Consider the following 56,492-nt stretch of genomic DNA (forward strand, 5'->3'; position numbering starts at 1 on the left):
CGCGGACCCCGGCCCGCCGGCCGGCCCCGGGGCGTCCACCGGGTGCAGCAGCGCCGAGACCTGGCCGACCTCGGCCACCGCGCGCCGCAGCGCGACCCGGCGGTCGAAGTGCGCCCCGAACCCGAGCATCGGCCGCGACGGCCGGTCCCCGGCCGCCGCCGACACCGCGGCCACCACCGACACCGGAAGGTCGGCGGTGAGGTCCAGGGCCCACAGCTCCCGCCCGCCGCGCGCGCAGACCTCGCGCGCCCGGCCGATCAGCGGGTCGTCGCAGACCTCGAGGTCGACACCGGCCTGCCGGGTGCGGTTGTACCACCACAGCGCCACCGCGTCCCGTTCCACGACCTCCAGGAACCCGGCGACGATCGCGTCCTCCAGGCTGGCCCCGGCGGCGTTCCCGGTGCTGTCGGCCCAGACCTGGCGGCAGGCCCCGGGACGGCCGTGGTGGAAGTACAGCAGCGCCGTGGGCAGCAGCCGCGTCCGCTGCCCGGTCAGCGACCACACCGGCGTCCACTCCCGGATCCGCTCCTCGTCGAAGGGCTCGCAGATCCAGTGCGAGGCGCCGTGCGCCCGGTTCCAGCGGTCCCGGTCGGCGAACTGCCGCGGGTCCTGGAGCTGGACGGTGTCCGGGTGCACGGCCGCCGGCGCCAGGTCGCGGTAGCTGCCCAGGACGACCGCCTCGTCCCCCTGGCGCACCGCGCAGTGCCGCTCGACCGCCTCACCCAGCGCGCCGACGCGGGCGGCGAGCACGCTGCCGCCCTTGCCGGCGCTCACCATCCGGATCAGCGCTCCCCGGCCGTGGGGCCCGGGGGGAACCGCCACGTTGGTCGAGGCGCCGCAGCGGTAGACGAAGCCGTCGGCGCGCTCCTGGTCGACCAGCTCCCGGACCACGCCGCTGATCGGGTCGACCAGGTGACGGTAGCGGTCGTAGAGGTCCTGGGCGTCCAGGGCCCGGTCGCAGGAGGCGTCGGCCCGGGGCCGCGCGGTGGGCACCACGGGCCGCCGGGCCAGGCTCGCGACCAGGGTGGCGTCCCCGCACTCCGGGCACTGCGGGCGGCGGGTGACCGGATGGTGGCGTCCGGTCAGGGTCAGCGTGTCGAGCGTGTAGACCGCGTCCTGGCCCGCCTCGCGGACGCCGGCCAGCCATTTGGCCGCCTCCAGGACGGCGAGCTGGGCGGCCACGGCGCGGGCCGCGGCGATCGAGGCCTCCGGCAGGCGCACGCCGGTCGCGTCGCGCGCCCGCAGGTCGGCCTGCCGGAGTTCGGCCAGGCGCCGGGCCAGGCAGTGCCAGCACGGCCCGGCGCCGGGACGGAAGACCGGGCCGATCCACAGATCGGGCCCGGTGGTCTTGGCCAGCAGCCAGGGCCGGCCGTCGCGGCGCCGGCGGCGGTCGACGTCGGCCAGCCGCGGCGCCAGGTAGTCGTCGCAGAGCACGACGCACAGCGGCGCCGGCTCCGCCGGGTCCGGGCCCTGCACGTGCAGGCCCGAACCGGCCAGCGCGGCCTCGACCGACTCCCGGTCCACCGCGCCGACCTCGATCAGCTCCACCGGGGTGGTGGCCACGGCCCGGACGGCGGTGGCGCCGTCCAGGCCGGCCAGCTCCCAGTACGCCAGCGCCGGCCGCTCGGCCGGGTCGGCGCGGTTCCCGTCCCCGTCCCCGTCCTCGGCGTCGGCGTCGGCGAAAGTCAGGAAGTCCGCTTCGGCGAGCCGGGCGAGCAGCGCGCCGACCTGGTCGGCGCGCAGCTCCGGCGCGGCGTCGCGGACGATGGCGGCGACCGTGCGGCTGCCGTCCAACAGCGGGGCCAGCACCTCGATGGCGCGGCCCCGCAGAGCGGTCACCCCCCGCGCCGAGACGAGGTACGCGGCCTCCCCGGGCACCACCGCGGCCTCGAGATGCCGCTTGAAGCCCAGCCGGCGCTCCCCCTGCGCGATCATCAGCTCGCCCAGACCACCGGGAGGCCGTCGAGCGGCCGCGGGGCGGCGTCCCCGGACCAGTCCGGGGTCAGGTCCTTGATACAGGGTGGCGAGTAGGAGAAGTCGGTCTCGTCGAGGCCGTCGATCTCCAGCTCCACCATGGGGATCGTCTCCAGGCGCGGCGCGTCGGCGGCGCTGGCGACGGTCAGGCCGAATTCGGCCAGGACCGGTACCGGATCGGTCCGGTACCGGGACGCGAGGTCGGGCTCCATCCACGTGCGGGCCACCAGCTCGGCGAACCGCCAGTCCATCTCGATGGGGGTCTCCGCCTCGGCGAACATGGTCATCATGCCTCCCTTGCACGAATGTCCGCCAGCCTTCGAACTCTGGCATTGTCCGAAATTGTGCGGCCGCGGGAGGCGCGGGCCTAGTGTCTGCCTCACCTGCCCGGCGTGAGATTTTCACGCCGGGCCCGATGGACACGGCGCCGCCTGGTCAGGGCACGATGACGGCGCGCCGAGTATCCCACAGCGCGCCCGTGTCGATCGCGAATACCCCGAAACGTTATTTCAGCAGCCGCCGCCTTCCACGAACGCCTTGGCCGTGCGCAGTGTCGTCAGGCTGTTGGTGCCCAGGGCGTGCCGCACCCGGGCCCGGGCCTCGGCCGCGGTGGCCTCCGGGCCGAGCGCGGCGCGGATCCCGTCCGGGTCCAGCGTGACGGTGTGCCAGGAGCGGGCGAAGACGGTGGCGCCGTCCTGCTCGAACTGCCAGCGGCCGGTGTGCCCGGCCATCACCTCGGCCAGGCGCAGCTGCTTGTAGACGATGGTCCGGCGGTCCGGGAAGCACAGCCGCACCGAGGTGGTGGTGTGGGTGGTGCCGTCCGGGGCCACGGTGTCCATGGTCAGCCGCTGCACACCCCCGGCCTCCTCCTCCAGTTCCACGTGCGCGACGTGGGGCAGCCGCTGCGGCCACAGGTCGGCGCGGCGCACGAACTCGAAGACCGCGGCCGCCGAGCCCTCGATCACCTCGGCGTCGTTGAACGAGAAGTGCAGCTCCCCGCGGCCGGCGCCGAGTTCGCCGGCCCGCTTCAGGGCGCCCAGCTCGACCGTGCTGTTGCGGTCGATGGCCTCGTCGATCCAGGCCACGGCGCCCGGGTCGTCGGCGATCGCCTCGAAGCGGTGGGTGAGCACCACGTGGCAGGCGCCGGGGGCGGCGGGGGCCACGATCCACTCGCCGCTCATCGAGGCGACCGGGGGTTTGGAGACGATCTGCTGGAAGGACACCCGGCGGGCCTCGGGGTCCAGGGTGCGCCGGGAGGTCCAGTCGTGGACCCCGCCCTGCGCGGTGGCCCAGATCCGCAGCAGCTGCGAATCGCCTTCGTCCAGGAGCAGGTCCACGTGCACGGTGGGGCCGAACACGTGGGGCCAGCCGGAGACGTCCTGGATGAGCCCGAAGACGGTGTCCGGTTCGGCGTCGATCCGGACCTCGTGCTTGGTGTCGTGGATGGCCACGATGGTGCGCCTCTCTCATCAGTCCCGGACCGCGGTGCCTGGGCGCGGGAGCCGGGAGGGTGGTGCGTGGTGCGTGGGGTGGTCGGATGAGCGCTCTTACATTCCGGTATTGTCAGGGTGTTTCAGTAGTTGCCGAGCCCTCCGCAGACGTTGAGGGCCTGGGCGGTGACCGCCGCGGCGGCCGGGCCGGCGAGGTAGGCCACCATGGCCGCCACTTCCCGGGGAGAGGCGTAACGGCCGAGCGGGATCTTGGCCTGGAACCGGGCCAGGACGTCTTCGGTGGTGGTGCCCCAGTGGGCGGCGTAGCCCTGGCGCACGCGTTCGGCCATCGGGGTCTCGACGTAGCCCGGGCACACCGCGTTGACGGTGACCCCGGACTGCGCCAGCTCCAGGCCGAGGGCTTTGGTGAAGCCGATGACGCCGTGTTTGGAGGCCGAGTAGGGCGCGGCGAAGACCACGCCCTGCTTGCCGCCGGTGGAGGCGATGTTGATGACGCGGCCGGCGCCGCGCTCGAGCATCCCGCCGCGCGCCAGGACTTCCCGGGTCACGCGGAAGACGCTGGTCAGGTTGGTGGCGATGACGTCGTCCCACAGCTCGTCGGTGAGCTCGGCGGTGATCCCGCCGCCGCCCCGGCCGGCGTTGTTCACCAGGACCGCGATCGGCCCGAAGGCGGCGACGCAGGCCTGGACGAGGGCGGTGACGTCGGCGCGGTCGGTGACGTCGGCGCGGACGCCGTCGGCCTGGACGCCGCGGCCGCGCAGCTTGTCCACGACGGTGCGCACCTCGTCCTCGTGGCGGGAGCAGAGGAAGACGCGGTGGCCCAGCTCGCCGAGGGTCTCGGCGACCGCCAGGCCGATGCCGCTGGTGCCGCCGGTGATCAGGGCGGTGCCGGGGGCCTCGGCCTCGGGGAGGGTGGCGGTGTGGGTGTGCGGGTGGGTGCCGGTGGTGTGCCCGGCGATGCCGGTACGGGTGTCGGCGTGCTGGGGGGTGCCGGTGTCGGCGGTCATGTCCGGACCTCCTCTCTCCGCGCGGCGTGCTCGTCCTCGAAGATGGCCACGGCCCGCGTCCATCCCGCTCCGGCGCCGGTGAGCTTCACCGGCAGGCAGCTGACCGTGAACCCGTGGGGACGGGGGAGCGCCCCGAGGTTCGCCAGCCGCTCGATCTGGCAGTACTCCCGCCGGCGTCCGGCGAAGTGCGCCGGCCACAGCAGACTGCGGTCTCCGGTGGCCCGATACTCGGAGATGATGTGCGAGAACGGCGCGTCCAAACTGAACCCGTCGGTGCCGATCACCTTGACGCCGAGGTCCAGGAGGAAGTCCGTGGCCGGGCCGTCGAGCCCGGTGAACTGGGTGAAGTACTCCGGAGTCCCGGCCCGGACCCACGAACCGGTGTTGAGCATCGCTATATCAAAAGCTTGAGGTTCGTAGGCGATCTCGGCCAGGGCCTTCTCGAGATCCTCGCGCCGGGCCACCGGCGAGTCCAGGCCGGTGAGGTCCAGGACGAACCCGGGCCGGAAGAACCAGTCCAGCGGCAGCTGGTCGATGGTGCGCGGGGTGCCGTACTCGGTGTTCGTGCCGTAGTGCGCGGGCGCGTCGACGTGCGTGCCGGTGTGCGCGGTCAGCGTGAACGTGTCGTTGTTGAGGAACTCGCCGTCCGGCAGCTCGTCCGGGGACAGCTCCAGCCCGAAGTGCTCGTGCATGGCCGAGGTCATGTGCTCGGCGCCCTGCCGCGGCGACATCGGGACGTGCTGGACCGGTTCGGGTTCCCACAGGGCGGCGTCCACCGCCGTGGACAGGTCGACGATCTTCATGTTCTCACTCCTCCGGCAGCGGCCCGGGACGCGGACGGCGCGAAGCGCCCGGAAGGCCGGCTTCGCCCTCCCGTCTCCCACCACCACCGGTCGGGGAGACGCTTCGCGCCGCAGTCTTGAAGGGGTCGCTCGAATATCGCTGGCGGATCACCAGACCATGCCCTCGGCCTGCCGCGCGTTCTGCAGACTGGCCAGCAGCGAACCCAGCGTCGCGGAGTCGTTGATGGCGGTGTCCGGGACCAGCAGGCCGAACTCGGCCTCGATCCGGCCGACCACCTGGAGCAGCGCCAGCGAGTCGTATCCGAGCTCCAGCAGCGGGGTGTCGGCGTCGTCTCCCTGCAGGTCGGCGTCCTCCTCCAGCCCGATGGCCTCGAGCAGGAGTCGGGTCAGCGTTTCGCGGTCGATGCCGCGGGTCGCTCCGGCGGGCATGGGTTCCTCCTGGGGGTGAGGGGGTGAAGCGGGTGCGTGATAAGGGATTCGACGGTCGGACGGGGATCGGGGTTGCTTTCGCCACGATGCGCCAGGGCCCGCGGCCCCGTCAGGACCGCACCACCAGCGCCGAGTTGAAACCCCCGTACCCGCGGGCCAGGACCAGGGCCGTGTGCAGCGGCCGGGTCCGGGCCTCGGTGACGAGGTCGAGCCGGTACTCGGCGGCCGGCTCGGCGACGTTGACCGTGGGCGGGATCACGCCGTCGCGCAGCGCCAGCAGCGCCGTGGCCACGTCCAGCGCGGCCCCGCCGCCGATCAGCCGGCCGGTCATGGTCTTGGGCGCGGTCACCGGGACGCCGTACGGGCCGAACAGCTCGCCCAGCACCTCGGCCTCGATCCGGTCCAGCTCCGGGACCCCGGCGGCGTCGGCGAAGACCACGTCGACCTGCTCCGGGCGCAGGCCGGCGTCGCAGAGCGCGAGGTCGGCGGCGCGGCGCAGGCCGGGCACCGGGGCCGGGCGGCCGGCCGGCCGGGCGCGCCGGGCCGACTTCGGGCTCGGGTCGAAGGTCGCGGCGTAACCGGCGATCTCGCCGTACCCGCGGCCGAGCCCGCGGGCCGCGGCCGACTCGGCGTCCTCGACCACGATCATCGCCCCGCCCTCGCCGGGCACGTAGCCGTCGGCGTCGGCGGCGAAGGGACGGAAGGCCCGCGTCGGATCGACCGCGGTGGACAGGCGGCCGGTCGCCATCTGCCCCATCCAGCCCCACGGGCACAGACCGCCGTCCACACTGCCGGAGATGACGACCGGCGTGCCCTTGCGGACCACCCGGCGGGCCTGGCCGAGGGCGTCGATGCCGCCGGACTGCTCGGTCACCAGCACGCCGGACGGGCCGCGGGTGGCGTGCCGGATCGAGACCTGGCCGGCCGTCGCGGCGAAGAACCAGGCGAAGGACTGGTAGGCGCTGACGAACTGCTTGCCCTTGCTCCACAGGTGGCCCAGCTCGCGCTGGCCGAACTCGATGCCGCCGGCCGAGGCCGCGGTGACGACGCCGACGTCGTAGTCCGGCAGGCGGTCCGGGTCCAGGCCGGCGTCGGCGAGCGCCTCGCCGGTGGCGACCAGGCCGAGCTGGGTCGCGCGGTCGGTCTGGCGGATCAGCCGGCCGGGGACGCGCTCGCGGGCCACGAAGCCGGGGATCTCGGCGGCGAGTTTGTTCGGGTAGCGCGAGACGTCGAAGCGGGACGGGATGCCGACGGCGCACCGGCCCTCGAGGGTGGCCTGCCAGTACTCCTCGACGCCGAGGCCGGTCGGGGCGGCGATGCCGAGCCCTGACACCACGGCGCGGGCGACGTCCAGCTCGTCGGCGAAGTCGGCGGGGAAGGCGAGGGACTCGGGCTCGTCCAGGCCGGCCGGGTCGAGGGCACCGGTGTCGAAGTCCTCCAGGGCTCCGCCGCCGACGAGGGCGACGTCGTCGAGGTCCACCATGCGGCTCATGACCGGCTCCTCCCGGTGGCCGCGGCGAGGACCATGGCGCTCTGGAAGCCGCCGAACCCGCTGCCGACGCTGAGGACCACGTCCGTGCGCTGGTCGCGGGCGGTGATCGGGATGTAGTCGAGGTCCAGCTCCGGATCCGGCTCGAAGAGGTTCGCGGTCGGTGGGAGGACGTCGTACTCGATGGCCAGGGCGCAGGCGGCGATCTCCAGCGCGCCGACGGCCCCGAGGGAGTGGCCGATCATCGACTTGATGGAGCTGACCGGCGTGCGGTGCGCGTGGTGGCCGAGCGCGAGCTTGAAGGCCGCGGTCTCGTGGCGGTCGTTCATCTGCGTGGCCGAGCCGTGGGCGTTGACGTAGTCCACGGCGGAGGGGTCCAGCCGGGCCTCCCGCAGCGCGGCGCGGATCGCCTCGGCCATCTCCCGGCCGTCCGGCTTCAGGCCGGTCATGTGGTAGCCGTTGCAGCGGGCGCCGTAGCCCTTGATCTCGGCGTAGACGCGGGCGCCGCGGCGGCGGGCGGACTCGGCCTCCTCCAGGATCAGCACCGCCGCGCCCTCGCCGAGGACGAAGCCGTTGCGGCCGCGGTCGAAGGGCCGGCTGGCGTGCTCGGGGTCGTCGTTGCGGGGCGTGGTGGCGTGGATCGCGTCGAAGCAGGCCGCGGTGATGGGCGCGATCGGCGCCTCGGTGCCGCCGGCGATCATGAGGTCGGCGCTGCCCTCGCGGATCAGGTCGACGGCGTACCCGATGGCGTCCAGACCGGAGGTGCAGCCGGTGGAGACCACGGCGGCGGGACCCTCGGCGCCGAGGTCCCCCGCGACTTCGGCGGCCATGGAGCTGGGCACGAAGTGGCGGTAGAGCTCGGGGACGACGTACTCGTGGTCGAGGTCCCACTTGCGGCCGGCGTCGCTGCAGACGACGTACTCGCGCTCCAGGCTCGTGGTGCAGCCGACGGCGGTGGCGATGGACGTGCCGATGCGGGTCGGGTCCAGGCCGTCCGGGTCCAGGCCGCTGTCCTGCCAGGCCTCGCGGGCGCTGACGACGGCGAACTGCGTCGCGCGGTCCATGCGCCGGATCTCCTGCTGGGACAGACCGCTGCGGGAGGCGTCGAAGTCGACCTCGGCGGCGACGCGGGAGCGGTACGGCGAGGCGTCGAAGTGGGTGATGGTGCGGGTCGCGGAGCGTCCGGCGATCAGCATGTTCCAGTACGCCTTGACGCCCACGCCGCCCGGGGCGACGGCGCCGATGCCGGTGATGGCCACTCCGCGGTTCATCGCCGGGTCCCGGTCGGGGTGGGCGGGAGGGAGACGGCGGTGCGCGGTGCGGGTTGCGTCGTGGTCACGTGGGATCCCCTTCGATGGTGGCGCTGGTTTCTTCCGATCGCCGGTGTCAGGGCCGTGGGCATGCTCGGCCGGACCGCTCGACGCGGGCTGGAGGGGCGGTGGAGAGCGGGTCGAGCCGGAACGCGAAGGCGCCGGTCGGCGACCGTCCGAGGGACGATCGCCGACCGGCGCCTTCCGGCGTCCTGCTACCGCCGTGGGGTGCGGTCCAGGCCGCTCACGTCACACCGGCAGCCGCTTGGCCGCGACGTCCGGCGCGAGGTCCAGTCCCGGGTCCCCGCACAGGATCGCCTGCTGCATCCGCTGCACCCGCGCCGAGGGCTCGATGCCGAGTTCCTCGGTCAGCGTCTTGCGCAGCGTGTGGAAGACCTCCAGCGCGCGCGATCCGTTCCCGGACCGGTACAGCGCCAGCATCAGCTGCATGCACAGGTTCTCCTGCATCGGATGCCGCGCGGTGAGGACCCGCAGCTCCCCGATCAGCTCGCTGTGCCGGCCCAGGCGCAGGTCCGCCTCGATGCGCAGCTCCAGGGCGCTCATCCGGGTCTCCTCCAGGCCCAGCACCTCGAGCTCCAGCAGCCGTCCCAGCTGGATGTCCACGAGGGCCGCCCCGCGCCACAGCTCCAGCGCGCGGCCCATCAGGTGCGAGGCCGAGCGGTCGTCGCCGAGCTCGAAGGCCCGGCGGCCGGCTTCGACCAGCCGGTTGAACTCCATCACGTCGCTCCAGCCCGGCTGGACCTCGAGCAGGTAGCCGCCGTGATGGGTGACGAGCACGTCCTTCGCCTGACGGTCGGGGTCGCTGTGCAGAGCGGCCTCGATCATCCGGCGGACCTGGAGGATGTAGGTCTGCAGAGTGGTGGCCGCGCTGCGCGGTGCGGAGTCCCCCCAGACCTCCTCCATCAGCATGGGAACGGTGACGATGCGGTCCGCGTGCAGGGCGAGCAGGGCGAGCACCTTGCGCGGTTTGTGCGCGCTCGGCACGACGGACATCCCCTGTTCCTCGACTACCAGCGGGCCGAGCAGTCCGACTTCCACTGTCTTCCCCCTTTCGGACGTTCGCGGTTTCCGATCGATCGGCGATCCGTTGACGCCGGCACGAGTTTGGCTAGAGCATGCCCCGACAAGGTGCGGGTGCCTAGTGACCTCGTCACGAGGTCGGTTGTGAAGAACTCATCCGGTGCGGGTGAGCCCGGCACGACGGCCCCCCGTTCATGGCCCTTGACATCAGGGCCTTGCACGTCTTCTGTCAATGTCACGCCGCCCTCTCTCATGTCGCGCCGCTGAGCGCCTCGAAGAGCGCCTCGTCGAGCATCGTGTCGGCGGCGATGTCCACGGTCTGGCCGAAGCCGGAGTCGCACAGCGCCACGCTGATCGTGTACTGCCGGTTCACCAGCCAGGTGCCGAACCGCCACTCGTCGCCGGTGCCCGGGGAGCCGTCGGGCCGGAGCACCCGGGCCCGCGGGTCGCCGAGGCGGAACCCGAACTCGGTGAAGCGGAAGCGGAGCCCCTGGCCGATCGCCTTGCTGTAGGCCTCCTTCAGGGTCCACAGCCGGACCATGGCGCCGTTGCGGCGGGCCTGGGCGATGGTCTCCAGCATGGCCAGCTCGTGCGGGGTGCAGACCTGGGCCTCGATGCCCAGGCCGAGCATCGGGCGGTCGGCGGTCTCGACGTCGACGCCGATCCGGCCGTTCCGGGTCACGCCGACCACCAGCATGTCGTCGGTGTGGCTGAGGCTGATGTCCACCTGGTCGCAGCCGCGCAGGTAGGGCCGGCCGCCGGGCCGGTAGGCCAGGTCGATCAGCTCCGGGCGGCTGGAGATCACCGCGGCGGCCACGTGTTTCAGCAGCAGCCGGCTGGCCACGAAGCGGGAGCGGGCCATCGCGTGCTTGAACTTGGTGTAGCGCTCCCAGTCGTGGCCGATCAGGGCCCGCAGCCGCTTGTCGTCCCCGTCCTTGGGCTCCCAGTCCGGCAGGAGTCCGTACGTCACCACCGCGCCGTGCTCGGCGAGCGTTCCGAGCACCGCGTCCCACGGGCCGTCGGGCCCGGGCACCTCGACCGGCCGGCCGGCCAGGGCGCCGGTCGCCGCGGTCCCGCGGGCGATCATGGGACGGCGGGCGCCGCGGCCAGCTGCAGACGCAGGAAGTCGGCGACGACGCCCGGCGTCACCAAGTACTCCAGCATGTCCCGCAGCGCGATCCGGCCCACCTCGGGGATCTGCTGCTCCAGTCGGAACTTCAGGCGCATCAGCATGACCGAGTCGAAGCCCAGGTCGTTGCGCAGCGCGGCGTCCAGGCCGATCGGCGCGCCGGGTTCGGCGAGCACCTCGGCGACCGCGTCGAGCACGATCCGGGTGATCGGGTCGTCGGCCCGGCGGCCCAGGCCCACCCGCTCCAGCACCTCGTACAACGCCGAGGCCGGGGCGTCCAGCGAGCGGCACACCGGCAGGCACACCGCGCGGCCGTCGCCCATCGCCTCCACCAGCCCGCTGAGCACCGGCCGCGGCCCGATCTCGACCACCGTCCCCGGCTCCTCCAGCAGCAGCAGATCGGCCAGCGCCGGCTCGAACCGCTCCGGCCCGGTGCGCAGCTCCACCCAGTAGTCGCCGTCCAGCACCTCGCCGGACAGCCGCCGGCCGCGGGCGCTGGAGTAGTACGGGGTCCGGGGCACCGCGGTCGGGGTGCGGTCCGCCAGTTCGGCGAACCGCTCGTCGGTGGCGGTGCCGTAGCCGGCCACCAGCGGGGCGGCCCGGCCCAGCGGCAGCGCCCCGGCCGAGACCGCGGCGGCGAACTCGCCGAGCCCGTGGCCCAGCACCGCGCACGGCGCCAGGCCGAACTCCTGCAGGGTGCGGGCCAGCGCGTACTGCACGGCGAACAGGGCCGGCTCGGCCAGCCCCGGCTCGTCGATCCGGTCGTCGCCGGCCACGATCAGGTCCAGCAGCTCGATCCCGGTGTGCGGCTGCAGCGCGGCCGAGGCGGCCTGCAGGTGCGCGCCGTAGCGCTGGCTCTCCAGGACCAGACGGGCGGTCATCGCGGGGTACTGCGCCCCGTCGCCCGGGAAGACGAAGGCGGCCGAAGGGGGCGCGCCGGATGGCGTGGTGCCGGTCACGGGCGGTTCCTTTCGTCGAACAGCGGATCGTCGTCGGCGCCGTACCGCGCGCCGGCTCCGGGGCCGGCCGCCTCCAGCCGGTCCGCCAGGTACGCGGCCAGGTCGCCGATGGTGGGGTGGTCGAAGGCCACGGTGGCCGCGACCGGCAGCCCGAACCGCGCCTCGATGTCCCCACACAGGCCGAGCGCGGCCACCGAGTCCAGGCCGAGCTCGAAGAGCACCGCGTCGTGGGCGATGCCCGGATGCCGCAGGTGCCGGCCCAGCCGGGTGCCCAGCCAGGACCGCAGCGCCGCCTCGCGCCGCTCGCGCGGGACGGCGGGGGCCAGGACGCCGTCCGGTGAGCGGTGCGCCGGCGGGCGCATCGCCGAGCCCCGGCGCGGGCCCCGGGCCCGGGCCCGGACCAGGGCCTGCACCGGGGGGTCGACGAGTTCGTAGAGCGCCTCGATGCGGCCGCCGAGGAACAGGTTGCGCACCGCGATCCGTTCCAGCTTGCCGCTGGTGGTGCGGCGCACGGTGCCCGGCCGCACCAGCACGACGCCGCCGGTGCGGACCGCGAAGTCCTCGGCGACCCGCTCGCGGACCGCGACGGCCAGCTGCGCGAAGTTCGGCGAGGCCTCGCCGCGGCGCCGGCCGGCCGCCCGCACCTCCTGCACCACCACGATCTGCTCCGGCTCCTCGTCCGGTTCGACGCTGAACGCCACCCCGGCGCCGAAGGCGGCGCTGACGTGCTGCACCGAGCGCTCGACGTCCAGCGGGTGCAGGTTGCGGCCGGCCACGATGATCAGCTCGCTGAGCCGGCCGGTGACGTAGAGCTGGCCGTCGGCGAGCAGGCCGAGGTCGCCGGTGCGCAGCCAGTCGGCGGCCCCGGTGTCGACGCTGCCGTGGAAGGTGTGGGTGGTGCCCGGCGGGCGGCGCCAGTAGTCGGCCCCGATGCTGGGGCCGCGCAGCCAGACCTCCCCGACCCGGCCGGCGTCCACCGGCTGCGCCGAGTCCGGGTCGACGATCCGGACCTCCAGGTCCCGGACCGCGCCGACGCTGGACAGGCTGCGTCCGGCCTTGCCCTCGGCCGCCGGCCGCACCCGGCCGCGCTCCAGATCGCCGCGGTCCACGTCCAGCGTGGTCGCGGCGGTGCCGGGGCCGGTGACCGAGACCATGAGCGTGGCCTCGGCCAGGCCGTACGCCGCGCGCAGGGCGCCGGGCCGCAGGCCGGCCCGCCCGAAGCGGTCCTGGAAGGCCCGCATCGTCGCGGCCCGCACCGGCTCGCCGCCGTTGACCGCGATCTCCCAGCAGCTCAGGTCGAGCCCGGCGAGGTCCCGGTCGCGGACCCGGTCCACGGCCAGCTGGTACCCGAAGTTGGGCGCGCCCGAGACCCGCACCCGGTGCTCGGCGATCATCCGCAGCCAGCGCGCCGGATCGCGGACGAACGCCTCCGGCGTCATCACCACGGCCGTGGCACCCAGGTACAGCGGGTGCAGCAGCTGGCCGACCAGGCCCATGTCGTGGTGCAGCGGCAGCCAGCCGCCGAACACGGAATCAGGGCCCGTGTTCAGGGCGCGCTGGATCGCGGCCTGGTTCGCCAGCAGGTGCCGGTGCTGGATCACCACGCCGCGCGGGACCTGCGTCGAGCCGGAGGTGTACTGCAGCAGCGCGATGTCGTGGCCGTCGCGGGCGGGCATCCGCCAGTCCGCGGCGTCCGGGGTCTTGTCCTGTTCCAGCAGCGTGTCGACGGCGACGCAGTCGACGTGGCCGTAGCCGCCCATGGCCAGCACCCTGCTGGCCGCGCCGGCGTCCTCGGCGCCGGTGAGCACCGCGCAGACCGCGGCGTCCCGGCCCAGGGCCAGCACCCGGCGCTCGACGTTCGCCGCACCGCCCAGCGCCGGCGCCGGGACCGCGGTGAGACCGGCGTAAAGACAGCCCAGCACCGACACCGCGAAGAGCCGCGCGTCCCGCTGCTGGACGAGTATTCGCTCCCCCGCCCCGTATCTGTCCCCGAGCCAGCCGGCCATCCGGCGGGCGTCCCGGTCCAGTTCGCCGTACCCGACCCGCCGCGCCCCCTCGCCGTTCACCACCATCAACGCGCAACGGTCCGCTCGCTCCGCTCCCCAACGTGCGATGACCTCGGTAAGGTTTCCGTATCCAGGCATGTCAATTCCCCTCGAGCCCCGCCGACCGCTCATCCGTGAACAATTCGGGGAACTACTTGATCCGCAGTCTGCTCGCGGCGGCTCGAACGCGCCTCGAACGGATCTTGGGGGGAAGACGAGCGCGGGTGGACGGCGCCGGGCGGCGCTTCCGGGCGCTCCCCTGGCCAGGCCGGGTTTCGCCCCGGGCCTGATATCAAGGGGCCGTTATGAGGTTTTCACGACTTCGATCGTGCCCTTCTTCCCTCTGATACGGATCAGTAAGATGGCCGGTCCTGCCCATGATCGCCGGTTTTCCGGAGGCCGGTCGACCGTGTATACCGTGGCCCGGCTCGGCCCCAGCTCGGGCGCCGGTCAGGAAGCGGTGTGACGGCGGTCAGGCGGCCCGGGCCCGCTGGGTGACGACGATGCAGCCCAGCACCACCACGGCCGTCACCGGCACCGCGGCGGTCATGCGCTCGCCGAGCAGCAGCACCGCCCAGACCAGCGTCAGGAGCGGCTGCGCCAACTGCAGCTGACTGGCGCGGGCCACCCCGATCAGGCCCATCCCGCGATACCAGACCACGAATCCGCCGAACTGCGAGACGCCGGCGAGGTACGCCATCCCGGCCACCGCCTCGGCCGACAGGTGCACGGGTTCGCGCGGCAGCGCGAGGGCGCACACCGCGAGGCTGACCGGCGCGGCGAGCACCACGCCCCAGGCGATGACCTGCCAGCCGGGCAGGCGCGCGGACAGACGGCCGCCCTCGGCGTAGCCGGCGGCGCAGGTCAGCAGGCCGCCGAAGAGGGAGAGGTCCGCGACGGTCGGGCGGCCGTGGTTCTGCGAGACGGTGAAGGCGATCACGGCGGCCGCACCGGTGGCGGCCGCGGCCCAGAACGCCCGGGACGGATGGCGCCGGGTGCGCAGCGCCCCGATCGTCGCGGTGGCCATCGGCAGCACGCCGATCACGACCGCGGAGTGCGCCGTCGACGAGGTCTGCAAAGCGAGCGTGGTGAGCAGCGGGAAGCCGATCACGCAGCCGGCGGCGACCACCGCGAGGCCCGGCCAGTCCGCCCGGCGCGGCAGCGGGGCGCCACTGAACCAGAGGGCTGACAAGGCGATGACGGCGGCGAGCGTGCCGCGGACGCCGGTGACGCTCCACGGTCCGAAGCCGGCGAGCGCCGCGTGCGTGGCGGGGAAGCTGAAGGAGAAGGCGAGGACTCCGAGGGCGGCGAGGAGGGTGCCATCGGCGCGGTCGGCGCCCCGGCTGGTGGGCAGTGGCGATATCCGCGCTGGGACGATAGCGCTACGCTGGGCTTCCATGAAGAACGATAGCAGTTGGCGCGATCTGGCCGAGGTGCTCGCTCGGGAGATAGCACCGCTGCCGGACGGCACGCGGATCGCCACGCACCGGGAGCTGGTGCGGCGCTTCAACGCCAGCGGCACGACGGTGTCGCAGGCGCTGGCCCTGTTGACGCAGCGCGGTCTGATCAGCTCGCGTCCGGGCGCGGGGACGTTCCGGACCGATATACGCCCTCTGCCATCCGAGCGCGACACGTCGTGGCAGGAGCCGGCGCTGGAACTGTCGGCCCAGGACGCGTCGGCCGCCGGCGTGGTCCGCGGCTTCAAGGCGTCGGCGCTGATGGGGATGCTGTCCCCGGCCGGACCGGACGTCGTCGACCTCAACGGCGGCTACCTGCACCCGGAGCTGCAGCCGCTGGCCGCCCTGGCCGGAGCCTTGTCGCGGGCGGCCAAGCACCCCGAGGCCTGGGCCCGCCCGCCGGTGGGCGGCGTCCCGGAACTGCGGGACTGGTTCGCGGCCGACATCGGCGGGGGCCTGAGCCGCCACGACATCCTGATCTGCGGCGCCGGACAGAGCGCCCTGGCCACCGCGATGCGGGCACTCGCCCAGCCCGGCGACCGGGTCCTGATCGAGTCGCCGACCTACCCCGGCACGATCGCCGCCGCCCACGCCGCGGGCCTGCGCGCCGTCCCGGTCCCGGTGGACCACGAGGGAATGCGCTCGGACTATCTGGAGCAGGCCCTGCAGCGGACCGGCGCCCGCCTGGTGGTCGTCCAGCCGCTGTTCCAGAACCCCACCGGCGCCTGCATGTCACCCACCCGCCGGCGCGAAGTCCGCGACGCGGCCCACCGGCACCAGGCGTTCGTGGTGGAGGACGACTTCGTCCGCCTCCTGGCCCACGCCGACGCCGGCCCCGTGCCACCACCGATGATCGCCGACGACCCGCACGGCACGATCGTCCACATCAGATCCCTGACGAAGGCCACGTCACCGAACCTCCGCGTCGGCGCCCTGGCAGCGCGCGGCCCGGTCCTGGCCCGCCTCCGCTCAGCCCAGGTCGTCGACACCCTGCTGGTCCCCGCACCCCTCCAGCTGACAGCCCTGGAAGTGGTGACCGCACCCAGTTGGCGCCGCGGACTCCGCACCCTGAGCACGGCACTCCGCCACCGCCGCGAAGTGGCCCTGTCAGCAGCCGAGGCAGCCTTCGGAGCCCACGCCCTCGCCCTCCGCCCCCACGGCGGTTACCACCTGTGGGTCGCCCTCCCCGCGCACCTCGACGACGAGCAGTTCGCCGCCACGGCCCTGTCCTCCGGCGTCCTGGTCACTCCCGGCACGAACTACTACGCCGGCGACAACGGCGCCCCGCACGTGCGGATCAGCTACGTGGCGGCGCCTTCGGCGACGGACGTCGATGAGGCGGTGCGGCGGTTGGGGCCGTTGGTGCGCTCAACAACGGAGCCTTAGGGAGCTCCGCCGGACCACGTCCGATAGAGCCGTCGCCCCGTGTCATCCAAGCCTGAGCCCCGGATGGTCCGGCGAGTCCGGATACGTGTCCCGCGCCGCGGCCGTCAGCGCCCGCAGTGCTCGCACCAGGCCGGCGCGGTCGGCCTCGGGCAGGTGGCGGACCAGTTCGGCGATCTCGGCGTGGCGGCGGTCCATCACGGTGCGGACCAGGTCGTGGCCGGCGGGGGTGAGGCGGACGAGTTGTTCGCGGCGGCTGTCGGGGTTGGGCTGGCGGGCCAGGAGGCCGGCGGTGGCGAGGCGGTCGGCCATGCGCAGGGCGGTGGAGGGGTTCACGCCGAGTTCGGTGGCCAGGTCGGAGAGTTTGAGGGGGGCGCGGTCGGCGAGGACCACCAGGGTGCGAAGCTGGGGGAGGGTCAGGGTCTCGTCGACATCGGCCAGGGCGCGGACGGACAGGGCCACGATCAGACGGGACGCCGCGAGGAGGGAGGTCGTCACTTCCTGGGCGGCGGCGTCCTCCGTCTGGCGAAGGTCTCGATCGGGTATGCCGTCCGCGCGCACGGGGCGAACGTACCGTATCGGGGGGCGGATTGCCGCCGGGGGGCGAACCATTGCATAATGCAAGGGTTGGATCTCAACGCATCATGGGGAGGCGTCGGCGTGCCGGACTCACCGATCGAGCAGGCCTATTCCTTTCTGTGCCGGAGCTGCGCCCACGCCTGGAGCGGCGTCTACGAGATCCGGCGGGTGTACGACAGCCGGGGCCTGATCCAGTCCGCCTTCTTCCTGGACGGCCGGCGGACCCCCTCTCCCCTCACCCAGGGCCGCTGCGTCCGGTGCGGAAGCGCGCACCTCCAGGTCACGGCGCACACGCGGGGGCGCCGACCGCGAGGCGGCGCGATGATGGAGTTGACTCCTTAGTCGCGAGGAAAGGGAGTATCGAGATGATGGCTTCGGACGTCCTCACCGCAGGCCGCTACGGCTACGCCGACCGGCGCATCCACCGCGACGACTTCGCCGCCCAACTGGCCGTGCTGCTCCCGGCCGAGGACGCCGAGCGGGTGGCTCCGGCCGCCCCGGTCGCTGCCGAGGACCTGGCCGCCGCCGCCAAGACGTGCCGCCATCTGGCCGACCGCTATCCGGGGGAGCCGCTGGGCCGGGTGGCTGAACAGGTCGCCTATCGGCTGGAGCATCCGATGACCCGTCCGGGGGCCCTGGTGCTCTACGCGGCCTGCCTGCTGTGCCGGGAGCAGGAGGCGCTGGCCCGTCTGGAGAGCGCGAGCACCGTGGCCGCGACGCTGGAGTACCGCGCCGCCGGGCACGCGGCGGACTCGTTGGAGGGCACCGCGTCCCAGACGCTGCGCTACACCGTCAAGACGGCCATCGACGGCGACTTCGTGCGCGACGCGCGCCAGCTGAACGCCGCGGCGCAACGGGCGCAGCAGCCGGCGATCTGAAGCCGGACGGCCCGGCGGCGGCCGGGCGGAACCCCGGGCCCCGCGCCCGGGGTTCCAGCGGCCCGCGCACCGGGCGGCGGGCCGGCCGGCGCGGTACGGTCGCCGGCCGGCCGAAGCCGCCCGACGCGGTGAGCGCGGCGCCGGAGATGAATCGTTCGCGACCCGGACGCCGCTCCCCGTTCCCCACCGCGCGGGACGCGCCGCCGGCGGTCGGCCCCCTGACCGACGGGCCGCGACGCCGCTCCCCCAGACCGGGACGGCCTGGAGGCCCGCTTCCCGGAATTCCCGATCATGCGTCCGGGGCGCCGGTACTGTCACTGGTTTGCGGGCCCCGCACAAAGGATTGACAGGGACCGGCCCGTGTGCACGACTTGGGCGGGCGGCGGCGACGTGGAGGACGACGGTGGAGACCATCGACTACAGCCCGGGCGACCTGTCCGGGGCCCGGTTCGTCGTGTCCCCGCTCGGCCATCTGATCCACGGCGTGCACGACGGCCCGTGCAGCCGCCACTCGCCGTGGCGGCAGCGCTGGTGGACCAGGGCCCGCCGCCAGGTCAGCACTTCCTCCGGCCGGCTGGTCCCGCTGATCAACCGGGCGCACCCGGACGCGCCGGCGTTCCTGCCGCTGGCCATCGCCGGCGACGACCCCGCCCCGTCCTTCGAGCAGGAGCTGGACCAGCTGCGGGCCACGCCGCCGCATCTGCTCGGCTTCCGCCTGGCCACCGCGGCGGCCCGGACCGACGACGCCGACCGGCTGATCCGGGGCCTGCGCAACCAGGAGGACGCCGCCCTGCGGACCGTGGTCGACGGCCTGCTGACCCTCTACCGGGCCACGCTCATGGCGGACTGGCCGGAGATCTCGCAGCGGCTGCGGGGGGACATCGCGCTGCGCGACCGCCAGAGCCGGCGCAACGGCACACTGGCGATGCTCACGAATCTGCACCCTGACATCATGTGGCGGCCGATCGCGGACGAGGTTCGCGACGCCGACGCCGCCGACGACGACCCCGACGACGCCGCGAGCGGCACCGGCGGCCTGATCCTCGCGCCCTGCCTGTTCGGCCAGCAGCGCGCCCACGCCGGACCAGGCGGCGACGGCACCCTCGTGGTGATCTATCCCGCCGCCGAGCCGGACGACGGCGCGCCCGCCGCCGACGACCACCTCGCCGCGCTGCTCGGCCCCGGCCGGGCCGCCGCCCTGCGGTCGTTACAGGTCCCGGCTTCGACCTCGGACCTGGCACGGCGCCTCGCCGTCTCGGTGCCGACGGCCTCCACGCACGCCGCCCTGCTGCGCAACGCCGGCCTGGTGGCGACCACCCGGGACGGCAAGAGCGTGCGGCACGAGCTCACCCCGGTCGGGCGGCAGCTGGTCGAGCTGAACCCCGGCCGGCCGCGCTGAACCCGGCCTCAGGGCTTGATCCCGATCCCGGCCAGCCCCCAGATCTCCTTCCAGTCCGGCCGCACCTCGCCGTCCGGCCGCCACAACGGCCGCGGCACCAGCCCCGGCTCGACGACGTCGAGCCCGTCGAACAGGGCCCTGATCTCCTCGTCGCTCCGGACGTACAACTGCGACGTCGCCCGGTCCCACGCCTGGCGCGCGGCCTCGGCCTGGTCCGGGTGGCCGCCGTCGGTCAGGTGCGTGACGACCAGTGCGCTGCCGGACGGCACCGCCGCCAGGAACTCGCGCACGATGCGGTGCGGCTCCTCCTCCGGCGCGATGAAGTGCAGAAGCGCGGCCATCAGCACCGCCACCGGACGGTCCAGGTCCAGCACCCGGCGCAGTTCCGGGTCGGCCAGCACCTCCGCGGGGCGGCGGACGTCGGCCATCACGACGGCGGTGTGCGCCGGGTCGGCGCCGGCCACCAGGGCCCGGCCGTGGACGGCGACCATCGGGTCGTAGTCGACGAAGACGATGCGGGCCTCCGGCAGCACGGAGCGGGCCACGGCGCCGATGTTGCCGGTGCCGGGCAGGCCGCTGCCGAGGTCCAGGAACTGGGTCAGGCCGCGCTCGGCCAGGAAGCGCACCGCGCGGGCCAGGAAGGCCCGGTTCTCCTGCACCATGGCGCGGCCCTGCGGGACGTGGCGCAGGGCGGTCTCGGCGGCCTCGCGGTCCACGTCGAAGTAGTGCATGCCGCCGAGTAAGTACTCGTAGATGCGGGCCGGGTGGGCCCGGGTGGTGTCGAGCTCCGGCGGGGGCACCCAGCCGGGGGCCAGCGGGTCGGGGTCGGCGGCCGGGTCGGCGACCGTCCCGTCGGCCGCCGCGCCGGCCTTCCCGCCGGTCGTCCCGCCGGCCGCCGCCCGAGTCGGGTCGTTCGAGGGCTGATGAAGCTGATCCGCCACGCCGGGTAGCGTAGCGGACACGGCTCTGAATGAGCGCCGATCACTCGAACCTTTGTCGGACACGGCCCTGACGTGCGGCGTAAACCCGTTCGTCACCTCGGCGGGGGCTAGCTGTCATCGTCCTGATGCGTCCTGGACCGAACGTGTACGTCGTCTTGTCGCCCGACAGCTGGTAGAAAGTTTGGTCATGCCGAAGAATGCCAGGGCCCGACGAGTCCGCCGCCGTCTGATAGCCGGGGTCGCGCTGACCACCGTCGTCAGTGCCGGATCGGCGACCGCCGCGGTCGCGGACGCCGGGACGCCGACCACCCCGGCCTCCCCCGGCGGACCGAAGAACCCGATCACCTCGCCGTGGACCGCGCCGATCCCGACGCCGCCGCCCGCGTCCTCCACTCCCAGCCCGTCGCCGTCACCCTCGCCGTCACCCTCGCCGACGCCCAAGCCGACCCCGCCGCCGTCGCACCCCAAGGCCGGCGCGGGCAAGTTCGACAACGCGCTGATCGCCTCCACCGCCCTGGTCTACGTGGGCCGCTGGGGCGGGCAGGCCTGCCTGGACGCGCACCAGTACGCCACCGGCCAGTGCCGCGAGTTCGTGGACTGCGTCGTGTACCTGGCCACCGGCGGCAAGATCTGGCCGGTCGACGGCGGCGGCAGCTACCAGGCCTCGTTCGCCGCGGCCGGGGCGGTCCCGGTGGCCGCCGCCGACGCCGTCGAGGGCGACATCATCCAGGTCGGCGACCACGACGACTCCTCGCCCCTGCACACCGCGATCGTGCTGGACAACAAGGGCGACGGGACGTTCACGGTCGTGGACTCCAACTTCGTCGGCTGGCCGAGCACGCCCGAACTCGTCGGCGTGCACGACTGGACGCCGCCGGCGGGCGCCCAGATCTGGCGCCTGGGGGCGGTGACGGCCCACACCGCCGACGGGCGCAAGAACCCCGCCACGGGCTCCCAGAAGGGCTCCGCGGCCGCCGGCGGCTCCCAGATCCAGGACGCGGCCACCGCGGCCCTCCTGGCGCCCCCTGCGGCCCCGAGCCTGAGCACCACGACCGTGAACGGACTCGCCTCGGGCGTGATCCCGGTGCGCGCGGCCGACGCCGACCCGAAGCACCCCTCGACGCACATGCGGTACTGGATCGACGGCAAGCCCGCGGACGCCGCCATCACCACCGCCGGCGCCGCGGAGCTCCAGCTGGACACCACGAAGCTGCCGGACGGCCCGCACCAGATCAGCGCGCAGGCGATCACCGCGGCCGGCGCCATCTCGGTGCTGTCCGCGCCGGCCTCGATCACCGTGACCAACCACCAGCTCACGGTCGCGGTGGCCGCGCCGAACGCCCCGCTGCTGACCGGCACGGTGGCGCTCTCGGTCGGCGCCGCGCCGGCCACGGACCTGGACAAGACCACGCTGACCGTCGACGGGGTGGCCGCGCCGAGCCAGCCGGCCGCCGCGAGCGCCACGCTGACCCTGGACACCACGACGCTGACCCCCGGTCCGCACGTGGTGAGCGTCGCGGTCACCACCAAGCAGGGCCAGACCGCGACCTGGGGCCCGGTCACCATCATGGTCACCGGGGCCGCGACCGGGATGCGGGCCGTGCTGCCCTCGGCCGTCGCCGGGCACCAGGACCTGGTCGCCGTCGACGCCGCCGGCAAGCTGGTGCGCTACGCGTGGCGCGCGGACGCGACGTTCGGCACGCCGGAGCCGCTCGCCGACGGGTTCGGCGACGTCACCGCGCTGGTGGCCGGGCACTTCACCGGGACCGGCGACGCGCCGCAGCTGCTGGCGGTGCACAAGGACGGCAGCGCGCACGTCCACGGGTTCGACGCCACGGGCAGGTTCGTGGATCAGGGCACGATCACCGGCCCGGCCTGGGGCACGTTCACGCGGCTGGCCGCCGGCCGGTTCGCCGAGGACGGGCAGCCGTGGCTGGTCGGCATCGACAAGGACGGGCACGCACAACTGATCACGGTGGCCGCCGACGGCAAGACCGCCCAGGCCGAGGGTCTGTCGGTGGATCCGGAGCTCGGCGCCGCGCCGACGGTCCTCACCGAGGCCGAGCCGGGCGCCGCCGACCGCCTGCTGGCGGTGGGCCCCACGGGCGCGGTCTCGGCGTTCGTGTTCGACACGAAGCACGGGTTCGTGAAGGTCGAGGAGACCAAGGACCCGAAGGCCGCCGAGGACGCGAAGGGCACCGCGCCGCGGACCGCCGCGGCCGCCGAGCCGGAGCCGCTGCTGCAGCTCCCGGCCCCGGCCGCGGTGCCGGTCTTCGGCTCGTTCGCCGGGAGCGGGCCGCAGGTGCTGGTCACCACCGCCGACGGCCAGACCTTCGTGCTCTCGACCACACAGCCGGACCGGCCGTCGCAGGGCACTGTCTTCAACGAGCACGACGCCGCGCCGGATCAGGCTCCGGCCGCGCCGGTGAAGCAGGGGCAGCGGCGGATCAGCGTGGCGCCGAACTAGCCGCGCGCCGCTTGCGCACTACGCCGCCCGGGGACTCCCAGTCCCCGGGCGGTTGTGTCTTCCCGGCGCGGTTGTGTCTTCCCGGCGCGGTGGGGGCGGCGGCCGTCAGGCGGCGTCGAAGAACCCGACGGCGGTGCCGGGGGTCCGGTCGGCCTCGGACAGCGGGGTGCCGTCGACCGTGGTGGTCTGGAAGGCGCCGACGTGCTCGCCGAGGTCCGGCAAGGGTTCCGGGCCAGGGCGGCTGAGGTGGTCGAGGCGCTGGTCGTGCTCGGTCACTCGGCGGGTCAGGCCCAGGGCGAGCAGCAGATTCGCGAGGCCCAGCACACCGACGAGCGTGGTGAGCCCGGTCGAGAAGGACATGGTTCCCCTCCTGCGAGAGGTCGTCGGACCGGGCGCTTGAGAGCCGCGGCCATAGACGCGTACAGCAGGGCGACCTCCCCGAGCCGACTCCGCTTTCAGAACGCTGATCATCGCGGATGCTAGCAAAGGGATCCGGACGCGTTAAGGGACCGCGAACCACGTGGCCAGTCCGCCACGCTGCACGACGCGGCGCTGACGACGATCGGGGATCTGTCCGGCGCCGTGGTGCCGACGGTCGAGGAGCTGGTCACAGCCCCAGGTCGATGACCGGCTGCGGTGTGTCGTCGCCCAGCAGGCCCTTGAAGACGAGACGCAGACCCTTGGCGTCCTTGGGGATCGCGAAGATCACCTCGCCGGTCTCCACCTCGCCGGCCTTCAGGTCGACCAGGCTCAGGTTCCGCTCCTTGGGGATGTCGTAGGACGCCACGATCGACGGCACGAAGCTCTCGTTCGCGGCGTCCCGGACCTCCAGGTCCTCCATCGAGAACGCCCGGCCCGCCTCGCCGACATTGGTCACTTCGAGATGGATGTCGAGCCACGGCTGGTCGTCCGTCGGCTGGTAGGGCGAGCTGGCCGCCGGCCGGTAGGGCATCGTCCGCGTGTCGATCTTCATCTTGAAGCCGCTGTGCGTCACGGTGTCGGTCAGCTTGTTCGTCACGGGAGGCGGAGTGGCGGTGCTGTCCGGGCTGCAGCTGGCCGACGGCGACGCGGACGCGGAAGGAGCTGAGGAGGGGGTGGCCGAGGCCGAGGCCGAGGAGGAAGCGGAAGCGGAAGCGGAAGCGGAAGCGGAAGACGACGTGGTGCCGACCGCCGCGGCAACCTTGCTCTTGCTTGACGAGCACGCGGTCGCGGCCAGCGCGACAGCACTCGCCGCGACGATCGCACGCACCGTCAGATCAGACTTCGTAGAACGCGTTGACATGGTTTCGAACCCTGTCAACCGCCCGCTCGTGGAGGCAAGGATGCCGTACAAGTCCGTACAGCTCGCCGCAGGCCTTCCCAGTCCTGCGGCGAGCCTTCCCGGATCCCGTTCCTAGTAGCGGTAGTGATCAGCCTTGTAAGGGCCCTCAACCGGCACGCCGAGATACTCGGCCTGCTCCGCCGTCAACTCGGTCAGATGCACGTCGAGTGCGTCGAGATGCAGCCGCGCCACCTTCTCGTCGAGGTGCTTCGGCAGCCGGTGCACGTCCTCCGTGTACTGGTCCCGGCGCGTGTAGAGCTCGATCTGCGCGAGCACCTGGTTGGCGAACGACGCCGACATCACGAAGCTCGGGTGCCCGGTGGCGTTGCCCAGGTTGAACAGGCGGCCCTCGGACAGCACCAGCACCGCGTGGCCGTCCGGGAACATCCACTCGTGGACCTGCGGCTTGATCTCGGTCTTCACCACGCCGGGGACGGCCGCCAGGCCGGCCAGGTCGATCTCGGTGTCGAAGTGGCCGACGTTGCCGACGATCGCGTTGTGCTTCATGGCCGCCAGGTGGTCGGCGCGGACGGCCCCGGTGCCGCCGGTGGCGGTGACGAAGACGTCGGCGGTGGCGACGACCTCCTCCAGCCGCACCACCGGGAAGCCGGACATCGCCGCCTGCAGGGCGTTGATCGGGTCGACCTCGGTCACGGCGACGCGGGCGCCCTGGCCGCGCAGCGCCTCGGCCGCGCCCTTGCCGACGTCGCCATAGCCGCACACGACAGCGAGCTTGCCGCCGAGCATCACGTCGGTGGCGCGGTTGAGGCCGTCCAGCAGGGAGTGGCGGATGCCGTACTTGTTGTCGAACTTGGACTTGGTGACCGAGTCGTTGACGTTGATCGCCGGGAACAGCAGCCGGCCTTCACGGGCCAGCTTGTACAGGCGCGCGACGCCGTTGGTGGTCTCCTCGGAGACGCCGCGGATACCCGCCGCGATCCTGGTGAAGCGGCGGTCGTCCTCCGCCATGCTCTCAGCCAGGGTCCGCAGGATGAGGCGGTGCTCCTCGTGGTCGCCGGCGGCCGGCTCGGGCACGCGGCCGGCGGTCTCGTACTCGGCGCCGAGATGGACCAGCAAGGTGGCGTCGCCGCCGTCGTCGACCAGGAGGTCGGGGCCTTGGCCGTCCCCGAAGTCGAACAGGCGGCGGGTGCACCACCAGTACTCCTCCAGCGTCTCGCCCTTCCAGGCGAACACCGCGGAGCCGGTGGGCTTGTCCGGGGTGCCGTCCGGTCCGACGACCACCGCGGCCGCGGCCTCGTCCTGGGTGGAGAAGATGTTGCAGGACACCCACCGGACCTCGGCGCCGAGGGCGGCGAGGGTCTCGATGAGGACCGCGGTCTGCACGGTCATGTGCAGGGAGCCGGCCACGCGGGCGCCGGCCAGCGGCCGGGTCGCGGCGTACTCGGCGCGGATCGCCATCAGGCCGGGCATCTCGTGCTCGGCGAGGCGGATCTGGCGGCGGCCGTACTCGGCCAGCTCCAGGTCGGCGACGGCGAACTGCAGGCCGTCGACCTCTTGCAGGGTGTGCTTCATGCTCGCTTTCCCGTCTTCGCATGAGGTGGTGGAACCCCCGGGGAAGCACGAAGGGCGCCTCCACGAGGGAGGCGCCCTTGGGAAAGACATCGAGGCCGAGCGTGGCGGATCCCGGGGATCCGTTGCAGCGCCTCTCGGCATCGGCGGCGCCACGGAGGGCGCACCGCCAACGGTAGCACCGGGCGGGCGGGCTGGGTGCGGTCACCGTCGGCCGGCGTGCCGTCCGGCCCGGCCTCGACGATCAGGGGATCAGGCGGTCAGGGGGTCATGCCCGTCATGCCTGTCACGGCCGTCGGAGGGTCCGTGCTGTCAGTACGCGAAGTTCCACAGCTGCTCGCGGGCGACGCGGTCGCATTCGGTCTGGATCACAGGAGCTCCCATAGACGTGCCGGCGACGGCGAGGCAGTCGCGGCTGGTGACGTTGGCGCACAAAATGGTCGATCAGCGCCCTACCGTCGGGCTACTCTCTTGCATCAGGGCGCAAAGGCCCTGGGACGGGGGGATACACCGGTGATCCGCATACGCCTGTCGAGCGAGGACGTCGCCCGGGTCCGGATCGCCTCGACGCCCGACTTCGGCCTGGAGCTGATGGTCGGCGGCGCGCTGGCCACCGACGGCGACCGCCTCGCCGCCCCGCGGCTGTCGCGGTGGCAGGAGGAGGTGCGACGACGCCAGGCCCCTGACGTCCTGGCCGCGGTCACCGGCCTCTACACCGCCTGCAGCCTGCCGGGCCTGCTCGGCCGCCCGGGTCGGCTGAACACCGCCGACGTCGTCGACTACCTGGAGCACATCGCCCGCGAAGGACGGCAGTTCACCCGCTTCCACCGGGCGCTGGTCGAGGGCCACGAGCCCGCGCACGAGCGGCTGAACGCGGCCGTGGCGGACTTCCGCGCGACCGCGATCGAGCCCTATCGCCGCCGCATCTCCTCCGCGGTGGCCCGCACCGCCACCCGGGCCACCGCCCACGCCGCCGCCCTGGGCATCGGCGCGGCCCTGTCGACCATCCACCCCAAGATCCGCTGGAACGGCTCGCTGCTCACCTTGGACACGCTCTCGGACATGGACTTCGAGCTGGCGGACCGCACCCTGGTGCTGCGGCCGCTGACCCTGGTCTCCGGCGTCGTCCTGGTCGACGACAGCGATCCGGCGGTGGTGACGATCGGCTACCCGACCCCGTTCGCGCTCACCACCCCCGACGCGGCGCTGCGGGCCCCGAGCCCCGCCCTGGCCGCGCTGCTGGGCTCCTCGCGCGCCGCCGCCCTGGCCACCGTGGCCTGGTCCCCGGCGATCACGACGAACGATCTCGCCGACTCACTGGGCCTGTCCCCCGCGACGGCGTCCCGGCACGCGACCGTGCTGCGCGGCGCCGGGCTGATCGACACCGTGCGGGACGGGCAGGCCGTGCGGCATCGCCTCACGCGGTTGGGACGGGATCTGATCATGGATTCCGACCACGCGTGAGCCGGCGACGGCGCTCCTACCCGCCCAGCGGGGGCAGGCGGCCGACCGCTCGCCCGGCGACGGCCACGTGCACGAGGGTGGCATCAGGGTAGTGATCACCGTCCTCGTCCTTGCCGGCGGTCATCGTGGCCCGCAGCCAGGTGTCGCCGGGGTGGTCGTTGGCCGTCACCAGCACGTCGTAGCGCTTTCCGGGTGACAGGGACAGGGCGTCGGCGGTCCTGACGGCGACGAGCGGAGCGCCGTCTTCGGCGACCACGGTGAAGCGGTAGCCGTCCAGGCGCAGCTGGTAGGAGGCGTCCATGCCGGCGTTGACCAGGCGCCAGAGCTGGGTCTCGTTGGGGCGCATCGCCAGGACCGGACGGAACTGGCCGTTGACGAGGCAGTCGGCGGAGGTCTCCTGGAGGACGAACGTGTGCGTCGCGACGGTCCGGTACGCGACGGGCAGCGACGCGCGGTCGTCGCCCACGATCAGTGCGCCGGAGAGGCCGGCGTAGCCCGGTGCCGGGCCTGTTTCGGAGCCGGGTGGCGATGCCGGGGGCGGGCGCCCTGTCGAGCCCGGAGCGGGGCCCGGTGTCGCCCCCGCGGTCGAACCCGGGTCGGTGGTACTCGGACACGCGGTGGCCAGGACGTGGGAGTGGTACCAGTACGTGCCCTGAGGATGGCCGGCGGGAATCGCCAGATGGTAGGTCCGGCTGGTGCCCGGCGCCACGCACACGACTTCGCCTTCGGAACGCGCAGCCATGTGCAGGCCGTGAAAGTGCACCTTCGTCGCCACCGGCAGATGGTTCACCAGCCGGACGTTCACCTGCGCCCCGGGCAGGAACCGGAGCGTGGGCACGGTCGACGACCCGTCGTAGGCCTGCCCCCAGGCCCACGTTCCGCCGCCGAGTTCGTAGCGCATGTCGGCGGCGTCGAGCGTGATGGTCAGGCCGCCGCCGGCGGCGTCCAGGTCCGCGTCCGGCGGGTCCTGGAACGCGAGGCCGGAGGCCAGGTAAGGGTCCGAGTCCTCGGAGGGCGTCGCGTTCAGTGTCCCTGTCGAGGACGCCAACGCGACCGCGCCGAAGGCGGCGGACACCATGGCCAGCACGGTGACCAGGAGCACGGCGCGCCGGGCGAGCTGGGCGAGCAGCGGCTCGCCGCGGCTGCTGGGCGCGCGGGGGCGTGGCGGGGGGTCAGCGGTCACGGAGCTTTCCTTTCCTGGCGAACAGGGACGGGAGGTGGCGGAGCCGAGTGACGCTGTTCCGGGGCGGAGCACTGAAGCGCTACAGCGCTCAAGTGTGTCCGTGGACGAATCTAGGACCGGGACGACCGGTGCGCCAGGGACATCAGGGACAATGCCGATGACCTGCCGACATCCGGACCCCCCGCGAGGGGCGAAGCCCTGTCGCAGAACCGATTCTCAGCGACCACTTCCTCGACGCTCGGCCGTCGCCGGCCCGCGCCCTCCCTACCGTCGGCGCATGACCTCCCTCTCCGTGCGGGACCAGATCTGGCCGGCCACCGCGACGTGGGCCGACGGCGAGCTGCACCTCGGTGGACTGAGCGTGCGCGACCTGGCGGCCGCGTACGGGACCGCGCTCTACGTGCTCGACGAGGCCGACTTCCGGGAACGGTGCCGGGCCTGGCTCGCCGCGTTCCCCGACGGCGACGTCCACTACGGCGGCAAGGCGTTCCTCGCCCCGGCGGTGGTGCGCTGGCTGGCCGACCTCGGTCTGTGCCTGGACGTGTGCAGCGGCGGCGAACTGGCCGTGGCCCGCGTCGGCGGGATGGCGCCGGAACGCGTCGTCTTCCACGGGAACAACAAGTCGGTCGCCGAGATCGGGCAGGCGGTGGAATGGGGCGTCGGCTGCATCGTCCTGGACTCGTTGCAGGAGCTGGAGCGGGTGGCGCACGCCGCCGGCCGGCTGGGGACGCGCCAGAAGGTCATGGTGCGGGTCAAGCCGGGTGTCGACGCCGCCACCCACGCCGCTCTGGCCACCGGTGGCGAGCGCACCAAGTTCGGCCTGTCGATCGCGTCCGGCGAGGCGGACGAGGCGGTCCGGCGTGTCCTGGCCGAGCCGGGGCTGGAGTTGACGGGCCTGCACTCGCACATCGGCTCGCAGATCTTCGACCTCGACTCGTTCGCCGAGGCGGCGCGCCGCATGGTCGCGTTCCTCCGTGCCGTCGAGCTGGCGAACCACGTCACCATCGGCCGCCTCGATCTGGGTGGCGGCCTCGGTGTCTCCCACCTGCCCGGCGAGAAGCCCGCGCCGACACCTGCCGAGCTCGCTGACGCGCTGCGCGCCACCGTGCCGGACGACATCCACGTCTCCGTCGAACCGGGACGCAACATCGCCGCCCCGACCACTGTCGCCGTCTACGAAGTCGGCACGGTCAAGGGCCGGTTCGTCGCGATCGACGGCGGCATGAGCGACAACCCGCGGCCGGCGACCTACGGCGCCGCCTATACGGCCGTCATCGCGTCGCGCACCAGCTCCGCCGACACCCGCCCGATGACCGTCGTCGGCAAGCACTGTGAAAGCGGTGACATCCTCATCGAGGAGATCGGTCTCCCGGCCGACGTCGCTCCGGGCGACCTGCTGGCCGTCCCCTGCTCGGGGGCGTATCAGCGCTCAGCGGCCAGCAACTACAACCTGGTGCCGCGCCCTGCGGTGGTCGCCGTGCGGGACGGCGCGGCGCACGTCGTCGTGCGCCGCGAGACCGAGGAGGACCTGCTCCGGCTCTATCCCTGAGCGGGGTCGGCGAGCACCTGGTCCAGGAACGTCAGGGTGCCGGCACCGGTGTCGAGCCGGGCCCGCACTCCCACCGGGTACGTCTGCATCTCGCAGTTGTGCCCGATGGCCACTCCGGCCAGCACCGGGACGCCGAGGTCTCCGAAGCGGTCGGCGAGCAGCCGGTCGACCTCGGCGGCGTCGCCGCATTCGGTGAAGGTGCCGAGGATGATGCCGCGGACGCCGTCGAGGTAGGAGGCGGATCGCCGGATCTGGGTGAAGATCCGGTCGAGCCGGTACGGCAGTTCGTCCACGTCCTCCAGGAACAGGATCGCGTCGCGCACGGGACACGAGGTGTCGGTGCCGAGACTCGCCGCGAGCAGCGACGCCGTCCCGCCGAGCGTCCGTCCTTCGGCGACGCCGGGGACCAGTGCTCGTGATCCGGGGAAGGCCAGCCGCATGACGGTGGCCGGCGTGTAGAGGAGCTTCATCAGCTCCCGGAAATCGTATTCGTCAGGGCCCTGCCGGAATCCGCCGCAGGCGACCATCGGGCCGAACAGCGACACCCAGCCGAGCTTGACCGCGACGGCCTCCAGCAGCGCGGTCACGTCCGAGTAGCCGACGACGACCTTCGGCGCGGCGGCGTCGATCCGGTCCCACTCCATCAGCTCCAGCGTGCGCTGCGCTCCGTAGCCGCCGCAGGCCAGGAACACTCCGGCGTATTTCGGGTCGATCAGCGCGCGCATCAGGTCGCCGGCCCGTTCGGCGTCGGTCCCGGCGAGGTACTCGTACTGGCTGCCGGCGTCGCGGGCCGTGCCGAACACCTCCGGTTTCAGCCCGACGGCCTCCATGGCGCGCAGGCCCGACTCCAGATGGTCCTGGCTGGAGACCGGCGAGCTGGCGCAGAGTACCGCGACGGTGTCGCCGGGCTTCAGGCCCGGGGGCCGCAGCAGCGTCATGCGTTCTCCAGGTCGTGCGGGTCGGTCATCAGGTAGGTGGCGAGCACGCTCGCGCCGAAGGCCAGACTGTCGGTGAGGACGTGCTCGTCGACGCCGTGCACGTACTGCCAGGCGTCGAACCCGGCCGGGGTGCGCCCGGGCACGAAGCCGAAGCCGGGGATGCCGAGCTTGGCGAAGGCCTTGGCGTCGGTGCCGCCGGTCATGCAGTACGGCAGCACCAGCGCCTCGGGGTCGTGGGCCTTGAGCGCGGCGGCCATCGCGATGAAGTCCGGGGCGGTGAAGTCGGCGCTGATCGGCAGGCTGCGGTCACCGGTGCGGGTGGCGTCCGGGCCGAGCAGGTCGTCGACGGTGGCGAAGAACTCCGCCTCGGTGCCGGGCAGCAGCCGGCCGTCCAGGGCGACGCTGGCCTCGCTGGGGATGACGTTGTGCTTGTAGCCGGCGCGCAGCATCGTCGGGTTGACCGAACACCGCAGCGTGTCGGCGAGCAGCGGCGCGGCCGCGCCGAGCCCGCTGAGGTCGTCCGGGGTGATCTCCCGGCCCAGGTGGTCGGACAGCCCGTCGATCAGGGCCTTGACGATCGGCACGACACGGACCGGCCACTGGTACTCCGCGAACCGGGTGACCAGCGCGGCGGCCTTCACGATCGCGTTGTCGTCGTTGCGGCGCGAGCCGTGGCCGGCGGTGCCGCGCACGGTGACGGTCATCCAGGCGCTGCCCCGCTCCCCCGCCGCGATCGGGTAGAGCCGGCTGCCGTCGGTCAGGTGCACCGAGTGGCCGCCGGACTCGCTGATCCCGGCGGTCACGCCCTCGAACAGGTCCGGGTGCTCGCGGACCAGGTACCCGGCGCCGAAGTCGCCGGTGTCCTCCTCGTCGGCGACGAACGCCATGACGATGTCGCGCGGCGGCCGCCGGCCGGTGCGGGCCAGGTGCTTGACGAACGCGAGCATCATCGCGTCCATGTCCTTCATGTCCAGGGCCCCGCGCCCCCAGACCGCGCCGTCGCGGACCTCCCCGGAGAACGGGTAGGACTTCCAGTCCGCCGGCTCGGCCGGGACCACGTCGAGGTGGCCGTGCACCAGCAGGGCCGGAGCCGCCGGGTCGGCGCCGGGGATGCGCACCACCGTGCTGGCGCGGCGCGGGGCCGATTCCAGGACCGTCGGGCTGAAGCCGGCGTCCGAGATCTGCTCGGCCACCCACTCGGCGCAGGGGCGCTCGCCGCGGCTCTCGCCGGCGCCGTAGTTGCTGGTGTCGAACTGGATCAGGCGGGAGCAGGCCGCGACGGCGTCGGCGGCGAGCTTCTCGGCGTCCGCCTCCGTGGGGCGCGGCGCCGGGCGTGCGGTCTGGTCGGTCATCTCAGCCTCCGAGGACACTCGCGTACAGGTCCAGCTCAGCTTGCAGGCAGACGGCCATGGTCTCGTCCTTGCGGAAACCGTGTCCTTCGCCGGGGAACTCCAGATGCGCCCGGCACAATCCCGGCCTGACCTCCTCCACCGCCTCGACCAGCCGCCGGGCCTGGTCCGGACGGCAGATCACGTCGTCGAGGCCCTGCAGCATCAGGAACGGCGCGGTGATCTCCGCGGCGTGCGCCAGCGGGGAGACGCGGGCGAAGTGCTCGGCGTCCTTCTCGGGGTCGCCGACCAGATAGTGGATGTAGCGGCTCTCGAAGTCGTGGGTCTGCTCGTCGAACCACGTGGCCGGGTCGCTGATCGGGAAGTAGACGGTGCCGCAGGCGAAGTAGTCGCTGTGGGCGAGGGCGGCGAGGGTGGCCCAGCCGCCGGCCGAGCCGCCGCGGACGGCGGTGTGCGCCGGGTCGGCGAGGCCGGCGACGGCCAGGGCGCGCGCCACGGCCACGGAGTCGTCGACGTCGGTGATGCCCCACGTGTGCCGGAGCCGGTCGCGGTAGGCACGGCCGTAGCCGGTGGAGCCGCCGTAGTCGACGGAGGCGACGGCGTAGCCGCGCGAGGTGAACAGCGCGAAGCTGAGGCTGCGGCTGGTGGTGGTGCTGCTGGTCGGACCGCCGTGGACGTCGACGAGCAACGGCGGCGGGGTGTCGGAGGGGCCGCGGTACTCGGGATTGGTCGGCGGATGGTAGATGTACGGGACCTGCCAGCCGCCGTCGACCTGGACATGGCGGCGCTGGGGGACGGAGACCCAGGCTTCGTGCGGATAGGCGGGCCGGTCGAGGCAGCGGACGGTGTCACGGGTGCCGAGGTCGATGCGCAGCGGCGTGGAGGGCTCGGTGGGGCTGGAGGCGATGACGGCCACGGTGCCGCCGGTGGCGGCGACGGAGGTGGCGAACTCGTTCCATTCCAGCGCGAGGTCGCTGACGGCGCCGGTATCCGGGTCCCAGAGGATCAGCGCCTCCTCGCCGAGGCTGCGGCGCAGCACGATCCCGGCGTCGGTGACGGCGAACGAGGTGGAGCCGACGCGCCAGACGGCGTGGCCGCACTCCGCCTCGATCGGCAGGACACAGGTGGCGGCGGGCTTGTCGGCGGCGAGGTCGACGCGGAAGAGGTTCCACCAGCCGTCGGGGTCGGCGAGGGCGTAGAGGGTGTCGGCGTCGGCCCATTCGGCCTGGCAGACGGAGACGTCGTCGCCGCCGAGGACCCGGGCCGGGGCGACGGCGACGCCGTCGGCGATCGCGGCGACCATCAGGTCGGTGGTCTCCCAGGGCATCACCGGGTGGTCCCAGCCGAGCCAGGACAGGCGGTTTCCGTCGGGGCTCAGACGGATCGTGGACAGGAAGTGGTGCGAGCGGCCGACGACCCGGAGGGCGTCGGGGTCCTCGGCGCCGGCACCCGACAGCGGGACGGCGACGATCTCGCGGGTGGTGCGCGGCGCGGGATCGGTGAGCTCTCCTTCGGCGTCCAGGCGCAGGGTTTCGCGGATCACCCACACCTCGGTGCCGGTCGGGTCGAGGATCGGGTCGGAGTAGTTGGTGCGGGTGACGCCTTCGGGATCGGCGGGCGTCAGTGGCCTGGGTTCGTCGGCGACGAGGTAGAGGCGCTGGTCGCGGGAACAGGAGAAGACCGCGACGGCGGGGGTGGCGAGGTAGGGCCGTCCGCCGTAGCCGATGGCCTTGTTGCCCACCGGCCAGTCCGCGCCGAGCACCGGCCGCACCGCGCCGTCCGGGGTGCGCCGCATGAGGCCGACGGTCGCGGTCGCCGGGTCGGGGGCGCACCACCAGGTCTCGTCGCCCACCACGGTCGGCCACTGCGGGGTACCCGGCAGCGCGGCCACCTCCTCCGGGGTGATCGGCGAGGGCCAGGTGCCGTACGGGTGCTCGACCTTTGTCACGGGGTCTCCTCGGCTCGGTCGGGTCGGGTCGGGTCGGCTCGGTCGGGTCGGCTCGAAGCGTCATCGTCGCCGCTGCGCCGCCGCCGGCAAGGGCCCGGGCGCGATGTCGAGTGTGAGCGGCGAGGTTTTCGACGCTCCGCTCAAGGCGGCTTCCAGCGGTCGAGGCTAGGTCGGCGGCACTGCATCCGACCTACCGGCCTACATCGAGCGAGGAACCGTCATGCCTGATCATCATGCCCGCCGAGTCCGCCGCGACCAAGCGGTCCACGCCGCCGTCGTCCAGGGGCTGCTGGATCCGGAGGAGACGCCGGTGGCGGCGTTCGTCGACCTGGCGGGGATCGCGGACAGCGCGCGGGAGCTGCTGGCCGCGTGGCCGGACCGGGTCGACGTGCTGCACGCGTTCGCGGCCAAGGCGAATCCGCTGGTGCCGGTGCTGGCGCTGCTGCGCGGCCACGGGCTCGGGTGCGAGGTGAGCAGCCCCGGCGAGCTGGCGCAGGCCCGGGCGGCCGGGTTCCCGGCCGAGCGCCTGGTGCTGGACTCGCCGGCGAAGTCGCGGCGCGAGCTCGTCGACGCGCTCAGCGGCGGGATCGCCTTGAACATCGACAACTTCGAGGAACTGGAGCGTGTGGAGCGGCTGGTGGCCGCCGGGCTGCCGGCGCGGCGAGTCGGCGTGCGGATCAACCCGCAGGTGGGCATCGGGTCGATCGAGGCGATGTCGACCGCCGGACCGACCACGAAGTTCGGGATCGCGCTGGCCGATCCGGGGAACCGCGAGCGGCTGCTGCGGGTCTACGCGGCGCGGCCGTGGCTGCGGTGGGTGCACGTGCACGTCGGATCGCAGGGCATCCCGCTGGAGCTGAACGCGGAGGGCGTCGCCGAGGCGGTGGCGTTCGCGCGGGAGGTGAACGCGGTGCGGCCGGGACAGGTCGAGGGCATCGACGTCGGCGGCGGGCTGCCGGTGGACTTCACCCGGGACGAGGACACGCCGACCTTCGCCGATCACGTCGCGGCGCTGCGCGAGGCCGCCCCGGAGCTGTTCTCCGGAGCCTTCAAGGTGGTCACCGAATACGGCCGGTCGGTGATGGCGAAGAACGGCTTCATCGCGTCCCGGGTGGAGTACACGAAGTACACCGGCGGGCGCGCGATCGCGCTGACGCACGCCGGGGCGCAGGTGGCGGCCCGGACGGTGTTCGCGCCGGACGCGTGGCCGCTGCGGGTGCTGGCGTATGACCGGCACGGGCTGCCGAGCACCGCCGAGCTGGAGGTGCAGGACGTGGCCGGGCCGTGCTGCTTCGCCGGGGACCTGACGGCGCGCGAGAGGAAACTGCCGAAGCTGGAAACGGAGGATGTGGTGGTCGTGCCGGACACCGGGGCGTACTACTTCTCCTCGCCGTTCCAGTACAACAGCCTGCCGATGCCGCCGGTGTTCGGGTTCGAAGTCTCCGGGGGTTCCGGATCCGGTACCGGATCCGGTTCCGGATCCGGTTCCGAGGCGGACTCGGTGACGTTCCGCGTGTTGCGCGCCGCCGAAAGCCTCGACGAGGTGGTCGCCCGGAGCGGGACGCTGTGACAGGTTTCTCACTGCTGCTGCGGGGCGGGCTGGTCGCCGACGGGACCGGGGCCACGCCGGCGGCGCGCGACGTGGCGGTGGTCGGGCGGCGGATCGCGCTGGTGGAGCCGGGGGCGGTGGTCGAGGCCGACGAGACGGTGGACGTCTCGGGGATGGTCGTCGCGCCCGGATTCATCGACGCGCACACGCATTCGGACACCACCGCGCTGGCCGCGGCGGACGGTCTCCTGGAGGCGGAGCAGGCCTTCGCGGCGGTGCGCCAAGGCGTGACGGTCGAGGTCGCAGGGAACTGCGGTAGTAGCGCGTTCCCGGGAACGTACTCGGGGCTGGCGGCGCTGGCGCGGGCACATGCGGGCGTGGGGCGGACCAACCACCTCGTGTCGTTGGTGGGACACGGTTCGCTGCGGGCGGCGGTGGTGGGGCCTGAGGCGCGGCCGGCTTCGGGGGCGGAGATCGCTCGGATGGCGCAGCTGCTCGACGAATCGCTGGCGGCCGGGGCCGTGGGCCTTTCCACGGGGTTGATCTATACGCCGGGCTCGTATGCCGACACTGACGAAGTGACCGCGCTGGCGCGGGTCGCCGCGCGGCATGGGAAACCGTATGTGACGCACCTGCGCGATGAGATGTCGGGGGTGGAGGGCGCCTTGGCGGAAGCCGTCGCCATCGCGCGGGACAGCGGCGCGGCACTGCATGTGTCGCATCACAAGACCGCCGGCAGATTCGCGTGGGGACGGACCGAGACGACGCTGCCGATGCTGGCGGATCTGCGCGCGTCGGGGATGGACGTCACCTGCGATGTCTACCCCTACACGGCCGGCAGCACGAACCTGCCCGCGATGCTCCCGCCGTGGGCCCACGACGGCGGCCTGCCGCGACTGCTGGAACGGCTGCGCGATCCGCTGCAGCGGGACCTGATGCGGACGGCCATCGATGAAGGCGTGCCGGGCTGGGAGAACACGGTCGGGAACGGCGGCTGGGACCGGATCTCCGTGGCCAGCGCACGCCGCCACCCGGAGTATCAGGGACGCACCGTCGCCGAGCTCGCGGCCGCCCGCGCCGTGGACGCGCTGGACCTGGTCGCGGAGCTGCTGGTGGACGAGGATGGCGACGTGACGATCATCAGCCACTCGATGCGCGAGGACGATGTGCGGCGGGTCCTGGCCGCGCCGTTCGCGATGATCGGGTCGGACGGCGTGCCGAAGCCGGGCCTGCCGCATCCGCGGTGGGCGGGGACCTTCAGCCGGGTGCTGGGCCACTATGCGCGCGAGGCCGGGCTGTTCGGGCTCGCGGAGGCGGTGCGGAAGATGACCGGCGCCACGGCGGCGCGATTCGGGTTGACGGGGCGCGGGGTGCTGCGCGACGGGGCGCACGCGGACGTCGTGGTGTTCGATCCGGAGCGGGTCGCGGACCGGGCGACCTTCGAGGATCCGCTCGCGGCGCCGGAGGGCGTGCTGATGGTGGTCGTCGGGGGCGCGGTGGTGGTGCGGGACGGCGAGGTGCTCAGGGCGCGGCCGGGGCGGGTGCTGGCGTGCTGAACGTTCCGGCCCTCCAGCATGTCCCGGGGACCCTGGCGTTCTCGATCCCCGGCTGGGGTGAGCAGGCCGCCGATGAGGTGCTGCCGCTGGCGAGCGTCGGCAAGCTTCTGTTGCTGGCCACGGTGGCTCGCGGATTCGCAGCCGGTGACCTGGATCCCGAGGAGCCGCTGGCGCTGCTCGACCGGGACTACTGCGCCGGCTCCGGCCTGCTCCGCAAGCTGTCCGCCCGCCGCTGGACGGTGGCCGACCTGGCCCGGCTGACCGCCGCTGTCAGCGACAACACCGCGACCAACGCCTTGCTGCGGCGGGTCGGTCTCGATCGCGTGCGCGAGGACGCCGCGCGTCTGGGCCTGAAGGAGACCCGCATCCTCGATCGGATCCGGGAGCCGCGGCTTCCCGAGCATCCGCCGGCGTTCGCGGTGGGCTCGGCGCGGGAGCTGGCGTCGTTGGCCGAGGCGCTCGCCGAGGATCCGCTGGTGCTGGAGTGGATGGCGTCCTGCGCCGATCGGAGCATGGTGCCCGCGGCGATCCCCCATGACCCCGAGGATTCCTCGGTGCGTGAAGTCCCGGTCGCGGGTCTTTGGGTCGCGAACAAGACCGGCACCGATGTCGGCACGCGGTGCGACGTCGGCGTCGTCCGCGGCGCCCGCCAGGTCTGCTACGCCGTCGTGGCGCGCTGCGAACCGGGGCGGGAGTTCGCGATGGTGCAGGCCATGCGTGAGATCGGCGCCCAGGTGGCGCTGCTGGCCGCCGGTCAGTAGTGGGTCGCGCGCAGGTTCGCCGCGGTCGAAGCCAGATACGCGAGAAAGGACGCCAGCAAGGGGTTCGGGTTCGCGGGCCGGGACGCCACGCCGATCTTCCGGTACAGCCGCGGCCCGGAGATCCGGGTGGTCTCCACACCGCTGGTGTCGTTGATGCCCAAGCTCGGTATCAGCGCTATGCCGAGGCCCGCGCGCACCAGTCCGATGATGACCTCATAGTGGTCGCTGCGGCAGCGGATGTTGGGGACGAAGCCCTCCAGCGCGCAGGCACGCTCCAGGACCGACAGGACCGGCGAACCGGTGCCGTAGGACGTGATCCACTGTTCCCCCGCCAGTTCGTCGAGCCGGACCTGACTGCGGCGCCCGGCGGGATGGCCGGTCGGAACCACGAGCAGCTGGGGGTCGTGGAACAGCTCGCGCACCTCGACGCCCTCCGGGGGTGTCCACGGGTCCAGCGCGTGTTCGAAGACCACGAGGACGTCGATCTCGCCCTGCTGCACCGCGGGCGCCAGTTCGTGCGGCTGCCCTTCGACCAGTTCGAGCTCCACGGACGGGTAGCGGTGGGCGAAGCGGGACAGCGCCTGCGGGACGAGCCGGTGCCCGGCCGAGGCGAAGAAGCCGATGCACAGGTGTCCGGCGTCGGCGCGCGAGTGGGCCAGCAGGTCCGCCTCGGCGGCGTCCAGCAGCGCCAGGATCTCCTGACCGCGCAATGACAGGCGGCGGCCGGCCGCGGTGAGCCGCAGACTCTGCGCTCCGCGCTCGACAAGGCCGACACCGGCTTCCTTCTCCAGCTGCGACAGCTGATGCGAGACCGCCGAGGGTGACAGCTTCAGCTCGCGCGCCGCCCCCGCGATGCTGCCCGTCCGATGGATCTCGGCGAGGATGCGGAGGCGGTGCGTATTGAGCATGCGGGCAGGCTATCCCTTACAAGGTGGACTCCGGCGTCGCCGGCGGCGACGGGCACTGGGGGCCGCACAAACCGGGGCAGTCGTTCCATGACGAAGAGGCGGGCGTGACCATCACGGTGGTCACGTCATCCTCCACCGGCGATGTGGTCACCGTCACCAAATCTTGATCGACCACCCCGGAATCGGGCACTCGTAAGGGGATCAGGCGGGCTACGGTACTTATGTCACCCCGCCTTGCACACCACCTGCGCCCTCGAGGAGTGCCGTGTTCGCCATACCCCTGGCCCCCGACGCCGAACTGCGCCCCCTGGAACCCTGGCAGATCGGCGAGTTCTTCGCCCACATCGAACGCGCCCGCTCCCAGCTCGACAAGTGGATCCGCTTCGCGGCGGTGTGCAAGGACCTGCCGTCGGCCCACGCGACACTGCAGCACTACGCCGACAAACAGGCCGCCGACTCCGGACGCCTGTTCGGCATATGGGACCGGGGCGTACTGGTCGGCGGATGCATGTTCCCGGCCTTCGACGCCCAGAGCGGCGTCTGCGAGATCGGCGTGTGGACCGAGCCGGCCGGCCAGGGGCGCGGGCTGATCAGCGCGGCGGTCCGGCACCTGCTCGACTACGCGCTGATCGAGCGCGGGCTGACGCGGGCCGAGTGGCACTGCAGCCCGCTGAACGACCGGAGCTGGGCGGTGGCCAAGCGGGTGGGGATGACGGCCGAGGGGATTCTGCGGTCGGCGTATGTGGTGAACGGGGAGCGGCAGGACATGCAGATTTGGGCGATCCTGCGGGATGAGTGGGTGGCGCTGCGGGAGGACGAGGGGTCTGGGGCCACCAGGCCCTAGAACGCCGGCGACCGCTGAACGACGACACTCGACACCGGCGACGACAGATCGCCGGCCCGAGACGTCCGAAGCCGGATTCCACTATCCGGCAACAGAATCTCAGCTTCTCGCTCCTCGAACCGCACGCCCGCTCTGCTCAGCCCTTCGACGCAGTCCGCGTAGCTGCGCCCCACGCTCGCCGCCCCACCCACACCCGCGACAGTAACCCCCTCGGCCATAGCGCAGATACGTCGCGCGGTATCGGCCGGGTCATAGGTCACAGCGACATTCGCCGTGAAGTGCAGATCGACGGAGTCCCGCCCGGGAAGCGCGGTGGCCATACCCTCACCCAGCAGAGCCCTGACATTCCCGCGGCGCATGCCGAGCCGCACAGGGCCGAAGCCCCGAGGATCGATTTCCGTCGCTATCGCCGGTTTCGCCGTCGGAGTACCGAAGAAGCTCGGTTCCGCCGCGGGTCCGTGAGCGAACGCCGTCACAGCGTCGAAAGGCCGCTCTCCGATACGGCCGCCCTGCACGAAGAGGGCGATGCCCCATACGGGCACTTCCCACAGCCCATGCACCTCGCGCACCTCGAGCCCGATGCGCGCCAGCCTGGCGAGAACCGTGCTGGAGCTCGCGTCGCGCAGCGAGACGCCGTCCACCTCGGCGTGCGCCGGGGCGCTCAGCTCGATGTGGTCGACCGTGCCGGCGTCCGCATAGCCGAAGACGATCCCTTTGTCCGCATATCGGTCGGACAGTTGGTCCATCCACGCCAGACCGCGGTAGGAGAGCGTCGGCCTCCCCAACTTCGCGCGCACGGCGGCACGCCTGGTGCCGAACCACACACCGGCCGCGCCCCGGAAGGGGTGGATCGCGACCATTCCGGGCCGCGCGGCGTTACGGGCGGACGAACCCGACGGCCGGCATCAGGTCGATCGGCGCGTACTCGATCGGGCTGCTGGGGTTGGCGGCGTGGATTATGGTGCCGTTGCCGACGTAGATGCCCACGTGGTGCATGTCGTTGTAGTACAGCACCAGGTCGCCGGGCTGCAGCGCGGACTTGGCGACCTTCGGGAAGGCGGCGTACTGGGCGCGGGAGCCGTGCTCCATCGAGACGCCCGCCTTGCCCCAGGCGGCCATCGTCAGGCCGGAGCAGTCGTAGGCGTTCGGGCCGGCGGCGCCCCAGACATAGGGCTTGCCGAGCTGGGCCTTGGCGAACTGGACCGCTATCGCCGCGCGCGGGTCGGACGGCACCGGGAGGTTCTTGATGGTGGAGGCCGGCACGTTGTTGGTGGCCACCATGCGGTTGTACTGCAGGCGCTGGGCGGCGGTGAGGCGGTTCAGCAGGTCCTTGGCGGCCTGCTCCTTCGACTCGATGTCAGCCTTCTGCTGCGCCATCAGCGCGCGGGTCTTGGCCAGCTGCGCCAGCTCGTCCGAGGCGCTGACCTTGTCCTGGTTCAGCTGCCGCTGGATCTCCGCGGCGTTGCGCATGGTGGCCATCTTGTCGTCGGTGATCCGCGACAGGGTGGTGGCCTGCTGGAGGTAGTTGTCCGGCGACTGCATGAGCATCAGCTGCAGGGTCGTGTCGACGCCGCCGTTCTCGTACTGCGCGGCGGCCAGGCCGCCGAGCGAGCTCCGCGCGCCGGTGAGCGAGTTCTGCTCCGCGGTGATGCGGGCCTGCAGCTGGTCCACCTTGTGCTGCAGGTCGTTGAGGCGGGTGCTGGCGTCGTTGTACGCCTCGGTCGCCTTCTCGGCTTCGTCGTGGAGCTTGTCCACCTGAGCCTTGACATCGGTGACGCTCTCGTTCGGGTCGGCCTGAGCGGCCGTCGGCAGCAGGGCCACCGACCCGGCGGCCGCTGTCGCCAGCGTCACCGTCACCGCCGTCCGGGAAACCGGAACGTACTTCTTGGGCGCGCGATGGGCCGCTTCCTTGGGCGACGTCACCATGTCTGTTGCCTCCGGTTCGCCGAAACGTCCGGACCACCATAGCCCTTACGGAGGAGACGGGAAAGAAAGTGCGGGAATTCGAGATGCGGTGGGGAGCGGGGCCGGGTCGTGTCCCGGGTTTGGGAGGAGGTTGAGGGTCCCGGTCTCCGCTGGGTGTTTGAGGTGCTGGGATGATGTACGGAGGTGGCCTTCGCCCGCCGGCCCCGACCGCCGGAACGATGGCGGCCGCACCGAAGCGGCCCTCTCGGCGGCGGCCGAGCTTTGCCAAAACCTGACCGGCGCACCCCCTTCACGAGGCGGCCGTCCACCCTCCAGAAGCCGTGTGACAGCTCCCGATCGCCTCTGGAAGACTTGATCTGTTTTCTCGTCCGCCCGCAACATCTCGCGGAGTGCGTCCATGGCTTTGCCATCCGCCGATCCCCTCGACCACCACTACCGCGGCGAGCACCCGATACGGACACTCGCCTATCTCTTCCGAGAGGATCGGGGCCGCCTGGGCCTCGGGGTCCTCGCCTATTTCGTCAAGCACAGCCCCACGTTCCTGCTGCCGTTGGTGACCGCCGACGTCATCGACATCGTGGTGCGGCATCGTCCGATATCCGGCCTGTGGGTCGATTCGGGCATTCTGATGGCGCTGCTGATGCTGAACCTTCCGGGCCATCTGCTGTACGTCCGCTGCTTCAGCCACTCGATCCGCCGGATGGGGGTGCGGCTGCGGTCGGCGCTGTGCTGGCGGCTGCAGCACCTGTCCATCGGCTACCACTCGCGGGTCAGCGCCGGGGTGCTGCAGGCCAAGGTGATCCGCGACGTGGAGGCCATCGAGCAGGCCGCGCAGCAGACCGCGGACAGCGGGCTGGCCGCCGTGGTCACGCTGATCGGCGCGACCACCGTCATCGCGGTGCGGGATCCGGTGTGGCTGCCGGTGTTCGCGGTGCTGGTGCCGGTCACCGTGCTGCTGGCGATGGCGCTGCGTAAGCCCATGAAGCAGGACAACGAGACGTTCCGCACCGAAGTGGAGCAGCTGTCGTCGCGGGTGGTGGAGATGACCAACCTCATCCCCATCACCCGGGCCCACGGCCTGGAACGCGACGCCTTCCGGCGCGTGGACGGCACGCTGCGGCGGGTGCTGGCCGCCGGGCTGCGCCTGGACCTGATCAACGGCACGTTCGGCGCCATGGCGTGGATCGCCCTGAACTGCATGGGGGTGGCCTGCCTGACCGGCGCGGCGTACGCGGCCTACACCGGGGCGCTCGGGACGTCGCCGGGCGACGTCGTCATGCTCAGCGCCTTCTTCACGACGCTGATCGGCGCGGTCGGGGCCCTGATGAACCTGACGCCGGTCATCACCAGGGGACTGGCCTCGGTGCGGTCGGTCGGCGAGGTGCTGCAGGCCCCTGACATCGAGGAGAACGAGGGGCGCGAGCGCGTCGAGCAGGTGCGCGGGGAGTTCGTCTTCGACGACGTGACCTTCGCCTACCCGGACGCCGACCGGGCGTCGGTCGCCGACGTGGACCTGACCGTGCGGCCCGGGGAGACGGTGGCGTTCGTCGGCGCGTCCGGGGCCGGCAAGTCGACGATCCTGAACATGGTGATCGGCTTCATCCGGCCGACCTCGGGACGCATCCTGCTGGACGGCCGCGACATGACCGGCCTGGATCTGCGCACCTACCGCAAGCACCTGTCGATCGTGCCCCAGGAGACCACGCTCTTCGACGGCACGATCCGCGACAACGTCCTCTACGGCCTGGCCGGCGTGGGCGACGACGAGCTGCTCGCGACTCTGCGCGACGCGAACGCGCTGGAGTTCGTCGAGCGGCTGCCCGACGGCCTGGACACCCGCGTGGGCGAGAAGGGCGCGCGCCTGTCCGGCGGGCAGAAGCAGCGCCTGGCGATCGCCCGCGCGCTGGTCCGCGATCCCAGGGTGCTGATCCTCGACGAGGCGACGTCCGCGCTCGACACGCAGTCCGAGCGGCTGATCCAGGAGGCGCTGGGCCGCCTGGTCGCCGGGCGGACCACGTTCGTGGTGGCGCACCGGCTCTCGACGGTGCGCAACGCCGACCGGATCGTCGTGATGGACGGCGGCCGGATCGTGGAGAGCGGGACGCACGACGAGCTGGTGGCCCGGGGCGGGGCTTATGCCTCGCTGCACGGGGTGCGGGCTTCCTAGCAGGGTCCTGAGAACCGGGAGGACTCAGCCGGGTCCTCCCGGTTCTCGTGTCCGCGGCGCCCTTCAGGCGAGCTGCGGCATGACCTCGGCGGCGATCCACTCCATCGCGGCTTCCAGGTGCTCGGCCGCGATCGGCAGCCACAGCGTGCAGGCGGCGAGCCCCGCTTCGGCGAGTTCGCCGAGACCCTCGACGACGCTCGCCGCGGTCGCCGACTCGCCGCCCAGGGGGCGTCCCGGCGAGGTGACGACCGCCGGGATGCCGGGCGGGGTGAGGAACGCGGCCGACGCGAGCGTCAGGCGATCGGCCTCCTCCTCGGCGGCGGCGAGGTCGAGCAGCCGGCGACGGACGTCGACGAGGTCCTTGGCGTCGGCGCCGGTGCCGTACCAGCCGTCGCCGTACTTCAGTGCGCGCCGCAGGGCCGCGTCGCTGTGTCCGCCGACCCACACCGGCGGCCCGCCCGGTGTGACCGGCGGGACGCCGAGATGCGCGGCGCGCAGGCGGGTGAAGCGGCCGTCGAAGTCGGCGGGCCGCGTCGTCCACAGGGCCCGCGCGGCGGCGAGGTGGTCGTCGGTCCGCGCGCCGCGCTCCTTCGACGGCACGCCGACCGCTTCGAACTCGTCCGGGTTCCAGCCGGTCCCCACCCCGAGGATCAGGCGGCCACCGGAGACGACGTCCAGGGTGGCGGCCTGGTTCGCGAGGATCAGCGCCGGATAGTACGGCGCGACGAGCACGGATGTCAGCAGGCGAACACGGGTGGTGGCGCCCGCGACGGCGGCGAGCAGCACCAGCGGGTCGGTGTCGAGGCCGAGGCCGCTGTCCAGGATCCGGTTCCCGGTCGCGACGTGGTCGAAGCCCAGCCGTTCGGCCTGGCGGGCGGCGCGCAGGACCGCGGCGCCGTCGCCGATCGGCCAGCGTGGTTGCAGGGAGATGCCGAGGCTCATGGGTGACATGGCCCTACCCAACTCCCTCCACCCGCCGAATAGTCCGATGGACGCCGCGCCGTTCGGCCGTCGGCCGGACGGTACGTGCGGGGGCCGCGCGGGTCGCACGGGTCGCGCGGGTCGCGTCCGGGCGCCGACAGCCGTCCCGCCCTCACCCGTTCAGCCGAACAGGCTGGCCCCTCGCGGCTCGCCTGCGTGATCGTGGCGTGCGATGAGCACTGACTCCGGCCGCGTGCCCCCGTGGGCCTCCTGGTCCACCGTCGTCCCGGTCCTGGCGGCCGTGCTGTTGGCCTTCACCTGGGGCCGGGATCTGCCGGGATGGGCGGTGTCGGGGGTCGCGCTGTTCCTGGCCGGGTCCGTGCTCGCCGCCGTGCACCACGCGGAGGTGGTGGCGCACCGGGTCGGGGAGCCGTTCGGGTCGCTGGTGCTGGCGGTCGCGGTGACGCTGATCGAGGTGGCGCTGATCGTCACCATGATGTCCTCCAACGGGGCCAAGTCCGCCACTCTGGCGCGGGACACGGTGTTCGCGGCGATCATGATCACCTGCAACGGCATCGCCGGGCTGTGCCTGCTGCTGGTGGCGCTGAAGCGCGGGCTGGCGCGGTTCAACGCGGACGGGACCGCCACCGTGTTCGGCGCGATCATCACGCTGGCCGGGCTGACGCTGGTGCTGCCGACGTTCACCACCTCGCCGCCCGGGCCGGAGTTCAACACCACGCAGCTGGCGAACGCCACGGTGGACTCGATCGTGCTCTACGGGCTCTACATCGTGGCGGTGACGGTGCGGCACCGGCCGGACTACCTGCCGGTCGACGCGGGGTCCCAGGTCGCCGATCCGGATGACGCGGACTATGAGAGTGCTGACTCGCGGTCGGAGTCGGAGTCGGGGCCGGGGTCGGGGTCGGGGTCGGAGTCGGGGTCGGAGTCGGGGTCGGGGCCGCGATCCAGCTCCGGATCCGTTTCCGGCTCCGGCTCCGGCTCCGGGTACGACGAGCACGGGTACGAAGGCGACCGCCCGACCGCCGGCCAGGCCCTGACCAGCCTCGGCCTGCTCGTGCTGGCCCTGATCGCGGTCGTGGGCCTGGGCAAGGGCGTCTCGCCGACGATCGAGCGGGGCGTGGACCGGGCCGGGCTGCCGTCGTCGGTGGTCGGCGTCGTCATCGCCCTGCTGGTGCTGCTGCCGGAGTCGATCGCCGCGGTCCGCGCCGCCCGCCGCGACGAGCTGCAGACCAGCCTGAACCTGGCGCTGGGCTCGGCGATGGCCAGCATCGGGCTGACCGTGCCGGCCATCGCCGTGGCCACGATCTGGCTGACCACCCCGCTCATCCTCGGGCTGGACGGCAGCCACATGGTGCTGCTGGCGCTGACCGTGGCCGCCGGGTCGCTGACGTTCGTACGGGGGCGGGCGACGCTGGTGCAGGGCGGCGTGCACCTGGCGGTGTGCTTCAGTTATCTGGTGCTGGCTGTCAGCCCTTGAGGACGGAAGCCCGCCCCCGGCCTCACGGATACAACCGCACCAGGCTCTCCGCCACGCACGCCGGCTTCTCGGCGCCCTCCAGCTCGATGGTGACCGTCCGGCTCAGCTGGTAGCCGCCCTCGACCTCGCGCAACTCGGTGAACTTCACCTTGGCCCGCAGCCGCGAGCCGACCGGCACCGGCGTGATGAACCGCACCCGGTCCAGCCCGTAGTTCACACCCATGCGCGCCCCGGTGACCTGCACGGCCTGGTTGCTCAGCGGCACCATCAGCGCCAGCGTCAGGAAGCCGTGCGCGATCGTGCGGCCGTAGGGTCCGTCCTGGGCCCGCTCCTGGTCGACGTGGATCCACTGGTGGTCGCCGGTCGCGTCGGCGAACTGGTCGATCTGCTGCTGGGTGACCTCCAGCCACTCCTCGCCGGTGAACTCCCGGCCCACCGCACCGGGCAGCTCGTCGAGTGTCAGTTCCTTCACTTGGCGCCTCCGAATCGGTCTCTCAGTTCGCGCTTGAGCACCTTGTGGCTCGGCCCGAGCGGCAGCGCGTCGATGAACTCCACCCGCCGCGGGTACTTGTGGCGGCCGAGATGCTCCTTGCCGTAGGCGAGGACCTCGTCGGCCGAGGGCCCGCCCTCACCGCCGACCACGACCGCGACGATCTCCTCGCCGTGCACCTCGTCCGGCACGCCGATCACGGCCACCGCCGTGACGCCCGGCATCCGCACCAGCACGTCCTCGACCTCGCGCGGGTACACGTTGAAGCCGCCGCGGATGATCAGGTCCTTGGTCCGGTCCACGATCGAGATGAAGCCCTCGTCGTCCTTGCGCCCCAGATCGCCGGTCCGGAACCAGCCGTCGACGACCGCGGCGGCCGTCGCCTCGGGGCGGCCGAGGTAGCCGGTGAAGACGTTGTGGCCGCGGATCACGATCTCGCCCAACTCGCCGGCCGGCAGCAGCTTGATGCCGTCGAGGAGGTCCGGGTCGGCGATCTCGACGTCCACACCCCACAGCGGGTGGCCGACGGTGCCGGGCTTCGTGCCGATCGCCAGCTGGTTCACGGAGGCCACCGGCGAGGTCTCGGACAATCCGTAGCCCTCCAGCACCTTCGCCCCGAAGGCCGCCTCGAAGCGCTCCAGGACCGGGACCGGGAGCGAGGCGCCGCCGGAGACGCACCGCCGCAGCTTGGGCAGCCGTTCCGCGCGCGCCGCCGCCTCGACGAGCGTCAGGTACATCGTCGGCACACCGTGGAACGTGGTGACGTTCTCCTGGGCCATCAGCGCGATGGCGGCGTCGGGGTCGAAGCGCGGGAGCAGCACGACGGTCGCGCCGACGCGCCAGGTGGCGTTCATGCTGACGGTCTGGCCGAAGGTGTGGAACAGCGGCAGCGAGGCCAGGACGACGTCGTCGCGGCGGACCTCGTCGCGGGCGTCGTAGGCGTCGACGGTGGCGTTCATGACGAGGTTCAGATGCGACAGGACGGCGCCCTTGGGCGTGCCGGTCGTGCCGGAGGTGTAGAAGATGACCGCCGGATCCTCGGGCTTGCGGCTGACGAAGGTCGGCAGCGGAGCGGCGTGCTCGGTCAGCTCCTCCAGGCGTCCGCCGGGTCCGGCGGTGACGACCGCGATCCCGGCACGCCCGGCCGCCGCCGCGGCGGTCTCGGCGCACATGGCGTGGGCGATGACGAGAGTGGCGCCGCTGTCCTGCACGACGGTGGCGGCCTCGTCGGCGGTCAGCAGCAGGTGGACGGGGACCACAACGCCGCCGGCAGCCAGGATCGCGTAGTACGCCCGCGGGAACTCGGTGGTGTTCGGGCACATCAGCGCCACCGGGTCGCCGGGCTTCACCCCCAGGTCCACCAGCGCGGCGGCCTGCTTCAGCACCTGCTGCCAGAGCTGCGCGAAGGTGAGACGCCGCTCGCCCTCGACGAGCGCGGTCTTGTCGGGCCGGCGCCAGGCCGGCTCGGCGAGGACGCTGGCCAGCGAAAGGGTGGTCATTCCTGCTCGCTTCCTGTGTGCGTTGCGGGTCTGAGGTCCCGTTTGTGACTCCGGTTCCCGGGCTCCGTTTCTGACTCCGGTTCCCGGGCTCCGTCTTCAGCCCCGGTTCGCCGGTCCCGTGTCCAGCTCCGGTTCCCAGGTCCCGTCTTCAGCTCCGGTCACAGCTTCCCGACCTTGGTGTACCCCTTCAGCAGGTCGCGCGAGATGATCAGCTTCTGCATCTCGTCGGTCCCCTCGAAGATCCGGTACAGCCGGACCGCACGGTACCAGCGCTCGATCGGCAGCTCGCGGGTGTAGCCCATGCCGCCGTGGATCTGCAGCACGCGGTCCACGACGCGGTTCACCATGCCGGCCCCGTAGAGCTTGGCCATCGAGGAGCTGTGGCGCGGGTCCAGACCCTGGTCGATGGCCCAGGCGGCACGCAGCACCAGCAGGCGGGCGGCCTCGAGCTCGACCTCGGAGTCGGCGAGCATCCACTGGATGGCCTGGTTGGCGCCGATCGGCTGACCGAACGTGTGGCGCGTGTTGGCGTACTCGACGCCCATCTCCAGAGCGCGCTCGGCGATGCCGATGGCGTTGGAGGGGATGATGTAGCGGCCCTTGCCGATCCACTTCATGCCGAGCTCGAAGCCCTGGCCGATCTCGCCGAGGATGTTGCGGGCCGGAACGCGGACGTCCTCGAAGACCAGGGCGGCCGGGCCGCCCTCGCCCATGGTCTGGATGAACTCGGACTTCCAGCCCATCGCCCGGTCCACGAGGAAGGCGGTGGTCCCGCCGCCGCGCACCCCCTTGGCCTTGTCGGTGACGGCGACGACGATGACGAAGTCGGCGTCGGCGCCATTGGTGATGAAGGTCTTCTCACCGTTGAGGATCCAGTCGCCGGTGACCTCATCCAGGCGTGCGGAGAACTTGATGTTGGCCGCGTCCGATCCGGCCCCGGGCTCGGTGATGGCGAAGCAGCTGATGCGGTCGCCGGCGATGGTGGGGAGCAGGTACTCGGCCTTCTGCTGCTCATTGGCGTAGAAGAGGATGTTGTCGGCCTCGCCGCCGAAACGGAAGGGCACCCAGGTACGGCCGAGCTCCTGCCAGATCAGCGACTGCAGGACGGCGGGCAGACCCATGCCGCCGTACTCCTCGGGCGTGGCCAGCCCCCAGAACCCGAACTCCTTGGCCTTGAGCTGAAGCTCGCGCAGTTCGCGGCGCTCCAGGCCCGGGCGGTGGGCGCGTTCGCGGCGCAGGACTTCCTGCTCCAGCGGCACAAGTTCCTTGGTGATGAAGGCGCGCGCCGTGTCCTTGACGGCCTTCTGTTCGTCGGTCAGGCCGAAGTCCATGAGCGGGAACCTCCGTGTTCGTTTCGTTCTCGGTGGGGCGGTAGTGGTTCTCAGAAGGCGTTGACGCCGGTCAGAGCACGGCCGATCAGGAGCTTCTGGATCTGCGAGGTGCCTTCGTAGAGGGTCAGGACCCTGGCGTCCCGCAGATACTTGCCGACCGGGTACTCGTCGATGTAGCCGTAGCCGCCGAAGACCTGGATGGCGTTGTTGGCGGCGCGGACGGCGGCCTCGGAACAGAAGAGCTTGGCGGTGGAGGCGGCGGTGGCGTAGGGCTGGCCGCGCTCTATGAGATCGGCGACGCGCCACACGAGCATGCGGGCGGCGTCCAGATCGACGGAGATGTCGGCGAGCATCTCCTGGACGAGCTGGTAGTGGGCGATGGACTTGCCGAACTGGTCACGCTCGGCGGCGTAGGCGACGGACGCGTCGAGGCACGCCTGCATCAGACCGACACAGCCGGCGGCCACGGACATGCGGCCCTTGTCGAGGGTGGACATCGCGATCTTGAAGCCCTGGCCGACACCGCCGAGGCGGGCCGCGTCGGGAACGCGAACGTGGTCGAGAACGAGCTCGGCGGTCGCCTGACCGCGGAGACCGAGCTTGCCCTTGATCTCGCGCGCCTGGAAGCCGGGAGTGGAGGTGGGGACGAGGAAGGCGGTGATGCCGCGGGGGCCGTCGTCTTCGGCGCTGTTTTCGGCGCGGTTTTCGGCGCGGTTTTCAGCTCGGTTCTCAGCTCCGGTGCGGGCGAAGATCAGGGCGACATCGGCCCAGGTGCCGTTGGTGATGAAGACCTTGGTACCGGAGATGACCCAGTCGTCGCCGTCCCTCGTGGCCTTGGTCTTGAGGTGGCCGGCGTCGGAACCGTTGCCGGGCTCGGTGAGGCCGAAACAGCCGAGGGCGTCACCCGCCACCAGCCTCGGGATCCACTCGCGCTTCTGCTCCTCGGTGCCGTACGCCAGCAGCGGCTTGGTGACCAGGCCCAGCGAAACCGAGACGATGCCGCGGACCGCCGTGTCACCGCGGCCGAGCTCCTCCATGACGAGGCAGTAGGAGACGTGGTCACCGGCCGAACCGCCGTACTCCTCGGGGATGGTCATACCGAGGAAGCCGAGGTCACCAAGCCGCTTGACGATGCCCCGGTCCACGGACTCGGCACGGTCCCAGGCGGTGGCGTACGGAATGACGTCGCGGTCGACGAAGTCGGCGGCGAGGGCGCGGATCGCCTGGTGCTCTTCGGTGAGGGACAGGTCCATCGGTCACCTTCGGGGAGGTCGGGAGGCGCGCCAAAAACTAGCGGCGAGAGTTTCCTTGAGGCTAGCCTGGAGAAACTAGCGATGCAAGGTTTCCGCCACGGGATTTACTGGGCTCTCACAAGCCGCCCGCCACCGGCGGCACAAGGGAGGAAGAACGATGGCCCGACCACGAACGCCACTGCTCAGCCGCGAAGGCATCGTGGCCGCCGCCCTGGCCCTGGTCGACGCCGAGGGCCTGGACGCCCTGTCGACACGACGCCTGGCGGCGGAGCTGGGTGTCAGCGGACCCTCGCTGTACAACCACGTCGCGACGAAGGACGAGCTGCTCGACGCGGTGGTGGACAGCGTGGTGGCGGGGGTGGATGTCTCGGCTTTCGCGGGGTTGGGGGGCGGGGGTGGGAGCGCGGGCACGGGCGCCGACGCGGGCACGGGCACGGGCGCGGGCGCGGGCGCGGGCACATGTGTTGGGGCCACCCATGCTGTGACCATCAAGGATTCGGCCGATCCGGCAGGCGTCCCGACGACACCCCCGCACCCTCCCGGCAGCGCCGCTTCCGGCGACCTTTCCGGCGCCGGCCGCGTCGCCCCGACTTGGCGCTTGGCGCTGGCCTCGTGGGCGCGTTCGTACCGGGCGGCACTGGCCGCGCACCCGAACGTCGTCCCGGCCCTGGCCCAGGGCACCGGCCGCCGCCCCGCCCAGCTCCGCATCGCCGACGCGGTCTTCGGCGGCCTGGTCGACGCCGGCTGGCCCCGCCGCGAAGCCACGAGCATCGGTGCCCTGATGCGCTCCCTGGTGATCGGCTCGGCCCTGGGCTCGTTCGCCGGCAGCTTCCCCGCCGACGCCTCCGTCTACGCGGGCGTCTACCCGCACCTGGACCAGGCCCACCTCCTGGCCGAGCACCAACGCGAGATCGACGAGCGCGCCTTCGAAGTCGGCCTCACCGCCGTCCTGGACGGCCTGGAACTCCGCCACGCGGCCCTCACCGCCGAAAGCCCGCCCGCGTGACCGACCCCCATCGATCACAAGATGGTTCCGACATCAGCACCGCCCACACAGGATTTCGCCAACCAGGTTCCCCCGCCACGAAGCTTCGGGCATGCTTCGCGCTGTGGCGGCTTCAGACAACGGGGTGACAGTCAGCTCCGACCCCCAGCCCTCAACACCCCCCGATCTCACCACGGCGACCGAAGCCCTGCTGCAAGCGATCACCGCCCTGAGCCTCCCCCTCGACCTCCCCTCCGCGGCCCCGGCCCGCCGCGCCCGCACGGAGATCGAACACATCCTCACCGCAGCAGTCCTCCCCCGCCTCCACACCCCGGACGCGCCACTCCTCGCCGCCCTCGCCGGCCCCACCGGCGTGGGCAAGTCGACGCTGCTGAACGCGCTGGCGGGGGCGACGGTTTCGGCGACGGGTCCGCTGCGGCCGACGACGCGAACGCCGGTGTTGGTGTGTCACCCGGCGGATATCGCGGATGAGGTTGGGCCGTTGAGCGTTGGCGCCGGCGACGACACGCCGGTTGGCACGGGTGTCGCCGACACGTCGGGGGAAGCATCCGTGAGGGGGTCTGCTGGCGAGTCCTCGGGGGGCGCGCCACGCGGACCGTTCGCGGCCACGTCTGTCGATGCCGCGCCGAGCGTCGCATCAGCGGGCGAAGTGCTCGCCCACGTGACGCTCGGCGCGTCGTCCGTGGGCACGCTGGCTGGCGCGGTTGCCGCGGGCACGCCGGCTGGATCGTTCGCGGGAACAGCGGCGGGCACTTCGGCGGCGGACGCAGCGTCAGCAGACGTGACGCCAGCGGACGCGATATCAGCAGGCGTTGCCACGGACACGTCGGCAGCGGGCGCGAGACCGGCAGCCACGACGACGGCTCGCGCGGTAGCGACCGCCGAGACCGCGAAGGCGGCGAGCGCGACCGCCGAGAGCGCGACGTCAGACGCCACACCGGCAAGCCCGACCGCGAGCATGACACCGATCGGCGCCTCGGCGTCGGCAGGCACGGCGCCGAGCGTGGCAGCAGCCAACGCGACCGCGGCGACCGCGGCTGCGGTGAGCGAGCCGATGGCGGGCGGGGCAGCGGTCGGCACGCTGGCGGCGGACGCGGCGGCAGCGGGAGGCACGCCGACATCGGCAGCAGACGCGGCGGCAGCGGCAGTAGACGCAGCGGCAGGCGCAACGGCGAGCGCGACACCGGCAGCCGGCGCAGCGGCAGCAGCCCCCGCGGCAACCGCGACCGCGGCGACCGTGGCACCGGCGAGCGAGCCGATAGCAGCAGGCACGCCCCTTACCGGCGCGACCGTTGCGGCGGCAGGCGCAGCGGCGACCACGACCGCAGGTACCGGAGCACCGGCGAGCGAGCCGATGACAGCCGGGACAGCGACAGACACGCCGGCAGCGGACGCGAGGGCAGCCGGCACGCCGACTGCGGACGCGGCGGCAGCGCCAGGCGGGCCAGCAGCGGACGCGACAGCCGTGGACGGCGCGCCGCGGCGGGCAGTGCTCGCCGATCGCGTGGCGGGAGTGTTGGAGCCTCTCCTTTCTTCCCCCCTCCCCTCCCCCTCCCTCCCTCGTGGCGTAGCGATAGTCGACACAGCCGACGGCGATCCGGCGGGGTTGGTGGGGGCCGCGGACGTGGTCGTGTGTGTCGTGAGTGCGGAGCGGTATGCGGACGCCGCTGTGTGGCGGGTGCTGCGGGGGGTCGGGGGGCGGGGGGTGTCCGTCGCGGTGGTGCTGGGGCGGGTGGTGCCGGGGGTCGTGGGGGAGGTCGGGGAGGCTTTCGGGGAGTTGTTGCGGGTGAACGGGTTGGGGGCGGCTCCTTTGTTCGTGGTGGAGGAGGTCGGGTATGGAGACGGCGGGCTCGGGCGCGCGGGCGGGCCTGCCGGGGGTACGGGGGGTGGGTTGTTGCCCGGCGGGGTGGTGGCCGGGTTGTGGGGGTGGCTCAGGGACGCGGGGGCGGACACCGCAGGGAGGGTGCGCATCGGGCGGCGGGGGGTGGCCGGGCGGCTCGATGTCGTCGACGCTTTGGTGGGGGAGGTGGCCGGTGCCTGGGAGGGGCAGCGGTTGGCTCTAGAGGTATTGCATCAGGGTTTGGAGAGGGTGCATACCGCTGAACGGGTGAGGTTTCGGGGGTTGGTGGATGGTGGGGAGTTGTTCGGGGGTGAGGTGCGGATCCGGTGGCAGGAGGTGCTGGGGTCCGGGCGGATCAGTGCCCTGTTCGCGGCTGAGGCGGTCGCCGGGAAGCGGGGCAAGAAGGCAGGCGGGAAGGCAGGCGGGAAGACGGGCAAGGCGGGCAAGGCCGCTGACTGGAGTACGCGGTTCCAGAATCAGGCGGGGCACGATGCCGAGACCGCGCCTCTGCGCGCCGCGCTCGTCGAGGCCGTGGCCCGGGCCTACCGCGCCGCGTTGGAGCGGGCGGCGCGCAAGACCGCGGATCAGTGGGAGCTGACGCCCGGTGCCCCCGAACCCCAGGCCCCGGACGAGTCCACCCGGCGCGCCACCGATCCGGCACGGGCCGCGGCCGCGTGGCTCGACAGCCTCCCCGGTGCCATCCGTGATCAGGCCCGCTCTCGCCGCACCAGCCGTACCATCGGTCCGGCCGGCGCCGGGATCCGGAGCGCCGCGTTGGTGTTGGGTGTGGCGGCCTTGGCTGGAGGAGCGGCAGCAGGAGGAGCCGTAGGTAGCGAGGCAGTTCTGGACGGCGGAGCAGTGGCCGGAAGTGGGAGAGCGGGCGAGGCCGGAGTGGGCGCCGACGCGGCTGTCGGGGAACGCCGCGAGCCCGCCGCCGACGCCGCCCTGGGCCTCCTGCGCACCATGTTCGGGGTCGAGGACGCCGAGCGGCTGCTGGCCACCGCCACCTCCGGCCTCAAGGACGGCAGCGCCCGGCTCCTCGACCGTGCCGCGGACGTGCACCGGCGGCAGTTGGCCGCCTACTCCGTCGATCCGGCCGAGATGCATGCGCTGAACGAAGCCCGGGCTGCCGTGGCCGCGGCTCGCAACGAGGAAGACTAGGGATGGAAGTCATCGGTGAGGGAGTGGCGGGCGCCGTCGAGGCGGCCGAGAGCACGGACGGAGTCCTACACGACGACCGCCGCGCGAAACCTCCGGCGGCGCGGGCCGTGGCCGATGTGGTCGCCGGCGCAGGTAGCAGTGCGAGCGCAGGTAGCAGTGCGGACGCAGGTAGCAGTGCAGGCGCAGGTGCCGGTGCAGGTAGCGATGCCGGGGCAGGTACGGGTACCAGTGCCGGTGCAGGTGCAGGTGCAGGTGCAGGTGCAGGTGCAAGTAGGAGCACCGGTAGAAGCACCAATACAGCCGCCCTCACCACCCGCCTGGCCGCCCTCGAAAGTCTCCTGAAGGACACCGAGGACCGTCTCTCGACGAGCGTCGCCGACGAGGCCGGCCGCATCCTCCTGCGCGTCCACGAGCGCATCGCCCTGTCGCCCGACCTCGTCGTCACCGCCATCGCGGGCGCGACCGGCAGCGGCAAGTCGTCGTTGTTCAATGCCCTGATCCGCTTCGACCTCGCGCCGGTCGGGGCCATCCGCCCCACCACGACCGCGGGGCTGGCCTGCGTCTGGGATCCGGACCGTGCGGACGGGGCGGGGGCGCTCCTGGACCGCATCGGTGTCGCGCCGCACAACAGGACCCTGCGAGGCTCGTTGCTCGACGGCGCCCACCGCCGTGCCGAACCGGAGCTCGCGCCGCTGGTCCTGATCGATCTGCCGGACCACGACTCGGCCGTGCGGGCGCACCGGGACGAGACCGACCGGGCCGCCGCCGCGGCCGACCTGCTGCTGTTCGTCACCGATCCGCAGAAGTACGCCGACGCCTCCTGGCACGAGCGCTACCTCACGCGGCTCAACCACCACCAGCAAGCGCTGGTCGTGGTGCTCAACAAGAGCGACGAGCTGGCGCCGGAGGACACGCGGGCGGTCGCGGCCGACCTGCGGAGGATGCTCGGCGAAGCAGGGCTCGACGACGTTCCGCTGCTCGTCACCTCGACCCGGACCGGCGAGGGGCTTCAGGAACTCAGGGATCTGATCGCCGAGCGGGTCTGGCGCAAGCAGGCGTCCCTGACCCGGAGTGCGGCCGACGTCGACCGGGCGGCCGCACTCATCGCGGCCGAGCTGGCTCCGATCAGCACAGCACCGGGGCCCGGAGCCGACGACGGGGAGGGTCTCTCCGACGAGGCGAAGAACGCGACCCTCACCGCCATCCGCGACAGCACCAGCATGCGCGCCCTGTCCGACCTCCTTGAGGCCACCTACCGCCGCCGCGCCTCGGCCGTCACCGGTTGGCCGCTTCGCCACGCCGTCATGACCCTGGTGTCCCGCGCCCGCGGCGACGAGGAGGAGCGCTACGCCCCGTGGACCGCCCCGGTGGCCGGTGAGCCCGCCCCTCCCCCGGTCCAGCACGACGACGTCGAAACCGCCGTGGGCAACGCCGTGGACCGCGTCGCCGCCGGGCTGCCGCGGCCCTGGGCCAAGGAGATGCGCCGCATCGGCGACCGCTGTGTGCAGACGCTCGCCGACACCCTGGACGCCACCCTGTCCGGTACGGAGGTCGCGCCCCGGCTGGTCCCCCGCTGGTGGACCGCCGTGCAGGTGCTGCACTGGATGCTGCTGACCGCCGCTCTGGTCGGCGTGGGCGGCGCCGTCGCGCTCGCCGTGGCCGGCGGTGCGAAGGACTCCAGCCTCCCGGACACCGGCGCGATCCCGTTCCCTCTTCTGGTCACGGTGCTCGCGCTGGTGGCCGGTGCGCTGCTCGACGC

The 56,492-nt window shown here is 72.7% G+C and carries 49 protein-coding genes, 1 pseudogene and 1 riboswitch (1 of these 51 running past the window's edge); of the genes and pseudogenes, 19 read left to right on the forward strand and 31 right to left on the reverse strand.

The annotated features are described in order from the left end of the window. From ABD466_RS36475 to ABD466_RS36535, 13 genes are all read right to left on the reverse strand, one after another. On the reverse strand, positions 1 to 1,935 hold a 1,935-nt coding region (locus ABD466_RS36475), incomplete at its 3' end, for a TOMM precursor leader peptide-binding protein (RefSeq protein ID WP_344661829.1). Then, complete coding sequence (locus ABD466_RS36480) at positions 1,935 to 2,264, reverse strand: TIGR04351 family putative TOMM peptide (protein ID WP_344661830.1); 330 nt, start codon at positions 2,262 to 2,264, stop codon at positions 1,935 to 1,937. The genes ABD466_RS36480 and ABD466_RS36475, both read right to left, overlap by 1 nt. Before the next feature lie 219 nt (positions 2,265 to 2,483). Then, positions 2,484 to 3,425, reverse strand: a complete 942-nt coding sequence (locus ABD466_RS36485; RefSeq protein ID WP_344661831.1) for an aromatase/cyclase — start codon at positions 3,423 to 3,425, stop codon at positions 2,484 to 2,486. Between the two features lie 122 nt (positions 3,426 to 3,547). Beyond that, positions 3,548 to 4,432, reverse strand: coding sequence for an SDR family NAD(P)-dependent oxidoreductase (locus ABD466_RS36490; protein WP_344661832.1), 885 nt, complete (start codon positions 4,430 to 4,432; stop codon positions 3,548 to 3,550). Next, positions 4,429 to 5,235 (reverse strand): cyclase family protein, encoded by an 807-nt coding sequence (locus tag ABD466_RS36495; protein ID WP_344661833.1) that lies wholly within the window; start codon positions 5,233 to 5,235, stop codon positions 4,429 to 4,431. The genes ABD466_RS36490 and ABD466_RS36495 overlap by 4 nt, the downstream gene beginning before the upstream one ends. 147 nt (positions 5,236 to 5,382) lie before the next feature. Continuing rightward, positions 5,383 to 5,664 (reverse strand): acyl carrier protein, encoded by a 282-nt coding sequence (locus tag ABD466_RS36500; RefSeq protein WP_344661834.1) that lies wholly within the window; start codon positions 5,662 to 5,664, stop codon positions 5,383 to 5,385. Between the two features lie 109 nt (positions 5,665 to 5,773). Further along, complete coding sequence (locus ABD466_RS36505; RefSeq protein WP_344661835.1) at positions 5,774 to 7,156, reverse strand: ketosynthase chain-length factor; 1,383 nt, start codon at positions 7,154 to 7,156, stop codon at positions 5,774 to 5,776. Next, positions 7,153 to 8,424 carry a beta-ketoacyl-[acyl-carrier-protein] synthase family protein gene (locus ABD466_RS36510; RefSeq protein WP_344661836.1) on the reverse strand — a complete coding sequence of 424 codons (1,272 nt, stop codon included), beginning with the start codon at positions 8,422 to 8,424 and terminating at the stop codon, positions 7,153 to 7,155. The genes ABD466_RS36505 and ABD466_RS36510 overlap by 4 nt, the downstream gene beginning before the upstream one ends. A gap of 288 nt (positions 8,425 to 8,712) precedes the next feature. Next, complete coding sequence (locus ABD466_RS36515; RefSeq protein ID WP_344661837.1) at positions 8,713 to 9,522, reverse strand: AfsR/SARP family transcriptional regulator; 810 nt, start codon at positions 9,520 to 9,522, stop codon at positions 8,713 to 8,715. 232 nt (positions 9,523 to 9,754) lie between these two features. Beyond that, positions 9,755 to 10,591, reverse strand: coding sequence for a 4'-phosphopantetheinyl transferase family protein (locus ABD466_RS36520; protein WP_344661838.1), 837 nt, complete (start codon positions 10,589 to 10,591; stop codon positions 9,755 to 9,757). Further along, positions 10,588 to 11,592, reverse strand: coding sequence for an acyltransferase domain-containing protein (locus ABD466_RS36525; protein ID WP_344661839.1), 1,005 nt, complete (start codon positions 11,590 to 11,592; stop codon positions 10,588 to 10,590). The genes ABD466_RS36520 and ABD466_RS36525 overlap by 4 nt, the downstream gene beginning before the upstream one ends. Next, positions 11,589 to 13,769 carry an AMP-binding protein gene (locus ABD466_RS36530; protein ID WP_344661840.1) on the reverse strand — a complete coding sequence of 727 codons (2,181 nt, stop codon included), beginning with the start codon at positions 13,767 to 13,769 and terminating at the stop codon, positions 11,589 to 11,591. Before ABD466_RS36530 ends, ABD466_RS36525 begins: the two co-directional genes overlap by 4 nt. Before the next feature lie 340 nt (positions 13,770 to 14,109). Continuing rightward, a complete protein-coding gene (locus ABD466_RS36535) occupies positions 14,110 to 15,036 on the reverse strand; it encodes a DMT family transporter (protein ID WP_344661841.1) in 927 nt (308 codons plus the stop codon). On the opposite strand from ABD466_RS36535, the gene ABD466_RS36540 reads away from it, so the two are divergent. Next, positions 15,035 to 16,480 carry an aminotransferase-like domain-containing protein gene (locus ABD466_RS36540; protein WP_425558833.1) on the forward strand — a complete coding sequence of 482 codons (1,446 nt, stop codon included), beginning with the start codon at positions 15,035 to 15,037 and terminating at the stop codon, positions 16,478 to 16,480. The genes ABD466_RS36535 and ABD466_RS36540 overlap by 2 nt on opposite strands. A 42-nt stretch (positions 16,481 to 16,522) precedes the next feature. Here the strand turns inward: ABD466_RS36540 and ABD466_RS36545 are convergent, their stop codons facing one another. Further along, entirely contained in the window at positions 16,523 to 17,038 is a 516-nt protein-coding gene (locus ABD466_RS36545) for a MarR family winged helix-turn-helix transcriptional regulator (protein WP_344661842.1), read from the reverse strand. A gap of 99 nt (positions 17,039 to 17,137) precedes the next feature. Here ABD466_RS36545 and ABD466_RS36550 point away from each other — a divergent pair, with 99 nt between their 5' ends. The 3 genes from ABD466_RS36550 (at position 17,138) to ABD466_RS36560 (ending at position 19,333) form a co-directional block, all read left to right on the forward strand. After that, the gene (locus ABD466_RS36550) at positions 17,138 to 17,398 is read left to right on the forward strand and encodes a hypothetical protein (protein ID WP_344661843.1); all 261 of its coding nucleotides are present in this window, start codon (positions 17,138 to 17,140) and stop codon (positions 17,396 to 17,398) included. Positions 17,399 to 17,421: 23 nt separating this feature from the next. Then, positions 17,422 to 17,934 (forward strand): hypothetical protein, encoded by a 513-nt coding sequence (locus ABD466_RS36555; protein ID WP_344661844.1) that lies wholly within the window; start codon positions 17,422 to 17,424, stop codon positions 17,932 to 17,934. Positions 17,935 to 18,337: 403 nt separating this feature from the next. Then, positions 18,338 to 19,333 (forward strand): ArsR/SmtB family transcription factor, encoded by a 996-nt coding sequence (locus tag ABD466_RS36560; protein WP_344661845.1) that lies wholly within the window; start codon positions 18,338 to 18,340, stop codon positions 19,331 to 19,333. 8 nt (positions 19,334 to 19,341) lie between these two features. Here ABD466_RS36560 and ABD466_RS36565 read toward each other — a convergent pair whose 3' ends face one another. Beyond that, the gene (locus ABD466_RS36565) at positions 19,342 to 20,274 is read right to left on the reverse strand and encodes an SAM-dependent methyltransferase (RefSeq protein ID WP_344661846.1); all 933 of its coding nucleotides are present in this window, start codon (positions 20,272 to 20,274) and stop codon (positions 19,342 to 19,344) included. A gap of 187 nt (positions 20,275 to 20,461) precedes the next feature. On the opposite strand from ABD466_RS36565, the gene ABD466_RS36570 reads away from it, so the two are divergent. Continuing rightward, positions 20,462 to 22,741: a hypothetical protein gene (locus ABD466_RS36570; RefSeq protein WP_344661847.1), complete on the forward strand. Its 2,280-nt coding sequence runs from the start codon at positions 20,462 to 20,464 to the stop codon at positions 22,739 to 22,741. Positions 22,742 to 22,846: 105 nt separating this feature from the next. On the opposite strand, the gene ABD466_RS36575 is transcribed toward ABD466_RS36570, so the two are convergent. Next, entirely contained in the window at positions 22,847 to 23,101 is a 255-nt protein-coding gene (locus tag ABD466_RS36575; protein ID WP_344661848.1) for a hypothetical protein, read from the reverse strand. Between the two features lie 247 nt (positions 23,102 to 23,348). After that, positions 23,349 to 23,714 (reverse strand): DUF4352 domain-containing protein, encoded by a 366-nt coding sequence (locus tag ABD466_RS36580; RefSeq protein ID WP_344661849.1) that lies wholly within the window; start codon positions 23,712 to 23,714, stop codon positions 23,349 to 23,351. Here ABD466_RS36580 and ABD466_RS36585 point away from each other — a divergent pair. Continuing rightward, positions 23,701 to 24,138 (forward strand): hypothetical protein, encoded by a 438-nt coding sequence (locus tag ABD466_RS36585; RefSeq protein WP_344661850.1) that lies wholly within the window; start codon positions 23,701 to 23,703, stop codon positions 24,136 to 24,138. The two genes, ABD466_RS36580 and ABD466_RS36585, sit on opposite strands and share 14 nt — an antisense overlap. Here ABD466_RS36585 and ahcY read toward each other — a convergent pair. Beyond that, positions 24,135 to 25,595, reverse strand: coding sequence for an adenosylhomocysteinase (ahcY, locus tag ABD466_RS36590; RefSeq protein ID WP_344661851.1), 1,461 nt, complete (start codon positions 25,593 to 25,595; stop codon positions 24,135 to 24,137). The genes ABD466_RS36585 and ahcY overlap by 4 nt on opposite strands. 62 nt (positions 25,596 to 25,657) lie before the next feature. Continuing rightward, positions 25,658 to 25,737, reverse strand: a riboswitch (S-adenosyl-L-homocysteine riboswitch). A 368-nt stretch (positions 25,738 to 26,105) separates the two neighbouring features. Here ahcY and ABD466_RS36595 point away from each other — a divergent pair. Continuing rightward, positions 26,106 to 27,056 carry an ArsR/SmtB family transcription factor gene (locus ABD466_RS36595; RefSeq protein ID WP_344661852.1) on the forward strand — a complete coding sequence of 317 codons (951 nt, stop codon included), beginning with the start codon at positions 26,106 to 26,108 and terminating at the stop codon, positions 27,054 to 27,056. Positions 27,057 to 27,072: 16 nt separating this feature from the next. On the opposite strand, the gene ABD466_RS36600 is transcribed toward ABD466_RS36595, so the two are convergent. Continuing rightward, on the reverse strand, positions 27,073 to 28,239 hold the full coding sequence (locus tag ABD466_RS36600; RefSeq protein ID WP_344661853.1) for a multicopper oxidase family protein: 1,167 nt from the start codon (positions 28,237 to 28,239) through the stop codon (positions 27,073 to 27,075). A gap of 157 nt (positions 28,240 to 28,396) precedes the next feature. Here ABD466_RS36600 and lysA point away from each other — a divergent pair, with 157 nt between their 5' ends. Next, on the forward strand, positions 28,397 to 29,788 hold the full coding sequence (lysA, locus tag ABD466_RS36605) for a diaminopimelate decarboxylase (protein ID WP_425558834.1): 1,392 nt from the start codon (positions 28,397 to 28,399) through the stop codon (positions 29,786 to 29,788). Here lysA and ABD466_RS36610 read toward each other — a convergent pair. The 3 genes from ABD466_RS36610 to ABD466_RS36620 are packed head-to-tail and all read right to left on the reverse strand — an operon-like array spanning position 29,779 to position 34,023. Next, complete coding sequence (locus ABD466_RS36610; protein ID WP_344661855.1) at positions 29,779 to 30,726, reverse strand: S66 peptidase family protein; 948 nt, start codon at positions 30,724 to 30,726, stop codon at positions 29,779 to 29,781. The two genes, lysA and ABD466_RS36610, sit on opposite strands and share 10 nt — an antisense overlap. Beyond that, the gene (locus ABD466_RS36615) at positions 30,723 to 32,078 is read right to left on the reverse strand and encodes a M20/M25/M40 family metallo-hydrolase (protein WP_344661856.1); all 1,356 of its coding nucleotides are present in this window, start codon (positions 32,076 to 32,078) and stop codon (positions 30,723 to 30,725) included. The genes ABD466_RS36610 and ABD466_RS36615 overlap by 4 nt, the downstream gene beginning before the upstream one ends. A 1-nt stretch (position 32,079) precedes the next feature. Further along, positions 32,080 to 34,023: a prolyl oligopeptidase family serine peptidase gene (locus ABD466_RS36620; protein ID WP_344661857.1), complete on the reverse strand. Its 1,944-nt coding sequence runs from the start codon at positions 34,021 to 34,023 to the stop codon at positions 32,080 to 32,082. Positions 34,024 to 34,243: 220 nt separating this feature from the next. Here ABD466_RS36620 and ABD466_RS36625 point away from each other — a divergent pair, with 220 nt between their 5' ends. Genes ABD466_RS36625 through ABD466_RS36635 form a run of 3 tightly spaced genes read left to right on the forward strand, consistent with a single transcriptional unit; the run spans position 34,244 to position 37,889 of the window. After that, positions 34,244 to 35,593: a type III PLP-dependent enzyme domain-containing protein gene (locus ABD466_RS36625; protein ID WP_344661858.1), complete on the forward strand. Its 1,350-nt coding sequence runs from the start codon at positions 34,244 to 34,246 to the stop codon at positions 35,591 to 35,593. Next, positions 35,590 to 37,128, forward strand: a complete 1,539-nt coding sequence (locus ABD466_RS36630; protein ID WP_344661859.1) for an N-acyl-D-amino-acid deacylase family protein — start codon at positions 35,590 to 35,592, stop codon at positions 37,126 to 37,128. Before ABD466_RS36625 ends, ABD466_RS36630 begins: the two co-directional genes overlap by 4 nt. Then, on the forward strand, positions 37,122 to 37,889 hold the full coding sequence (locus tag ABD466_RS36635; RefSeq protein ID WP_344661860.1) for a serine hydrolase: 768 nt from the start codon (positions 37,122 to 37,124) through the stop codon (positions 37,887 to 37,889). Before ABD466_RS36630 ends, ABD466_RS36635 begins: the two co-directional genes overlap by 7 nt. Here the strand turns inward: ABD466_RS36635 and ABD466_RS36640 are convergent. After that, the gene (locus ABD466_RS36640) at positions 37,883 to 38,797 is read right to left on the reverse strand and encodes a LysR family transcriptional regulator (RefSeq protein ID WP_344661861.1); all 915 of its coding nucleotides are present in this window, start codon (positions 38,795 to 38,797) and stop codon (positions 37,883 to 37,885) included. The genes ABD466_RS36635 and ABD466_RS36640 overlap by 7 nt on opposite strands. A gap of 23 nt (positions 38,798 to 38,820) precedes the next feature. On the opposite strand from ABD466_RS36640, the gene ABD466_RS36645 reads away from it, so the two are divergent. Further along, positions 38,821 to 38,964 carry a hypothetical protein gene (locus tag ABD466_RS36645; RefSeq protein WP_344661862.1) on the forward strand — a complete coding sequence of 48 codons (144 nt, stop codon included), beginning with the start codon at positions 38,821 to 38,823 and terminating at the stop codon, positions 38,962 to 38,964. A gap of 98 nt (positions 38,965 to 39,062) precedes the next feature. Then, on the forward strand, positions 39,063 to 39,641 hold the full coding sequence (locus tag ABD466_RS36650; RefSeq protein WP_344661863.1) for a GNAT family N-acetyltransferase: 579 nt from the start codon (positions 39,063 to 39,065) through the stop codon (positions 39,639 to 39,641). On the opposite strand, the gene ABD466_RS36655 is transcribed toward ABD466_RS36650, so the two are convergent. Together ABD466_RS36655 and ABD466_RS36660 are read right to left on the reverse strand one after the other, a co-directional pair. After that, complete coding sequence (locus ABD466_RS36655) at positions 39,638 to 40,438, reverse strand: hypothetical protein (RefSeq protein ID WP_344661864.1); 801 nt, start codon at positions 40,436 to 40,438, stop codon at positions 39,638 to 39,640. The genes ABD466_RS36650 and ABD466_RS36655 overlap by 4 nt on opposite strands. Positions 40,439 to 40,517: 79 nt before the next feature. Beyond that, positions 40,518 to 41,567 (reverse strand): C40 family peptidase, encoded by a 1,050-nt coding sequence (locus ABD466_RS36660; RefSeq protein ID WP_344661865.1) that lies wholly within the window; start codon positions 41,565 to 41,567, stop codon positions 40,518 to 40,520. Between the two features lie 397 nt (positions 41,568 to 41,964). Here ABD466_RS36660 and ABD466_RS36665 point away from each other — a divergent pair, with 397 nt between their 5' ends. Beyond that, positions 41,965 to 43,734, forward strand: a complete 1,770-nt coding sequence (locus tag ABD466_RS36665; RefSeq protein ID WP_344661866.1) for an ABC transporter ATP-binding protein — start codon at positions 41,965 to 41,967, stop codon at positions 43,732 to 43,734. A gap of 63 nt (positions 43,735 to 43,797) precedes the next feature. On the opposite strand, the gene ABD466_RS36670 is transcribed toward ABD466_RS36665, so the two are convergent. Further along, entirely contained in the window at positions 43,798 to 44,685 is an 888-nt protein-coding gene (locus ABD466_RS36670; protein WP_344661867.1) for a TIGR03619 family F420-dependent LLM class oxidoreductase, read from the reverse strand. Between the two features lie 202 nt (positions 44,686 to 44,887). On the opposite strand from ABD466_RS36670, the gene ABD466_RS36675 reads away from it, so the two are divergent. After that, entirely contained in the window at positions 44,888 to 46,153 is a 1,266-nt protein-coding gene (locus tag ABD466_RS36675) for a calcium:cation antiporter (RefSeq protein ID WP_344661868.1), read from the forward strand. A gap of 22 nt (positions 46,154 to 46,175) precedes the next feature. On the opposite strand, the gene ABD466_RS36680 is transcribed toward ABD466_RS36675, so the two are convergent. The 4 genes from ABD466_RS36680 to ABD466_RS36695 form a co-directional block, all read right to left on the reverse strand. After that, the gene (locus ABD466_RS36680; RefSeq protein ID WP_344661869.1) at positions 46,176 to 46,625 is read right to left on the reverse strand and encodes a MaoC family dehydratase; all 450 of its coding nucleotides are present in this window, start codon (positions 46,623 to 46,625) and stop codon (positions 46,176 to 46,178) included. Next, a complete protein-coding gene (locus ABD466_RS36685; RefSeq protein WP_344661870.1) occupies positions 46,622 to 48,142 on the reverse strand; it encodes a long-chain-fatty-acid--CoA ligase in 1,521 nt (506 codons plus the stop codon). Before ABD466_RS36685 ends, ABD466_RS36680 begins: the two co-directional genes overlap by 4 nt. Positions 48,143 to 48,300: 158 nt before the next feature. Continuing rightward, complete coding sequence (locus tag ABD466_RS36690; RefSeq protein ID WP_344661871.1) at positions 48,301 to 49,473, reverse strand: acyl-CoA dehydrogenase family protein; 1,173 nt, start codon at positions 49,471 to 49,473, stop codon at positions 48,301 to 48,303. 50 nt (positions 49,474 to 49,523) lie between these two features. Then, positions 49,524 to 50,726: an acyl-CoA dehydrogenase family protein gene (locus ABD466_RS36695; protein ID WP_344661872.1), complete on the reverse strand. Its 1,203-nt coding sequence runs from the start codon at positions 50,724 to 50,726 to the stop codon at positions 49,524 to 49,526. Between the two features lie 157 nt (positions 50,727 to 50,883). Here ABD466_RS36695 and ABD466_RS36700 point away from each other — a divergent pair, with 157 nt between their 5' ends. Both ABD466_RS36700 and ABD466_RS36705 read left to right on the forward strand, forming a co-directional pair. Continuing rightward, the gene (locus ABD466_RS36700; RefSeq protein ID WP_344661873.1) at positions 50,884 to 51,732 is read left to right on the forward strand and encodes a TetR/AcrR family transcriptional regulator; all 849 of its coding nucleotides are present in this window, start codon (positions 50,884 to 50,886) and stop codon (positions 51,730 to 51,732) included. Positions 51,733 to 51,823: 91 nt separating this feature from the next. Further along, a pseudogene (locus ABD466_RS36705) lies at positions 51,824 to 52,165 on the forward strand (GTPase domain-containing protein); the annotation flags it as partial. Positions 52,166 to 52,179: 14 nt separating this feature from the next. Here the strand turns inward: ABD466_RS36705 and ABD466_RS36710 are convergent. After that, positions 52,180 to 53,112, reverse strand: a complete 933-nt coding sequence (locus ABD466_RS36710) for a hypothetical protein (RefSeq protein ID WP_344661883.1) — start codon at positions 53,110 to 53,112, stop codon at positions 52,180 to 52,182. Positions 53,113 to 53,857: 745 nt separating this feature from the next. On the opposite strand from ABD466_RS36710, the gene ABD466_RS36715 reads away from it, so the two are divergent. Beyond that, complete coding sequence (locus ABD466_RS36715; protein WP_344661884.1) at positions 53,858 to 54,733, forward strand: hypothetical protein; 876 nt, start codon at positions 53,858 to 53,860, stop codon at positions 54,731 to 54,733. Positions 54,734 to 54,735: 2 nt separating this feature from the next. Further along, positions 54,736 to 56,492, forward strand: the 5' portion of a protein-coding gene (locus tag ABD466_RS36720) for a GTPase (RefSeq protein WP_344661874.1). The gene runs 229 nt beyond the window's last position; only the first 1,757 of its 1,986 coding nucleotides appear in the window; it begins with the start codon at positions 54,736 to 54,738; the stop codon falls past the right edge of the window.

The sequence above is a fragment of the Catenulispora subtropica genome, assembly GCF_039531675.1.
GTDB classification, from domain to species: domain Bacteria; phylum Actinomycetota; class Actinomycetes; order Streptomycetales; family Catenulisporaceae; genus Catenulispora; species Catenulispora subtropica.

Bases quoted from the DNA above. Each gene is read 5' to 3' on its own strand.
- ABD466_RS36480 (WP_344661830.1), bottom strand. From the start codon at position 2,264: ATGATGACCATGTTCGCCGAGGCGGAGACCCCCATCGAGATGGACTGG.
- ABD466_RS36490 (WP_344661832.1), bottom strand. From the start codon at position 4,432: ATGACCGCCGACACCGGCACCCCCCAGCACGCCGACACCCGTACCGGC.
- ABD466_RS36495 (WP_344661833.1), bottom strand. From the start codon at position 5,235: ATGAAGATCGTCGACCTGTCCACGGCGGTGGACGCCGCCCTGTGGGAA.
- ABD466_RS36500 (WP_344661834.1), bottom strand. From the start codon at position 5,664: ATGCCCGCCGGAGCGACCCGCGGCATCGACCGCGAAACGCTGACCCGA.
- ABD466_RS36505 (WP_344661835.1), bottom strand. From the start codon at position 7,156: ATGAGCCGCATGGTGGACCTCGACGACGTCGCCCTCGTCGGCGGCGGA.
- ABD466_RS36510 (WP_344661836.1), bottom strand. From the start codon at position 8,424: ATGAACCGCGGAGTGGCCATCACCGGCATCGGCGCCGTCGCCCCGGGC.
- ABD466_RS36520 (WP_344661838.1), bottom strand. From the start codon at position 10,591: ATGATCGCCCGCGGGACCGCGGCGACCGGCGCCCTGGCCGGCCGGCCG.
- ABD466_RS36530 (WP_344661840.1), bottom strand. From the start codon at position 13,769: ATGAGCGGTCGGCGGGGCTCGAGGGGAATTGACATGCCTGGATACGGA.
- ABD466_RS36540 (WP_425558833.1), top strand. From the start codon at position 15,035: ATGAAGAACGATAGCAGTTGGCGCGATCTGGCCGAGGTGCTCGCTCGG.
- ABD466_RS36535 (WP_344661841.1), bottom strand. From the start codon at position 15,036: ATGGAAGCCCAGCGTAGCGCTATCGTCCCAGCGCGGATATCGCCACTG.
- ABD466_RS36555 (WP_344661844.1), top strand. From the start codon at position 17,422: ATGATGGCTTCGGACGTCCTCACCGCAGGCCGCTACGGCTACGCCGAC.
- ABD466_RS36570 (WP_344661847.1), top strand. From the start codon at position 20,462: ATGCCGAAGAATGCCAGGGCCCGACGAGTCCGCCGCCGTCTGATAGCC.
- ABD466_RS36575 (WP_344661848.1), bottom strand. From the start codon at position 23,101: ATGTCCTTCTCGACCGGGCTCACCACGCTCGTCGGTGTGCTGGGCCTC.
- ABD466_RS36580 (WP_344661849.1), bottom strand. From the start codon at position 23,714: ATGAAGATCGACACGCGGACGATGCCCTACCGGCCGGCGGCCAGCTCG.
- ahcY (WP_344661851.1), bottom strand. From the start codon at position 25,595: ATGAAGCACACCCTGCAAGAGGTCGACGGCCTGCAGTTCGCCGTCGCC.
- lysA (WP_425558834.1), top strand. From the start codon at position 28,397: ATGACCTGCCGACATCCGGACCCCCCGCGAGGGGCGAAGCCCTGTCGC.
- ABD466_RS36610 (WP_344661855.1), bottom strand. From the start codon at position 30,726: ATGACGCTGCTGCGGCCCCCGGGCCTGAAGCCCGGCGACACCGTCGCG.
- ABD466_RS36615 (WP_344661856.1), bottom strand. From the start codon at position 32,078: ATGACCGACCAGACCGCACGCCCGGCGCCGCGCCCCACGGAGGCGGAC.
- ABD466_RS36625 (WP_344661858.1), top strand. From the start codon at position 34,244: ATGCCTGATCATCATGCCCGCCGAGTCCGCCGCGACCAAGCGGTCCAC.
- ABD466_RS36640 (WP_344661861.1), bottom strand. From the start codon at position 38,797: ATGCTCAATACGCACCGCCTCCGCATCCTCGCCGAGATCCATCGGACG.
- ABD466_RS36660 (WP_344661865.1), bottom strand. From the start codon at position 41,567: ATGGTGACGTCGCCCAAGGAAGCGGCCCATCGCGCGCCCAAGAAGTAC.
- ABD466_RS36665 (WP_344661866.1), top strand. From the start codon at position 41,965: ATGGCTTTGCCATCCGCCGATCCCCTCGACCACCACTACCGCGGCGAG.
- ABD466_RS36670 (WP_344661867.1), bottom strand. From the start codon at position 44,685: ATGTCACCCATGAGCCTCGGCATCTCCCTGCAACCACGCTGGCCGATC.
- ABD466_RS36675 (WP_344661868.1), top strand. From the start codon at position 44,888: ATGAGCACTGACTCCGGCCGCGTGCCCCCGTGGGCCTCCTGGTCCACC.
- ABD466_RS36685 (WP_344661870.1), bottom strand. From the start codon at position 48,142: ATGACCACCCTTTCGCTGGCCAGCGTCCTCGCCGAGCCGGCCTGGCGC.
- ABD466_RS36690 (WP_344661871.1), bottom strand. From the start codon at position 49,473: ATGGACTTCGGCCTGACCGACGAACAGAAGGCCGTCAAGGACACGGCG.
- ABD466_RS36695 (WP_344661872.1), bottom strand. From the start codon at position 50,726: ATGGACCTGTCCCTCACCGAAGAGCACCAGGCGATCCGCGCCCTCGCC.
- ABD466_RS36700 (WP_344661873.1), top strand. From the start codon at position 50,884: ATGGCCCGACCACGAACGCCACTGCTCAGCCGCGAAGGCATCGTGGCC.